General features: G+C 38.9%; 52 protein-coding genes, 1 other RNA gene, 3 pseudogenes and 1 CRISPR repeat array (2 of these 57 only partly in view). Of the genes and pseudogenes, 6 read left to right on the forward strand and 50 right to left on the reverse strand.

The window, feature by feature from the left end; translation table 11 throughout:
* Together ACVIJU_RS16990 and ACVIJU_RS16995 are read right to left on the reverse strand one after the other, a co-directional pair.
* On the reverse strand, positions 1-94 hold the 5' end (the start) of the coding sequence (locus tag ACVIJU_RS16990; protein ID WP_066249209.1) for a bifunctional metallophosphatase/5'-nucleotidase. It extends 1,316 nt beyond the left edge of the window; only the first 94 of its 1,410 coding nucleotides appear in the window; the start codon lies at positions 92-94; its stop codon lies off the left edge, out of view.
* Positions 87-977, reverse strand: a complete 891-nt coding sequence (locus ACVIJU_RS16995; RefSeq protein WP_063387097.1) for a DUF72 domain-containing protein — start codon at positions 975-977, stop codon at positions 87-89. Before ACVIJU_RS16995 ends, ACVIJU_RS16990 begins: the two co-directional genes overlap by 8 nt.
* A 471-nt stretch (positions 978-1,448) precedes the next feature.
* On the opposite strand from ACVIJU_RS16995, the gene ACVIJU_RS17000 reads away from it, so the two are divergent.
* Positions 1,449-1,958, forward strand: coding sequence for an SMI1/KNR4 family protein (locus tag ACVIJU_RS17000; protein ID WP_162877020.1), 510 nt, complete (start codon positions 1,449-1,451; stop codon positions 1,956-1,958).
* 884 nt (positions 1,959-2,842) lie between these two features.
* Here ACVIJU_RS17000 and sufB read toward each other — a convergent pair.
* The 16 genes and pseudogenes from sufB to ACVIJU_RS17080 all read right to left on the reverse strand — a co-directional run bounded on the left by sufB (position 2,843) and on the right by ACVIJU_RS17080 (position 19,610).
* Positions 2,843-4,240, reverse strand: a complete 1,398-nt coding sequence (gene sufB, locus ACVIJU_RS17005; RefSeq protein ID WP_063386926.1) for a Fe-S cluster assembly protein SufB — start codon at positions 4,238-4,240, stop codon at positions 2,843-2,845.
* Positions 4,241-4,271: 31 nt separating this feature from the next.
* Entirely contained in the window at positions 4,272-4,706 is a 435-nt protein-coding gene (gene sufU, locus ACVIJU_RS17010; protein WP_063386927.1) for a Fe-S cluster assembly sulfur transfer protein SufU, read from the reverse strand.
* Entirely contained in the window at positions 4,696-5,916 is a 1,221-nt protein-coding gene (locus ACVIJU_RS17015) for a cysteine desulfurase (RefSeq protein ID WP_063386928.1), read from the reverse strand. The genes sufU and ACVIJU_RS17015 overlap by 11 nt, the downstream gene beginning before the upstream one ends.
* A complete protein-coding gene (gene sufD, locus ACVIJU_RS17020) occupies positions 5,916-7,226 on the reverse strand; it encodes a Fe-S cluster assembly protein SufD (protein ID WP_063386929.1) in 1,311 nt (436 codons plus the stop codon). The genes ACVIJU_RS17015 and sufD overlap by 1 nt, the downstream gene beginning before the upstream one ends.
* A 17-nt stretch (positions 7,227-7,243) precedes the next feature.
* Complete coding sequence (sufC, locus tag ACVIJU_RS17025) at positions 7,244-8,029, reverse strand: Fe-S cluster assembly ATPase SufC (RefSeq protein WP_063386930.1); 786 nt, start codon at positions 8,027-8,029, stop codon at positions 7,244-7,246.
* Positions 8,030-9,061: 1,032 nt separating this feature from the next.
* Entirely contained in the window at positions 9,062-9,907 is an 846-nt protein-coding gene (locus ACVIJU_RS17030) for a MetQ/NlpA family ABC transporter substrate-binding protein (RefSeq protein WP_144597774.1), read from the reverse strand.
* Between the two features lie 18 nt (positions 9,908-9,925).
* Complete coding sequence (locus tag ACVIJU_RS17035; RefSeq protein WP_063386933.1) at positions 9,926-10,594, reverse strand: methionine ABC transporter permease; 669 nt, start codon at positions 10,592-10,594, stop codon at positions 9,926-9,928.
* Positions 10,587-11,612, reverse strand: a complete 1,026-nt coding sequence (locus ACVIJU_RS17040; protein ID WP_456687796.1) for a methionine ABC transporter ATP-binding protein — start codon at positions 11,610-11,612, stop codon at positions 10,587-10,589. The genes ACVIJU_RS17035 and ACVIJU_RS17040 overlap by 8 nt, the downstream gene beginning before the upstream one ends.
* Positions 11,613-11,877: 265 nt before the next feature.
* Positions 11,878-12,192, reverse strand: a complete 315-nt coding sequence (locus tag ACVIJU_RS17045; RefSeq protein WP_456687797.1) for an SCP2 sterol-binding domain-containing protein — start codon at positions 12,190-12,192, stop codon at positions 11,878-11,880.
* Between the two features lie 114 nt (positions 12,193-12,306).
* The gene (locus tag ACVIJU_RS17050; RefSeq protein ID WP_063386936.1) at positions 12,307-12,618 is read right to left on the reverse strand and encodes a thioredoxin family protein; all 312 of its coding nucleotides are present in this window, start codon (positions 12,616-12,618) and stop codon (positions 12,307-12,309) included.
* Between the two features lie 16 nt (positions 12,619-12,634).
* Positions 12,635-12,985, reverse strand: a complete 351-nt coding sequence (locus ACVIJU_RS17055; protein ID WP_063386937.1) for a toprim domain-containing protein — start codon at positions 12,983-12,985, stop codon at positions 12,635-12,637.
* 149 nt (positions 12,986-13,134) lie between these two features.
* Complete coding sequence (gene gcvH / locus ACVIJU_RS17060) at positions 13,135-13,518, reverse strand: glycine cleavage system protein GcvH (RefSeq protein ID WP_063386938.1); 384 nt, start codon at positions 13,516-13,518, stop codon at positions 13,135-13,137.
* 63 nt (positions 13,519-13,581) lie between these two features.
* A complete protein-coding gene (locus ACVIJU_RS17065; RefSeq protein WP_456687798.1) occupies positions 13,582-13,941 on the reverse strand; it encodes an arsenate reductase family protein in 360 nt (119 codons plus the stop codon).
* A gap of 219 nt (positions 13,942-14,160) precedes the next feature.
* A pseudogene (locus tag ACVIJU_RS17070) lies at positions 14,161-15,901 on the reverse strand (acyl-CoA dehydrogenase family protein).
* Between the two features lie 133 nt (positions 15,902-16,034).
* Positions 16,035-17,210 (reverse strand): acetyl-CoA C-acetyltransferase, encoded by a 1,176-nt coding sequence (locus ACVIJU_RS17075; RefSeq protein WP_327862666.1) that lies wholly within the window; start codon positions 17,208-17,210, stop codon positions 16,035-16,037.
* Positions 17,211-17,228: 18 nt separating this feature from the next.
* Positions 17,229-19,610 carry a 3-hydroxyacyl-CoA dehydrogenase/enoyl-CoA hydratase family protein gene (locus tag ACVIJU_RS17080; RefSeq protein ID WP_205419943.1) on the reverse strand — a complete coding sequence of 794 codons (2,382 nt, stop codon included), beginning with the start codon at positions 19,608-19,610 and terminating at the stop codon, positions 17,229-17,231.
* Positions 19,611-19,782: 172 nt separating this feature from the next.
* On the opposite strand from ACVIJU_RS17080, the gene ACVIJU_RS17085 reads away from it, so the two are divergent.
* Together ACVIJU_RS17085 and ACVIJU_RS17090 are read left to right on the forward strand one after the other, a co-directional pair.
* Positions 19,783-20,046, forward strand: coding sequence for a hypothetical protein (locus tag ACVIJU_RS17085; RefSeq protein WP_198318588.1), 264 nt, complete (start codon positions 19,783-19,785; stop codon positions 20,044-20,046).
* Between the two features lie 14 nt (positions 20,047-20,060).
* On the forward strand, positions 20,061-20,411 hold the full coding sequence (locus tag ACVIJU_RS17090; RefSeq protein WP_063386942.1) for a spore coat protein: 351 nt from the start codon (positions 20,061-20,063) through the stop codon (positions 20,409-20,411).
* Between the two features lie 361 nt (positions 20,412-20,772).
* Here ACVIJU_RS17090 and ACVIJU_RS17095 read toward each other — a convergent pair whose 3' ends face one another.
* Genes ACVIJU_RS17095 through ACVIJU_RS17115 form a run of 5 tightly spaced genes read right to left on the reverse strand, consistent with a single transcriptional unit; the run spans position 20,773 to position 24,675 of the window.
* Entirely contained in the window at positions 20,773-21,024 is a 252-nt protein-coding gene (locus ACVIJU_RS17095) for a DUF2573 family protein (RefSeq protein ID WP_063386943.1), read from the reverse strand.
* Positions 21,025-21,039: 15 nt separating this feature from the next.
* The gene (locus tag ACVIJU_RS17100) at positions 21,040-21,804 is read right to left on the reverse strand and encodes an IucA/IucC family C-terminal-domain containing protein (protein WP_082829501.1); all 765 of its coding nucleotides are present in this window, start codon (positions 21,802-21,804) and stop codon (positions 21,040-21,042) included.
* Positions 21,792-22,613, reverse strand: coding sequence for an ABC transporter ATP-binding protein (locus ACVIJU_RS17105; RefSeq protein ID WP_063386944.1), 822 nt, complete (start codon positions 22,611-22,613; stop codon positions 21,792-21,794). The genes ACVIJU_RS17100 and ACVIJU_RS17105 overlap by 13 nt, the downstream gene beginning before the upstream one ends.
* 11 nt (positions 22,614-22,624) lie before the next feature.
* Positions 22,625-23,677: a FecCD family ABC transporter permease gene (locus ACVIJU_RS17110; protein ID WP_066249179.1), complete on the reverse strand. Its 1,053-nt coding sequence runs from the start codon at positions 23,675-23,677 to the stop codon at positions 22,625-22,627.
* On the reverse strand, positions 23,674-24,675 hold the full coding sequence (locus ACVIJU_RS17115; RefSeq protein WP_339212233.1) for a FecCD family ABC transporter permease: 1,002 nt from the start codon (positions 24,673-24,675) through the stop codon (positions 23,674-23,676). The genes ACVIJU_RS17110 and ACVIJU_RS17115 overlap by 4 nt, the downstream gene beginning before the upstream one ends.
* A gap of 161 nt (positions 24,676-24,836) precedes the next feature.
* On the opposite strand from ACVIJU_RS17115, the gene ACVIJU_RS17120 reads away from it, so the two are divergent.
* Positions 24,837-25,829, forward strand: a complete 993-nt coding sequence (locus ACVIJU_RS17120; RefSeq protein ID WP_339212232.1) for an ABC transporter substrate-binding protein — start codon at positions 24,837-24,839, stop codon at positions 25,827-25,829.
* Between the two features lie 480 nt (positions 25,830-26,309).
* Here the strand turns inward: ACVIJU_RS17120 and ACVIJU_RS17125 are convergent, their stop codons facing one another.
* The 4 genes from ACVIJU_RS17125 to ACVIJU_RS17140 all read right to left on the reverse strand — a co-directional run bounded on the left by ACVIJU_RS17125 (position 26,310) and on the right by ACVIJU_RS17140 (position 30,919).
* The gene (locus tag ACVIJU_RS17125) at positions 26,310-27,638 is read right to left on the reverse strand and encodes a TrkH family potassium uptake protein (protein WP_340789775.1); all 1,329 of its coding nucleotides are present in this window, start codon (positions 27,636-27,638) and stop codon (positions 26,310-26,312) included.
* Positions 27,639-27,718: 80 nt separating this feature from the next.
* Positions 27,719-28,480: a FixH family protein gene (locus tag ACVIJU_RS17130; protein ID WP_340789774.1), complete on the reverse strand. Its 762-nt coding sequence runs from the start codon at positions 28,478-28,480 to the stop codon at positions 27,719-27,721.
* A gap of 598 nt (positions 28,481-29,078) precedes the next feature.
* Complete coding sequence (gene fumC, locus ACVIJU_RS17135) at positions 29,079-30,458, reverse strand: class II fumarate hydratase (RefSeq protein ID WP_130156803.1); 1,380 nt, start codon at positions 30,456-30,458, stop codon at positions 29,079-29,081.
* 143 nt (positions 30,459-30,601) lie between these two features.
* The gene (locus ACVIJU_RS17140) at positions 30,602-30,919 is read right to left on the reverse strand and encodes a MerR family transcriptional regulator (protein ID WP_063386951.1); all 318 of its coding nucleotides are present in this window, start codon (positions 30,917-30,919) and stop codon (positions 30,602-30,604) included.
* Positions 30,920-31,134: 215 nt separating this feature from the next.
* On the opposite strand from ACVIJU_RS17140, the gene purU reads away from it, so the two are divergent.
* On the forward strand, positions 31,135-32,034 hold the full coding sequence (purU, locus tag ACVIJU_RS17145) for a formyltetrahydrofolate deformylase (protein ID WP_063386952.1): 900 nt from the start codon (positions 31,135-31,137) through the stop codon (positions 32,032-32,034).
* Positions 32,035-32,815: 781 nt separating this feature from the next.
* Here purU and ssrA read toward each other — a convergent pair.
* The 14 genes and pseudogenes from ssrA to rpoN all read right to left on the reverse strand — a co-directional run bounded on the left by ssrA (position 32,816) and on the right by rpoN (position 46,855).
* Positions 32,816-33,146, reverse strand: a transfer-messenger RNA (tmRNA) gene (gene ssrA, locus ACVIJU_RS17150).
* 109 nt (positions 33,147-33,255) lie between these two features.
* A complete protein-coding gene (gene smpB / locus ACVIJU_RS17155; RefSeq protein ID WP_063386953.1) occupies positions 33,256-33,729 on the reverse strand; it encodes an SsrA-binding protein SmpB in 474 nt (157 codons plus the stop codon).
* Between the two features lie 134 nt (positions 33,730-33,863).
* Positions 33,864-36,146 (reverse strand): ribonuclease R, encoded by a 2,283-nt coding sequence (gene rnr / locus ACVIJU_RS17160; protein WP_456687953.1) that lies wholly within the window; start codon positions 36,144-36,146, stop codon positions 33,864-33,866.
* Positions 36,147-36,176: 30 nt separating this feature from the next.
* On the reverse strand, positions 36,177-36,923 hold the full coding sequence (locus tag ACVIJU_RS17165) for an alpha/beta hydrolase (RefSeq protein WP_063386954.1): 747 nt from the start codon (positions 36,921-36,923) through the stop codon (positions 36,177-36,179).
* Positions 36,924-37,077: 154 nt separating this feature from the next.
* On the reverse strand, positions 37,078-37,311 hold the full coding sequence (secG, locus tag ACVIJU_RS17170) for a preprotein translocase subunit SecG (protein ID WP_063386955.1): 234 nt from the start codon (positions 37,309-37,311) through the stop codon (positions 37,078-37,080).
* Positions 37,312-37,446: 135 nt separating this feature from the next.
* Positions 37,447-37,896: pseudogene (locus ACVIJU_RS17175) on the reverse strand (YjdF family protein); the annotation flags it as partial.
* A gap of 214 nt (positions 37,897-38,110) precedes the next feature.
* Complete coding sequence (eno, locus tag ACVIJU_RS17180) at positions 38,111-39,403, reverse strand: phosphopyruvate hydratase (RefSeq protein WP_340881035.1); 1,293 nt, start codon at positions 39,401-39,403, stop codon at positions 38,111-38,113.
* Between the two features lie 19 nt (positions 39,404-39,422).
* Entirely contained in the window at positions 39,423-40,958 is a 1,536-nt protein-coding gene (gene gpmI / locus ACVIJU_RS17185; protein WP_340733044.1) for a 2,3-bisphosphoglycerate-independent phosphoglycerate mutase, read from the reverse strand.
* Positions 40,951-41,712 carry a triose-phosphate isomerase gene (gene tpiA, locus ACVIJU_RS17190; RefSeq protein WP_340733042.1) on the reverse strand — a complete coding sequence of 254 codons (762 nt, stop codon included), beginning with the start codon at positions 41,710-41,712 and terminating at the stop codon, positions 40,951-40,953. The genes gpmI and tpiA overlap by 8 nt, the downstream gene beginning before the upstream one ends.
* Before the next feature lie 34 nt (positions 41,713-41,746).
* A complete protein-coding gene (locus ACVIJU_RS17195) occupies positions 41,747-42,931 on the reverse strand; it encodes a phosphoglycerate kinase (RefSeq protein WP_130156827.1) in 1,185 nt (394 codons plus the stop codon).
* A gap of 146 nt (positions 42,932-43,077) precedes the next feature.
* The gene (gene gap / locus ACVIJU_RS17200) at positions 43,078-44,085 is read right to left on the reverse strand and encodes a type I glyceraldehyde-3-phosphate dehydrogenase (protein WP_063386960.1); all 1,008 of its coding nucleotides are present in this window, start codon (positions 44,083-44,085) and stop codon (positions 43,078-43,080) included.
* A gap of 49 nt (positions 44,086-44,134) precedes the next feature.
* Complete coding sequence (locus ACVIJU_RS17205) at positions 44,135-45,157, reverse strand: sugar-binding transcriptional regulator (RefSeq protein ID WP_066249144.1); 1,023 nt, start codon at positions 45,155-45,157, stop codon at positions 44,135-44,137.
* A gap of 126 nt (positions 45,158-45,283) precedes the next feature.
* Positions 45,284-45,535 carry a glutaredoxin family protein gene (locus ACVIJU_RS17210; protein ID WP_063386962.1) on the reverse strand — a complete coding sequence of 84 codons (252 nt, stop codon included), beginning with the start codon at positions 45,533-45,535 and terminating at the stop codon, positions 45,284-45,286.
* Between the two features lie 15 nt (positions 45,536-45,550).
* Positions 45,551-46,855 (reverse strand): RNA polymerase factor sigma-54, encoded by a 1,305-nt coding sequence (gene rpoN, locus ACVIJU_RS17215; RefSeq protein WP_144597284.1) that lies wholly within the window; start codon positions 46,853-46,855, stop codon positions 45,551-45,553.
* 74 nt (positions 46,856-46,929) lie between these two features.
* Here rpoN and yvfG point away from each other — a divergent pair, with 74 nt between their 5' ends.
* A complete protein-coding gene (yvfG, locus tag ACVIJU_RS17220; RefSeq protein ID WP_063386963.1) occupies positions 46,930-47,145 on the forward strand; it encodes a protein YvfG in 216 nt (71 codons plus the stop codon).
* Positions 47,146-47,283: 138 nt separating this feature from the next.
* Here yvfG and ACVIJU_RS17225 read toward each other — a convergent pair whose 3' ends face one another.
* The 9 genes and pseudogenes from ACVIJU_RS17225 to cas3 all read right to left on the reverse strand — a co-directional run.
* Entirely contained in the window at positions 47,284-48,315 is a 1,032-nt protein-coding gene (locus ACVIJU_RS17225) for an ABC transporter substrate-binding protein (protein ID WP_327862679.1), read from the reverse strand.
* A 151-nt stretch (positions 48,316-48,466) separates the two neighbouring features.
* Complete coding sequence (locus ACVIJU_RS17230) at positions 48,467-49,327, reverse strand: ABC transporter permease (RefSeq protein ID WP_066249140.1); 861 nt, start codon at positions 49,325-49,327, stop codon at positions 48,467-48,469.
* Complete coding sequence (locus ACVIJU_RS17235) at positions 49,328-50,110, reverse strand: ABC transporter ATP-binding protein (RefSeq protein ID WP_456687799.1); 783 nt, start codon at positions 50,108-50,110, stop codon at positions 49,328-49,330.
* Between the two features lie 17 nt (positions 50,111-50,127).
* Positions 50,128-51,552, reverse strand: a complete 1,425-nt coding sequence (locus ACVIJU_RS17240) for an 8-oxoguanine deaminase (RefSeq protein ID WP_456687800.1) — start codon at positions 51,550-51,552, stop codon at positions 50,128-50,130.
* A 1,604-nt stretch (positions 51,553-53,156) separates the two neighbouring features.
* A complete protein-coding gene (gene liaG / locus ACVIJU_RS17245; protein ID WP_456687801.1) occupies positions 53,157-54,026 on the reverse strand; it encodes a LiaG family protein in 870 nt (289 codons plus the stop codon).
* Positions 54,027-54,750: 724 nt separating this feature from the next.
* A CRISPR array of direct repeats spans positions 54,751-55,050; the repeat unit is 31 nt; unit sequence TGTTTCAATCCCTCATAGTTAAGATAAAAAC.
* Between the two features lie 199 nt (positions 55,051-55,249).
* Positions 55,250-55,996, reverse strand: a complete 747-nt coding sequence (gene cas6, locus ACVIJU_RS17250) for a CRISPR-associated endoribonuclease Cas6 (RefSeq protein ID WP_327847976.1) — start codon at positions 55,994-55,996, stop codon at positions 55,250-55,252.
* 9 nt (positions 55,997-56,005) lie between these two features.
* Positions 56,006-56,256 (reverse strand): annotated as a pseudogene (cas2, locus tag ACVIJU_RS17255) (CRISPR-associated endonuclease Cas2).
* 8 nt (positions 56,257-56,264) lie between these two features.
* Entirely contained in the window at positions 56,265-56,447 is a 183-nt protein-coding gene (locus tag ACVIJU_RS17260; protein ID WP_456687802.1) for a hypothetical protein, read from the reverse strand.
* 302 nt (positions 56,448-56,749) lie between these two features.
* Positions 56,750-57,671: the 3' end of a CRISPR-associated helicase Cas3' gene (gene cas3 / locus ACVIJU_RS17265; RefSeq protein ID WP_456687803.1), read on the reverse strand. The gene runs 1,562 nt beyond the window's last position; only the last 922 of its 2,484 coding nucleotides appear in the window; its start codon lies off the right edge, out of view; the stop codon is at positions 56,750-56,752.

The raw sequence follows: 57,671 nt of genomic DNA on the forward strand, positions 1-57,671 counted from the left end.
GTTTTTTTGTTTTTAGATAATGAACGATTTTCGGCCAATTTTCAAAATGACTGTGCAGATCATTCGTATGATATATATGAACCGTCTCAATCAAAGTCGCTCTCTCCTTCAGTGGGATACTTTTCAAAACACTCAAATAAATCAAGCTGCCTTGGCGCTAAATCATGATATGTAATTCCTAACTTTTTCATCAGTTCTTTTCCATTGTCCGCCGCGTCTCCGCCCGAGTTGTTGTTGAAAATGAGATAGAGATCTTTAGTTTGCTTTTTCAGCATTTTTATGTGTCCTTTCCATTCATCAAGCTCTTGTTCATTATATCTATATAAATATCGTACTTCACGCCAATTCCCTTCTTTTGGCCTCAGCCATCCATGAACATTTCGTCCATGAAATCTTACCAAGGTCTTTTCTCTATTCGTGCAATATAATACGGTCGGAACTGAATTTTCCCCTGCCTGCGGCTCATCACAAATGGTGTGAATCCACCCTTCCTTCTCCATGAATTGAAGCGTTTTTTCATAATATGTAGGAAGGAACCAGGAGCGGTGGCGAAATTCTAGTGCACAAGGGGCATCCTTCATTTGCTCTTTGCACCATCGCAAGAAATCAACATTTTCTCTTTTGCAGTGAAACCAAGGGGGAAATTGAAAAAGGACCATTGCCAATTTATTCGCTTCTTGAAAGGGCTGAATCATTTTATAAAAAGCAGCGAACATTTCTGAGCGGCTTTCGAAAGATCCTAAGCCTGTTTCGTGTCCAGTCATTCCTTTATACGCCTTTACAATGAATTGAAAATTTTTGGGCGTCTCGTTCACCCATTTTCGAACGTTTTTCTCAGGCTGTATCGAATAAAAAGTGGAATCGACCTCAACAACAGGAAAATGTCCTGCATAAATCGTTAATTTATCATTCGATGATGTCCCGGATGGATAGAGAGAATCATGATCTCCCCAACCTGTCAAGCCTATGTAAATCATTTCTTACTCCTATCAATGTAGTCTTTATATACTCATCATAATACAGCATCGAAAAAGATTCACGATTTAAGCATTTTTTTGTTATAAAAGGCTGGCAGTATTTTTGGACATTGTATTTATAACAACAATAAAAATAAAGAGTTTTGCAACAAAAAAGTTCAAATATCTCATCCTGTACAGTTGCTGATCGAAGAAACAGGTAAAGTAAAGATGTTATAAGGATCTATGATCAGGAAATAATTCACAGATTCATCATTTACAACTTGAAAAAGCTGATGCTGCCAATTGGACTACTTCAGATAGAAAAATTACAGAAAATGGTATAATAAACATATAAGAGCACAGTTTGGCCAAATGATAAAATACACCGTATTCTACAATTTTAGTAACCTCATACAACTGTAAAAGGATTTCCACAGAAAGATTGTTAGTCCTTGCTGGATGAATGATAAAAGGAGTGATAGCCACAACATGTCAGTACGAATCAAAATGACTTTAGATGCTTTGAATAAAAGACTAGATGAAAAGAATATGCTGGTTGTTCAAAATGAAGAAGGATTTTTAGGAAAACTACAATTTCGTTTCAATCCCCCTGCAACAGAAGAAGAAATCAAGAAGCTGCCTTTTAATATTCCTAGTGACTATGAAGACTTTCTGAAAATATGTAATGGTGCTACATTATTTGATGATCCTGAAAACGGAGGTGGACTGCAATTATTATCTGTCGAAGAGATACTAGAGGATTATCAATATATTGATTATCCTCCAGATTGGTTTCCTATTGGATATGGCTACGATGGCTGCCGGCTCATTATAGCTTTAGCTCCCGAAAGAAAAGGATATCTTTATTGGCTTGACAACGGCGGAAGTTTGGACGATCCGTTTGGGTTTCTAAACCTGACTTTTGAAAAATGGTTTGATTACTTTATAGTAGCCCAAGGTAGTAAGTTTTGGGAATGGACATGGGATTTTAATAGGTAAATTATCGCTTAGGGCTAAATATATTTTGATCGTATAAATGAGTTTGCTTCTTCTTTATGAAAGGATCTCATTAAAAAGGATGAGGCTTCAGAAAATGACGCGCAATACATATGTATTGCGGTGGTTGTGTTGAAGATCGTGAAAGAAGCCGTGATTGTTTCTCTTGCACTCCATAATTATATATTTTAGGAACAGTTAAATTTGGCCAAAATCTTATACTCCTAATATGATGAATTTTTATCAGGAGATGAAATTACTGCAAATAATATAGCATTTGGTTTTATCAATCCATTATTTTTCTTGTTATCTTTTATTCTCCTTGCAGTAATTTGCGGCTCGGTTTTATTTTTGTATGAGAAGATGTTCAAGCCTCATAGAAAAACGTAAGCTATCATTTATGGTGTTCTAGAGGAGAGGGGCAAGCGAAATTTTAAAGCCTTCTGATTCTTCTTTCTCACAGCCACTATTGGCATTGGGGAAAAGCTGTTATGTAATGTAAACTATTAGAAATAGTCCGGTGAGTGACGTTTCCTGCTTGTGACCGCCACAGAAGTGTGCAAACATGCAAACTCCCTGTTCTTTCTTTACATGATGCTCTCCTTTAGCTGGAGCGAAAGATTAAGATACTAAAGCATAAAAATACCGCTGACACATATCTCCATGTGACCAAGAAAATTGAGGACGAGGCACTGGAGTTGTATCAACGGTATACAAACATGAATATCTAATTTTTGTGGGTGAATTGTGGGACTGTCCAGAAAGTCAAATCCCCATTGAAAACAAAAAATTATAAACACCGATATATCAACTTTTCTAAAACATTAATGGGGGCGTCAATAAGCCGTAAAAACGACTTATTAGACACCCCCTTAGTATTATAAGGATTATCCAATACTTCCTTCCATTTCAAACTTGATGAGGCGGTTCATTTCAACGGCGTATTCCATTGGCAGCTCTTTTGTGAATGGTTCAATGAATCCCATAACGATCATTTCGGTTGCTTCCTCTTCAGAAATGCCGCGGCTCATGAGATAAAACAGCTGCTCTTCAGATACTTTCGATACTTTTGCTTCATGTTCCAAAGATATATTATCGTTTAGGATTTCATTATATGGAATCGTGTCGGAAGTTGATTGGTTATCCATGATTAATGTGTCGCATTCAATGTTTGCACGTGCTCCGTCTGCTTTCCGACCAAAATGGACTATACCTCGGTACGTTACTTTTCCACCTTGTTTCGAGATCGATTTCGAAACAATCGTAGATGAAGTATTCGGCGCTAAATGAAGCATTTTCGCTCCTGCATCTTGATGTTGACCTTTACCGGCAAGGGCAATGGACAATGTCATGCCGCGTGCACCTTCACCTTTCAAAACGACTGCAGGATATTTCATAGTTAATTTCGAACCGATGTTTCCGTCAATCCATTCCATTGTTGCATTTTCTTCACAAACCGCACGTTTCGTTACTAAGTTATACACATTGTTTGCCCAGTTTTGAATTGTTGTATAGCGGCAATAGGCTCCCTTTTTCACAATGATTTCTACAACAGCACTGTGCAGCGAGTTAGTTGTGTAGACAGGCGCCGTACATCCTTCAACATAATGAACGTGGGCACCTTCATCAACTATAATTAACGTCCGTTCAAATTGTCCCATGTTTTCTGAATTAATTCGGAAATATGCTTGCAAAGGCGTATCAACTTTTACTCCAGGCGGAACGTAAATAAATGAACCCCCTGACCAAACTGCAGAGTTTAAAGCGGCAAATTTGTTATCAGTCGGCGGAACGACCGTCGCCCAATATTTTTTAAAGATGTCCTCGTTTTCTTTTAAGGCGCTGTCTGTATCTTTAAAAATGATGCCCATTTTTTCAAGGTCTTCTTTCATATTGTGATACACAACTTCTGATTCGTATTGGGCAGAAACACCTGCTAAATATTTTTGTTCCGCTTCAGGAATTCCGAGCTTATCAAAAGTGCGTTTAATTTCTTCTGGAACTTCATCCCAAGAACGTCCTGAGTGTTCAGAAGGTTTTACGTAATAAGTAATTTCATCGAAATCTAAAGCAGACAAATCGCCGCCCCATTGAGGCATTGGCATTTTATAAAAATGATCTAAAGCTTTCAAGCGGAATTGCAGCATCCACTCAGGCTCATTTTTCATTTTCGAAATTTGTTCAACAATTTCTCTTGTCAATCCGCGTTCTGCTCGGTATATAGAAACGTCTTTATCGACAAAGCCATACTTATAATCGCCTATTTCAGGCATTTTTTTCGCCATACTTTCTCACTCCAATCTAATTTAAATTTTATCACTCGACTTCAGATCGCACACCTTTTTCCATCGCTTTCCAGGCAAGCGTTGCACATTTGATTCGAGCTGGAAATTTTGAAACGCCTTGCAATGCTTCAATATCTCCTAAATCAATATCATCATCGTATTCCTTGCCTTGCATCATATCGGAGAAGATTTTAGAAAGCTTAAGAGCATTTTCAATCGTTTGTCCTTTGATCGCTTCGGTCATCATGGATGCCGATGACATCGAAATGGAGCAGCCTTCCCCTTCAAACTTCGCATCGATGACTTTTCCATCCTCAATTTTCATTGTCAGATGAATTCTATCACCGCAGGTTGGATTGTTCATGTCAACCGTAACGCTGTCTTGAAGAGAGCCTTTATTTCTAGGATTTTTATAGTGATCCATAATGACTTGACGATACAATGTGTCAAGATTATCAAATGACATTGCCGAAATACTCCTTTGTTTTTTGAATTGCGCGAATGAATAAATCAATTTCTTCTTCAGTATTATATAGATAAAAGCTCGCCCGTGCTGTCGCTGATACTTCTAAGCATTTCATCAATGGCTGGGCGCAATGGTGCCCGGCTCGGATCGCAATACCTTCCGCATCCAGAACAGTTGCCACGTCGTGAGGATGAATGCCTTCGAGGTTGAAGGTAACGAGCCCAGCCCGTTCTTTCGGTCCGTAAATTGTCATGCCTTCAATATTTGAGCATTGCTCCAATGCATATTGGGCAAGTCTATGTTCATGATTGAAAATATTCTCAAGTCCAATTTCTTCTAAAAAGTCAATTGCTGCGGCTAATCCAACTGCTCCGGCAATAATTGGTGTACCAGCTTCAAATTTCCATGGGAGCTCCTTCCATGTAGATTCATATAAACCGACAAAATCAATCATCTCTCCGCCGGTTTCAACCGGTTCCATATTTTCGAGCAGCTCTTTTTTTCCGTATAGAACACCGATTCCTGTCGGAGCACACATTTTATGTCCCGAGAAAGCAAGAAAATCACAATTTAAATCTTGAACATCAATTTTCATATGTGGTGCTCCTTGAGCAGCATCTACGACAAGAACAGCTCCGTTTTGATGAGCAATTTCGCCTATTTCTTTTACTGGATTGATCGTGCCAAGAACATTGGATACGAGCGCAATCGAAACAATTTTCGTATTGGCTGTAATCGTATTTCGAACATCACTTAACGAGATAGTTCCGTCTTCTTTTAGTGGTATATATTTTAACGTAGCTCCTGTTTCTTTTGCAACTTGCTGCCATGGAATTAAATTGGCATGATGCTCCATGTACGTAATGACAATTTCATCGCCTTCATTTAAATTGGCCCTTCCATAGCTCTGTGCCACCATATTTAGTCCTGTTGTTGTTCCCCGTGTAAAAATAATTTCCTGGACGGATTTTGCGTTAATAAATTGACGAACTCTTTCCCGTGAACCTTCATAGGCATCTGTAGCTTTTGTACCAAGTGTATGAACACCGCGATGCACATTTGAATTGTACTCGCGGTAGTATTTTGTGATTGCATCAATGACGACATTTGGCTTTTGCGATGTTGCAGCATTATCCAAATAAACTAAATCGCGGCCGTTGACCTTTTGACTAAGGATCGGGAACTGTTTGCGAATTTCTTTAATATCCATTACCGAACTTTCCTTTCAATAACCTCTGTCAATTGGTTTTTTACACTTTCAATCGGCATTTGTCTTACAACAGGATCTAAAAATCCATGAATAATTAATCGCTCAGCCTCCGATTTTGAAATTCCTCTGCTCATTAAATAATAGAGCTGAATCGGGTCAACACGTCCCACAGATGCGGCATGGCCGGCGACAACATCATCTTCATCAATGAGCAAAATCGGATTTGCGTCTCCTCTTGCCTTTTCACTTAACATTAAAACGCGGGATTCCTGCTCAGCATTTGATTTCGATGCACCGTGCTCAATTTTGCCGATGCCGTTAAAAATGGACGTCGCACTGTCTTTCATAACACCATGTTTTAAAATGTTGCCTTCGGTATGTTTGCCAAAGTGAACGACCTTCGTCGTAAAGTTTTGAATTTGGCTTCCTCTCCCAACAACAACTGTTTTTGTATCGCCTATAGAACCGTCTCCGACAAGATTTGTTGTGTTTTCAGAAATCGTATTGCCGTCATTCATTAATCCTAATGCCCAAAGAATTTTTGCATCGCGTCCAGCAACCCCGCGGCGGTTCACATATGTTGTGATGTTTTCAGTCAGATTGTCAACCGCACCGTAGGAAACTTTCGCATTAGTATTGGCGATAACTTCGGTAATTAAATTAAACACAGCACCCTCTGTTTCGGTGGTCGAGATGTAGTTTTCGACATACGTAACAGAACTATTATCATCCGCAACGATGATCACATGATTAAACAAATTGGCTTCAGGGTTTTCATGTATAAAAACCGCCTGAAGAGGCTTTTCCACTTCTACATTTTTCGGCACATACACAAAGACCCCGCCGTTTAAATAGGCTGCATGCAAAGCTGTCAGCCGATGTTCATCAATTTTTACTCCATCTTTCATAAAATATTGCTTAAGCAAGTCTCCGTGTTCCTTCGCAGCCGTGTGAATGTCAGTAAAAATAACTCCTTTTTCTTTCAAATCTTCAGAGACTGTCAAAAAGGCAGGTGTATTGTCACGTTGTATATAAAGATTTTTATGTTCTTCATCTGCCTCAATAAGCGTTTTTACTTCTTCCGGCAGCTCATCAAGAGAAGATAGAGTGCTGCTGGAAACGACATGTTTAGAAAACTGTGAGAAATTCCATTTGTCGATTTTGGTTTTATCCGGCTTTGGCAATGGAAGCTCTTCAGCTTTTGCAAGAGCAAGCAAGCGAAGATCTTTCAGCCAGTCCGGTTCTCCTAACTGTTTGGAGAAATTTTCTATATATTTCTGGTCAAACGGTAGTTTCGTTTCTACAGTCATTTTGATCCTCCTAACGCTTACGCTTCTTGCCCTACTGTTTCGTCTTCGATGCCTAATTCCTTTTTAATCCAGTCATATCCTTCTGCTTCAAGACGCTGAGCTAGTTCTGCTCCGCCGGATTTCACGATTCTTCCTTGCATCATAACATGAACAAAATCTGGTGTAATATAGTTTAACAGACGTTGATAGTGTGTAATAATCAGGCAGCCAAACTCAGGGCTCCGCATTTCGTTGATACCTTTGGAAACAATTTTCAACGCATCAATATCTAAGCCTGAATCAATTTCGTCCAAGATGGCAATCTTAGGCTCAAGCATCATTAATTGAAGTATTTCATTCCGCTTTTTCTCACCGCCCGAGAATCCTTCATTTAAATATCGCTGCGCCATCCCTTGATCCATTTCAAGAAATTCCATTTTTTCATCCATTTTGCGAATAAATTTCATTAAAGAAATTTCGTTGCCTTCGCCTCGGCGGGCGTTGATAGCTGAACGCAAGAAATCAGCATTTGTGACTCCGCTGATCTCACTTGGATATTGCATGGCAAGAAAAAGTCCTGCACGCGCACGCTCATCTACTTCCATCTCAAGCACATCTTGTCCGTCGAGAGTTATGGATCCTTGTGTCACTTCATATTTTGGATGTCCCATGATCGCGGAGGAAAGAGTTGATTTTCCTGTTCCGTTCGGCCCCATGATCGCATGAATTTCTCCGCCTTTTATTTCAAGGTTCACACCTTTTAAAATTTCTTTCCCTTCTACGGAAACATGCAAATCTTTAATCGTTAATGTAGATCCTGACATAACCAATACCTCCATTAATCTATAGGTCAAGTATTAATATCATTCTCAATTTATTCTCATTATTATTTTATAACAAATTAAAAGTGAATACAACCTTTTAATATCTCACAACATTATTCATATTACCAAATTTTTAGGAACAAAGTATATAGTCATCTTAGTATCATTCAAACAAACTTGTTGTATGTATTCAATAAAAAGAAAAACCAGTCTTTGCCGACTGGCTGATTTAGTTTAGCGTAGACAAAAACAATTTCCCTTTCAGATTAGCTGTTACAATTTGGCTGCTGCGGTAATTTCGTTCTCTTTTTCTTTCAACCTTCATTCGCTTCTTATGTGTTCTCCTATATTCGTTATATCCCATTCCGTGAAATTGATGCATTGCTTTTTCCATTTCAGACGTAAATTTAATGTCTATCATTTCTTGGTTTAAATAAATAATGAACCAATCCTTTCATTTTTTATACAATTTAATGTTAGCAATGATTACAGCTTGCAAGCAACCTGCTGTATCGCTGATTAAAACAGCTTAAAACCCATTTTAAGCCAATGAGAAAGGATTAAAGGTTCAATCTTACAAATGCTCCAAAATACTGAAAATTACATCTTTATTTGTTTTTCATGCAAAACATTCCGTTCTAAATGCGGCCGCTAAGCTCATCACAATTCCTTCTTCGAAAGCTGGTGCAAATCCTGCTGCTTCATATATTTCCTTTCGGCTGCATTCCCGCTGGAGAGAAAAAATACAATATTCATCTTGCATTTGACACTGATCGTTCATGCTATTGATAGCTCAACCTTTTTGAAACAAGCAATTGTAAAATTATGTTGAGTAAATGCCCCATTCCCTTTCTTATGTTCTGCTGATGCGCTTAATTGAAATGAACAGCACTTTCTATTTGCTTTTTTGGCTGCATAAATTTCACCTAAGTTCGTACGATTTTTCTTAAATGAAATTTTGTCCAAACAATACCAGCTCAGCTTGATCCAAAAAAAGAAGCTGTGCGTAAATATGCACAGCTTCCCAATTGATTATTCAGCAGGAATAACGGAGCCTTGATAATTTGTTTGAATAAATTCTTTAATTTCATCTGATTGTAATACTTCTACAAGAGCTTTAATTTTTTCAGAGTCTTTATCTTCACTGCGGACAGCAATGACGTTTACATACGGATTGTCTTTTGGCGATTCAAGAGCAATGGCATCTTTTGATGGGTCAAGTCCTGCATCCAGAGCAAAGTTCCCGTTAATTAATACAGCGTCGCCTTCATTGTTTTCATAAGCTTTCGTCAACATTGGCGCTTCGATGTCTGTTTTGAATTTCAAATTCTTTTTGTTTTCTGCTATGTCATCAACTGTCGCTTTCGTTTTATCAACGCCATCTTTCAGCTTAATTAAACCTTTTTCCTCCAGCATTGACAGCATGCGTCCATGGTCAGCAACTGAGTTACTCATGATAATAGTAGCTCCATCCGGAAGCTCCTCTAAAGATTTATATTTTTTTGAATATACGCCAATTGGCTCAATATGAATTCCGCCGGCATTGACAAAATCATATCCATGTTCTTGTTTCTGTGCTTCAAGGTAAGGGATATGCTGGAAGTAGTTTGCATCAATATCCTTTTCCGCTAAAGCTTTATTCGGCAATACATAATCAGTGAATTCTTCAATTTTCAATTTATATCCTTTTTTCTCAAGAAGCGGTTTTGCTTCCTCTAAAATTTCTGCATGTGGAACAGGTGATGCGCCAACTTTAATTACCTCATTTTTCTCATTGTCAGAGCCGCTGGAGCTGCCTCCCTGATTACTTCCACCTCCGCAAGCAGAAGCAAATATCATCGTCGCACCTAAAACAGTCGCTAAAAGCCATTTTTTCATATTATTCTCCTCCTTCGTTTAACGCTTATCAATTGCTCTTGTAATCATATCGCCGATCAATTGGATGATAAATACAATAATCAATATGAGTACAGTTGCAACAAATGTTACATCACTATGATTACGCTGAAATCCTTCTAAATAGGCAAGGTTTCCAAGACCACCGGCACCAATGGCGCCTGCCATGGCTGTATAACTTACCAATGCAATTGCTGTGACAGTTATTCCTGAAACTAAAGCAGGCATCGATTCTGGAAGCAGTACCTTGAAAATAATTGTGCTCATTGTAGCTCCCATCGATTTTGCAGCTTCAATCACCCCCTTGTCAACTTCCCTCAGTGCAATTTCCACCATCCTTCCATAAAAAGGCGCAGCACCAATGATGAGTGCAGGAAGTGCAGCATTAGCACCTAAAATGGTACCAACAATTGCTTTTGTAAAAGGAAGCAGCAAAATGATCAAAATAATGAAGGGAATTGATCGAAATACATTGACAACTGCTGCAACAAACGAGTGGATAAACCGATTTTCCCACATGTTCCCCTTTGACGTTAAAAACAATAAAAGACCTAAAATAATTCCGAGAAAAAATGTAGCAAATACGGAAACAGCTGTCATATAAACCGTTTCATAAGTTGCATCAATGACTTTGTCCCATTTTACATTTGGCAACAATGTCTCAAACATTCGCAATCACCTCCAGCTCCACTTGTTGATTGCGAATAAATTCAATGGCTTGTTCAACTGTATTTTCATCTCCATCAAAATGGATGATTAACGTCCCGTATGATCCACTTTGAGTTTGTGAAATTTTCCCTTGCAAAATATTAACCTCTACATCGAACTCTTTAATGATTTTTGAAATCATAGGCTGCTCCGCTCTGTCTCCTACAAAGGTAAGTTTGACAACCTTTCCATGCTTGTACTTTTCAAGCAGGTAATCAATCGTTTCCATTGTTTCATCAGGTTCTGTAACTTGTTTAACAAATCGTTTTGTAATGTTAGCCTTCGGATTTCGGAAAACCGTCAACACATCACCATATTCAACAATCTTTCCGTTTTCCATCACAGCCACTCTATGACAAATTTTTCGAATTACATGCATTTCATGGGTGATCAAAACAATCGTTAAACCTAATCGCTTGTTAATATCTACAAGCAAATCAAGGATGGAATCAGTCGTTTGAGGGTCTAAAGCAGAAGTCGCCTCATCGCACAAAAGAACTTTCGGATTGTTCGCAAGAGCTCTTGCAATGCCGACTCTTTGTTTTTGTCCTCCGCTCAATTGCGAGGGATATGCATCTTCTTTTCCTTCTAAACCTACTAGTTTAATAAGTTCATCAACTCTTTTGAGCCGATCGCTTTTCTTCATGCCAGCAATTTCTAATGGAAAAGCGATGTTCTCCCGCACTGTTCTTGACCACAATAGATTAAAATGCTGAAAGATCATACTAATCTCTTTTCTGGCGGATCTCAGTTCTTTTCCTTTAATTTGGTCTATTCTTTTTCCCGCCACTTCAACTGTCCCATTTGTCGGCTTTTCAAGACCATTTAACAAGCGTATTAATGTACTCTTCCCAGCACCGCTGTATCCGATGATCCCAAAAATTTCTCCGCTCTGGATTTGAAGATCAACTTGATCGACAGCTTTTACTTGGCTATGATTCGTATGATAAATTTTTGTAACACCGTTGAGAGAAATCATGTTTACACCTTCTTTCACACATGCAGCAGCTTCGGTTTAATACTAAAAGCCTTCCTGCACAGCTGCAGAAAGGCACGATTACATTCAATTGACCTTCCTTTTTTTCAACGCAATTGTAGACAAAGCTTTATTGTACATGTGCACCCGCTATTTTTCTATTAAAACATTATTTTAAACAATACAAACTAACTGGGAGAGATTGTACCATTCAACAAACATTGTGTCAATATATTCTTTTCCGATATCTTTACTCTATTTTAACCTGTTAGGCCAATAAAGACAAGACAGATTCTAATCTTAAAATATCCCGAAATCTCCCCTCAACTTTTACTGCTTTCAATTTCATTAGTTGTTGGAGCTTTAGCTGGCCTGTAATGAGCTCTTCCATTTGCTCTTCATTTCCTATAATTTTTACATCAATGGATTCGATATTCCCATCAACTCGTCTTAATCCTTCCAAATCCAATTGATAACAATAAATGCTTTGGCCATACTCAAAAGCAATAAACATAGGATCTGCCGGAAATAAAGGCTTTAAAAAATGATGATCATTTGCCTTTTCTAATAAAAAATCAAACATTGACAACCCCCCAGCAAATATTTTATTTTACTCATTCTTTCTAGCTTTCCTTCTTCCTGCTGGGAGTTGTCGACGCTTTCTAGAAAAAACTGACATATTTCTCAGGAAATATAATTATATGGTAGAAAAACTTTTTAACTTTTGATATAAATAGTCAATAGAATGAAACGCATATATTTTTTCGGCAATTTGTCCTTTTTCAAAGATCAATAAACATGGAACACTTTCAATTTTCCATTTTTCAGCAAATTCAGGGATATAATTCAAATCTTTCGTATATATGTTTATGGAAGGAATGATTTTTTCTACAATTTCCAGCATGCTTTTAGCTAATTTACACGTCCCGCAAAAAGGTGTATATAAAAATATAATGGTTTGCTCTTCATCGCTAATCGCATCTAATTGCTCTTTTGTTATTTCAATCATTGAACACACTCCACATTTATGATAAATATCTTGCATGTACATCAATATTTGCTCTCAGCAAAACGGCGGCAATATGCTGTTCAGGTGCGGATGCAACTTGACGGTACATTTTGTCTATATATAAATGGTTGGCTTCCGGAAGCTCCCGCTTAATTTGTTTTCTCAATTTTTCTCCTGCTTCATCCGCATCGACTAAAATATAAACATCCTTGAAAAATAAGCTTTCCGCCAATTCATCGAGCTTGGACAAGCTTAACGTGCCATTTGTACAAATAATCTCAGCAGGTTCATTAATAATTTTCTCTACTTTTTTCTTATCAGACTTTCCTTCAACAATGATAACTTTCTCAATCTCTATCAGTGCCATTGTTATCACCTGCTTATAGATGCTTTTTGATATATACTTATTCTAAATGAAGTGGTTGATTCCTTCACACAAAATACTTTGGTTGTCCGCACTTTTCCATTTATAAAGAAAAGGAAACCCCCTTCTCAAAGGGAGACGGGGGTTTCATATTAGTCTTCTTTTACCATTTCTTCATATTCTTCAGCTGTCATTAATTTTTCAACATCTTGAATGTCATTTGGTTCAACAACAATCATCCAAGCCTTTTCATAAGGAGATTCATTTACATATTCAGGATTGTCATCCAATTCCTCATTCACTTCAACAACTTTTCCGCTGATAGGGGCATAAAGCTCAGAAACTGTTTTCACTGATTCAACGCTTCCGAAAGGTTCGTCAGCGACTATTTCATCTCCAACTTCTGGAAGTTCAACAAATACGATGTCACCGAGTTCAGACTGCGCAAAATCAGTGATCCCAATTCTTACTTTGTCACCTTCCACCTTTACCCATTCATGCTCTTCAGAATAACGCAATTCTTTTGGTGTATTCAATGTCATTCCCTCCAATTATCATTTTTATATAAGAATTCTATTTAAATAGAATCTTTTCTAAATTTAATTTCCCCAAATCTTCTCAAATTCCTCTTCTTTAAAGCCAACGGTCACCTTTTCCTCATCGGTAACAATCGGCCGCTTAATGAGCATACCGTCTGATGCGAGCAAATCAAAGAGCTCCTCATCTGTTGCTGTTTTTACTTTTTCTTTTAAACCTAATTGACGATATTTTTGACCGCTCGTGTTAAAAAACTTTTTTAACTCCAATCCGCTCTTTTCATAAAAGGATTTTAACTCTTCTTTAGAAGGAGGATTTTCCACAATATGTATTTCACGAAAATCAATTCCGTGATCTTCCAGCCATTTTTTCGCTTTTCTGCAAGTTCCGCACTTCGGATACCAGTACATTGTTAAAGCCATTCCTTCTCACCCCCTTCATACAACACCAATAATATTTTATCATATCCGATTTGGACAAACATAATAACTTGATCAATAAATTTTTGGAGCTGTCCAGAAAGTCAAATTCCCATTGAAAACAAAAAATTATAAACACCAATATATCAACGTTTCTAAAACATTAAAGGGGGCGTCAATTAGCCGTAAAAACGACTTATTAGACACCCCTAAGTCCCGCAGTTATACTATATATTTTTCCTCTTCAATCACTCTAGCTGCAATTTGGCGTTTTTTCTTAATGACATTTACAGGGATTTGTCGCATCAATTTTTTTAGAGCAGAGAGAAGAATCCGCAAGTCGTCTCCTTCCTCGATCGCAACAATCGTTTCTTTTGCATTCGCCTCTAATTCCTGAAACGCTTCTTGCACAAACACTTGTGTATAAAGAAGCTTCTGTTTATTCTTTTCTTCTCCTGAGTTCACAATGGCCTTTTCTGTGCGCAAAATAGCGGATTCCATCGCATAAACGTTATTTACCGCATCCGCGATATTTGCAAGAATCTCTTGTTCCTGCTGCAAGGATTGGCCAAATTTTTGAGCTGCAGCACCTGCCAGCAAAAGCGTCACTCTTTTCGCTTGTTTCAACAAATATTTTTCTTGCTCCAATACGCCATCGCCGATTTCTTCCGGCATCCATGTCAACAGTTCTTTTTGAAGGCTTTGTGCTTTTTGAAGAAGAGGTAGCTCCCCTTTCATTGCTTTTTTTCAAAAACATTCCCGGAACAAGCAAGCGGTTGATTTCATTCGTTCCTTCAAAAATGCGGTTAATTCTGGAGTCGCGATAGGCCCTTTCCACTTCATATTCCGCCATGTATCCGTATCCGCCATGAATTTGAACTCCTTCATCCGCTATATAATCAAGCGTTTCAGAACCGAATACTTTGTTTAATGAGCATTCGATCGCATATTCAGCAATTGATTGGGCAACAGCATTTCCATCCTTTTGCTCTTCAGGTGTTAAATAACTCATCCGGTCATCAAACAATCCAACCGTTCGATAGACTGAGCTTTCCATTGCATAAAGCTTCAGCGCCATATTGGCCAACTTTTCTTGGATTAACGGAAATTGGGCTATCGGCCGTCCAAATTGTTTCCTTTGCACCGCATATTTGACCGACAATTCGATGATGCGCTTGCAGGCTCCGATTGCCCCGACGGCTAATTTGTATCGTCCGATATTTAAAATATTGAAGGCAATTTTATGCCCTTTGCCGATTTCCCCTAAAACATTTTCTTTTGGCACTAAAACGTTGTCTAAGATCAATGTCCTTGTTGAAGAGCTTTTGATCCCCATTTTCTTTTCCTCAGGACCTGTTGAAACACCCGGAAAATCTCTTTCAACAATAAATGCTGTGAAATGTTTGCCGTCCACCTTTGCATACACGATAAAAACATCTGCAAAAGCTGAATTTGTGATCCATTGTTTTTCTCCGTTTAAAATATAATGTGTTCCTGCCTCATTTAGCTTCGCTGTAGTTTTTGCACCAAGAGCATCTGATCCTGATCCTGGTTCCGTTAATGCATATGCAGCGATTTTTTCACCGACTGCAAGGCTGGGCAAATATTTTTTCTTCTGTTCTTCATTTCCAAACAATACAATTGGAAGCGAGCCAATGCCTACATGGGCTCCAAATGTAATTGAGAAGCCCCCTGCGCGGGAAAATTGTTCTGCAATAAGAGCAGAGCTTACTTTATCAAGACCTAGTCCGGAATATTCTTCTGGAATATCTGCTGCGAGCAGACCAAGTTCGCCAGCTTGCTTCAGCAATTTCACCGAAATATCAAATTCATGGTTTTCAAGACGGTCAATAAAAGGAACAACCTCGTTCAGGACAAAATCTTCAGCTGTTTTCGCAATCATTTTATGTTCTTCTGTACAGTCTTCCGGCGTGAAGATCCGATCAAAAGGAATTTCTTCCATGATGAAGCTTCCGCCCTTTATATAGGCCTCTGTTTTGTTTGCCACCCAATATTCCCCCTTTTGGATTCATAAATAAGTTCGAAGACTCCATGTCATTTTCCATCATGTTTAGAAAACCTAACCTTTTGGTTTTTTATAGAAGCTCGAAAACTCCCGCTGCACCCATTCCGCCGCCGATACACATCGTCACCAATCCAAATTGTTCATTTCTTCTTCTCATTTCGTGGATAAGAGTTAATGTCAATTTTGCACCTGTACATCCAAGAGGATGTCCAAGAGCTATGGCACCTCCGTTTACGTTTACTTTCTCTTCGTCTAATTTGAGTTCTCTAATTACTTGAATCGCTTGTGAAGCAAATGCTTCGTTTAATTCAATGAGTCCAATATCGGAAAGTTCAAGACCCGCTAATTCAAGCGCTTTTGGCACCGCTACGACAGGACCTATTCCCATCACTTCAGGCGGCACTCCTCCTACAGCAAAAGAACGAAATTTGGCCAGCGGCTTTAGCTGAAGCTCTTCCGCTTTTTTTCGATCCATTACCATAACGGCAGCCGCTCCGTCGCTCATTTGCGAAGAATTTCCCGCCGTTACAGATCCGTTTACTGCAAATACCGGTTTTAAAGATGAAAGAACCTCTTTTGTTGTTTCTGGTCGAACCCCTTCATCTTGGCGAAATATTGTCTTTTTCTCCTGCAGCTTGTTATTAGCATCAACTGTTCGGATCGTGGTTTCTACAGGAACGATTTCTTCAGCAAATGCTTCGTTTTGAATTGCTAAAGCTGCTTTTTGGTGGCTCCGCACAGCAAATTCATCTTGTTCCTCTCGACTGATATTGTATTTTTGTGCAACCTGCTCGGCTGTATGTCCCATGCTCATGTAATATTCAGGCGCTTCCTCGGCTAGCTTTGCATTTGGCCGCAATACATTTCCAGTCATTGGAACAAGACTCATTGATTCTGTTCCTCCTGCGATAATGACTTCCGCATGCCCAAGCATGATCCGTTCAGCTGCATAAGCAATCGCCTGCAGCCCTGAAGAACAAAACCTGTTAATGGTTATTCCCGGCACTGTATAGGGGAGCCCTGCCAGCGCCGCGATATTTCTTGCAATGTTTAAGCCTTGTTCTGCCTCAGGCATAGCACAGCCAATAATGACATCATCAATATGTCCGTCATAGCTTCCGGCCCGCTTCAATGTTTCCTTTACTACTAATGCTCCTAAATCATCCGGTCGTATGTTGGCTAATGCCCCTTTTTTTGCTTTTCCAACCGGTGTCCTAGCACCAGCGACAATGACAGCTTCCCTCATTTTTCTAACTCCTTTCTGTCAGTTGCGCAGCGGTTTTCCTTTTAACAGCATGTGCTGCATCCTGGCTTGTGTTTTCGGTTCACCTATTAAACTTAAAAATGCTTCCCGTTCCAAATCGAGCAAATATTGTTCATCTACCTTTGTCCTGTATGGAAGCTTGCCTCCCGCAATCACATAGGCTAATTTTTTAGCAATCTTTACATCGTGCTCCGAAGCGTATCCCGATAAATAAAGATTTTGTGCCCCTAATATCATGGCGGCATATCCGGTCTCGCCAACTACCGGAATTTTTTTGCGGACAGGAGGACGGTATCCGCTTTCATATAAAAACAGCGCTTTTTGCTTCGCATCATACAGCAGGTGATCTTTATTGATGGTTATGGCGTCTGTCGGTTGAAGAAACCCGTTTTGCTGCGCTTCCTGTGCGGATTTGGACACCTTAGCCATGGCGATCGTTTCAAATGTTTTATTTGCGACCTTTTGCAAATCAATTTCAATATCATTGCCGATTTGGTCAAGAATTTTTATATACAGTTCTTTGTTTCCTCCCCCGCCCGGGATCAGTCCAACACCTGTTTCAACTAGGCCAATGTAAGTTTCCATAGCTGCTTGAATGCTTGAGGCAGGCAAACATACTTCCGCGCCGCCTCCCAATGTCATATGAAAAGGGGCCGCTACAACCGGCTTCGGACTATATTTAATTTTCATCATCGCTTGCTGGAACTTTCTTATCATCAGCTCAATTTCAAAATAATTTTCATCCTGCGCCTCCATTAACATAAACGCAAGGTTTGCGCCTACACAAAAGTGTTTTCCTTCATTGCCGATGACTAGCCCTTTATAATTTTTATCAACTTCGTCGATGGCAAAATCGATCATTTGCACAATATCATAGCCGATCGCATTGTTTTTCGAATGAAACTCGAGCAGTGCGATATCATCGCCGATATCGATTAAGCTTGCCCCGTTATTTTCTTTAATGATTGATTTTCCATTTTTCAACGATTGCACATGAATTTGTTTCATATTTGTTTGCAGCAGTCTGTACTCGCCCCGATGATAAAAATAAGTGGCGCCTTCGCTTTGCTTATAAAACGTTTCATTTCCATCCTTCAGCATTTGCTTGACCCATGCTGGCACTGTTCCGCCCTGCTGTTCAATGGTTTCAACCGATCGTTTTATCCCGATTGCATCCCACATTTCAAACGGTCCAAGCTCCCAGCCAAATCCCCACTTCATCGCTTGGTCAATGTCAACGATCGTTTCGGCAATGCTGTCCAGCTGTTCTGCGGAATAAAGAAGCGTTGGAATAAGAATTTTCCAAATAAGAGTGCCTGCACGGTCGTTCGAATAAACAACTGCTTTTAACTTCTCCCCGGTGCCTTTTTCACGTCTCGCTATTTCGATAGAATCGGCACGAAGTTTTTTTCTATTTTCATATTCCATCGTATTTACATTTAATTCTAAAATTTCTTTGCCTGTTTTTTTGTAGAATCCTTGCCCGGCTTTTGATCCAATCCAGCCGTTTTCATGCATTTTCTTCATAAAATCCGGGACACGAAAAATTTCTTTTTCTTCGCCATCCACTCTTTCATATACGTTGTTTACGACATGAAAAAACGTGTCTAAACCGACTACATCAAGTGTGTGGAATGTGGCGCTTTTTGGTCTGCCGATCAAAGGTCCTGTCACGGAATCAACTTCTCCGACAGAATAATTCCCTTTCAGCATTTCACGTACGGTTACAAGAAAACCATATGTTCCAATGCGGTTGGCAATGAAATTCGGTGTATCCTTTGCGCAAACAACCCCTTTGCCAAGAACATCTTCACCAAATCTCTTCATAAATGCTACAACTTGTTCGTCAGTATCTTTTGTTGGAATAATTTCGAGCAGCTTCAAATAGCGTGGCGGGTTAAAAAAGTGAGTGCCTAAAAAATGTTTGCGGAAATCTTCTGAGCGGTTTTCTGACATCGAATGAACGGAAACTCCAGATGTGTTTGTGCTGATAATGCTGCCTGGCCGCCGCCATTTGTCCACTTTTTCAAAAACTTTCTGTTTAATATCGAGCCTTTCCACAACTGCTTCAATCACCCAATCAGCTTCAGCAATTTTCTCAATGTCATCATCAAAATTCCCGATCTCAATTCGCTCTATATTTTCTTTTGCAGTCAATGGAGCAGGGGTCTGCTTCTGCAGTCTTTGCACGGCCTTTTGAGCATAACGGTTTCGAACGATTGGATCTTTCAGCGTCAATCCTTGCTGTTTTTCTTCTGCCGTTAGTTCTGTCGGTACAATATCCAGGAGTAATACATGAATCCCGACATTCGCTAAATGTGCTGCAATTTGGGATCCCATCACTCCTGATCCGAGTACTGCAGCTTTTTTTATTTGACGCACAATTTCAAATCCCCTTTCATTTGAATGAACATTCATTCATTTTTTTCTGTTTTACTAAAGTATAAAATATTTAAAATTTTTGTTCAATATTCCTGTTAAAAAATTTTTGCATAACTCTTTAAAAATTGTGGGATATTAAATTTGTACATTTTTGAAAAAGGGGGCTTTTATGATGAATCAAATGCCAACCAATATGCAAAATATGCAGCAAAATCAAGTTTATAACGAACCGCCGCAAATTATTTCTGTAAAAGATCAACTATATTTAACAGATATGATGTCATGGAATTTAATTGCGATGAAAAAAGCACATTTTTTTGCTTCACAATGCCAAATTCCTGAAATTAAAGCTGAGTTGGAAAAGGTAGGAGAAATGCATCATCGCCACTATCAGCAGATATTAAATCAATTAAATGGCAATCCACAAATGCAGTAGAAAGGAGATTTATTATGCAAGCCCAGCAATCAAACAACACGAAAATCAGCAATCCGGAAACAACAGTTCAAAAAAGCCCGCAAATGAACGACCGCGACTTTATAAATGACTTGCTTGCAACTGAAAAATATATGACACAAGGTTATAGCACAGCTTTGAATGAGCTTAGCCACACCGTTTTATACGAAAATATTCAAATGATTTGCGACGAAACGCAAAAATGCCAGCGGCAGTTATTTAATGTCATGTTTAAAAATGGATGGTATTCCCTTGAGGCGTGCGACAACCAAAAAATACAACAAAGCTATCAGCAATATGCTAATTATTTGCAGCAGCAATCTCCTTACAATCAAAACATTCAATAAAAATGAACTTAAAAGTGTCTGACCCCATTCGAGCAGACAGCAAATAAAGAGTTAAAGCAGCCTTATTCCGGTAAACAAGCGGAGTAAGGTTTTATTTCTTTACGGGTTGAAATGTTATTCCCAATCGATTACTGAATAGGCGATCGAATGCTCATTCCGTTCTATATGATAACTATTTATCTGCTGTTTTTAAAGTAAGAAGCATTTTGCTTTAGCACAAAAAAATTTTAACCTTTATCAGCATTCCATTGTTTCGTCCAACGTCAATGCTATGAAACCTTAAAGTTATTTTGAATGATACTATTCTGTCCGCATAAAAAATCCTCCTGCTGCTTATAAGGAGGACAACTTCAAATTTAGATCAACGTTTTTTATTATTTCTATGCTGTTCATTTAATTCTTTTATTTCATTAATAATAGCTTTCATTTGTTCTTTTGCTTCTGGAAATTTTTCATTCCAATGTTTCACTAGCGGCGGCATCGATTTTGCCATGTACGTATACAACACCCAAATTTTCACTTTTTCTTTTAATTCAGGAGACGATTTTCCAAGCAAGAGTTCGGTATACTTTTCAACAAGCGCATCAATCTGAGCTTGAAACTGGTTATCCATTTTTAATCTCTCCAATTACTTTTTTATTGTACATTCACTAACATTCGGGCATGTTCTGCATTTTTTCCCTTCATCGTCTGTCAAATAAAACAGGCAGCATGTTTTTCTTTTTCGAATATAATCATCATATTGATCAGAATATGTCTTAGGACCAAAAAATTTTTTTAAAGGGTTCCGATTAAAATCCCCAAACAATTCACCTTTTGCTTCCTTCACGCAATAAATAAAATCTTCTTTTATTTTTTCATGTTTATCTTCATGCTGCTTTTCATTGAGCAATGTTTCATACATCCAAAATATATAGATCGCAACATTTTCCCAAAGAATCCATTTTGAAATTTTTGCCTCTGTTGAGACAACCTGTAAAAGACGGGTGATGTTTTCTTTAAATAATAAGGTTAACATTTCATCCCGCCATTTTTTTCTTTCTTGGGGAGCGATTGTGACTTCGTTCGATTTGAAATAAAAGCCCGGCAGCCAAAGCGGATCTTCGTCATCAGTGATCAGGACAAGATTTTTTATATCCACTTTTAAAGCTTTATCAAACATTGTCATGGTATAAAGAGCTAAAGCGGCTAAAAAAGCATATCTTTTAATAAACATTGACCCGGCTACATAAAGAGGTGCATTAAATTTAGGCTGAATATTTTTTAAAAACAGCTGCAGTTTTTCCGGTTTTAGCAGTTCCTCCATGTCAATTGATGAATCGGTTGCACGTTTTGCTTCTGAATATCGAAATTTTGACAGCACCTTTATTTCATCGAACGTCAACTTTCCCATGCCTGCATCCCTACTTTATTAATATTTCTCCCTTTTCCGAACGGAATACATAGCGGTGTTCCAAAAATCGGATCGCGAATAATTTTGCAATCCATTTCAAAAACATCTTTGACCAGTTGTACATTCATTACATCTTCCGGTTTTCCTTGTTTATAAATGTTTTTATCCTTTAATACGACGATATGATGAGCATAACGGCAGGCTAAATTTAAATCGTGAAGAACCATGATGATCGTTCTTTTCTCTTTCATATTCAATTCAAATAATAAATCTAGTATTTCAATTTGATGTGTTATATCTAAATAAGTTGTTGGCTCGTCGAAAAGAATAATATCTGTATTTTGCGCCAAAGTCATGGCGATCCATGCACGCTGTTTTTGTCCTCCTGATAAAGAGTCCACTGTTCGTTCTGCCAATTCACTCATTCTAGTTGCTTCAAGCGCTCGAAAAACTAATTCTTCATCTTCCTTGGACCATTGGTTCAGCCAATTTTGATAAGGATACCGTCCTTGTTTGACAAGCTGCAAAACAGTTAATCCTTCTGGGGCTTCAGGCCCTTGCGGAAGTATAGCCAGTTTTTTTGCCACTTCCTTTGTCGGTAGCTCGGCAATGTCCTTTCCTTCCAAGAGTACTGAACCGCCTGCTGGCTTTAAAATTCTTGCCAAAGATTTTAATAAGGTCGACTTTCCGCAACCGTTGCTTCCAATTAATACAGTAATTTCTCCCGTTGGAATAGTAAGATTAAGATCTTCAATAATCATATTCTGTCCATAAGCAAAAGTTAACTCATGAGTATACAATCTATGCATGCCATCACCTCCTAAATATTTCTGTGCTTCATTAACAAGTAAATAAAATAAGGAGCCCCGATCGCTGAAGTAAACACACCAGCTGGAATTTCATGCGGCAAAAAGATTGTTTTTCCCAATAAATCAGAAAGCATAACAATGAGTGCCCCGACAAAGGCTGAAATCGGCAGCATCAAACCAAAGCTTGAACCGACAAGCTTTCTTGCAATGTGAGGAGCAATAAGACCTACAAACCCTATCCCTCCTCCAAAAGCGACAGCAACAGCAGTCAAAGCGGTTCCTAGAAATAAGAGGAAAAAGCGGGTTAATTGTACCCGGTTTCCCATACCGATTGCGATCTCATCGCCAAAACTTTGAATATTGATCGTTCTTACAGTAACAACCGTTATCAAGAGAAGAATGATAGTTGCTGGAAACAAAATCTTTACTTGAGACCAGTTTGCTGCATAAACTGAGCCGGTTATCCAAATATTTGCTTGGGATGCTTGGTAAATAGGCCCTTTTATCATTAACAAAGTCGTTAATGCTTTAGTTAAAAAGGAGATTCCAATGCCGACCAACACAAGCCTGATGGCAGTCACACCGTTTTTCCACGACAATAAATAAACACAAATGCCTGTAACGGCTGCTCCTATGAAAGCTGCCAAAGGCATCCAATGAATGCTTACAGTTAAAGAATGATTCTTATCGGAAAACAGCATTAAAAATAGTACAACCGCTGCCGAAGCACCGCCGGTAATTCCGATAATGTCAGGGGATGCTAAAGGGTTCCGAACTAAATTTTGCAAAATTCCGCCCGCAACAGCCAAACACATGCCGACCAAAAGGGAAATAAGAATTCTCGGAAGCCTAAATTGTTTAATAACAAGCTCGTTCGTTCCATCCCCTATTCCAAAAATTGTTTGAAAAACTTGGACAGGGCTGATCATCACTTCGCCTACACTTGCACTGACAAGGATTACGAAAAACGCCGCAAGAAAGAAAACGAACGTAAGTAAAAAGGCTTTTTTATCAATTAAAAATGAAATGACATTTCCGATCCGAAGCGAAACATATTTTTTCATGATGCACGAACCCCCTTCCTTGCAATATAAACAAAAAATGGGGTTCCAATTATCGCCGTCATGACCCCTACAGGGACTTCTTCAGGCATGACAATGAAACGGGCGCCAATATCTGCTGCAACTAGCAAAATCCCACCAAATACTGCACAGAACGGCAAAATCCATCTGTAATCATTTCCGGCCACATACTTTGCAATATGGGGCACGACTACGCCGATGAATGCAATAGGACCAGCCGCCGCAACTGCACCGCCCGCAAAAAATATGACAGCACAGGCTGCAAAAAACTTCACTGTTCCTACTTTTAGTCCTAAACTTTTCGCCACTTCTTCTCCCATTACTAAGACGTTTAATTTAGAGGCGATAATTGTACAAATAACTAATCCAATCAAAATATATGGAAGAACAGCTGTCATTACCTCCATTTTGCGGCCTTGCACAGATCCTGCAAGCCAAAATAATACTTGATCCAACGCTGCTTCATTTAAAACTAACAAACCTTGCGTAAGGGAAGAAAAAAGTGCCGCAACGGCCGCTCCTGCCAAAGTAAGCTTTACAGGCGTCAATCCATCACTGCCCAATGAGCTGATCATGTACACAAGCATGGCAGCAAAAGCTGCGCCTGCAAAAGCAATCCAAGTAAACGCTTGTAAGCTGTTTACAGAAAATAAGGAAAAAGCTAGAACAATAAAAAATCCTGCACCGGCATTGATGCCAAAAACGCTTGGCGATGCAAGAGGATTTTTCGTAATAGCTTGCATCAATGCACCGGATAAAGCAAGACAAGCGCCGACTACACTCGCTATTACGGATCGAGGAAGTCGAACATTTTGTATAATAATATGTTCATTGGAACCATTAAAATGAAAAAAAGCATCCCATGCCATCTTCCAGCTTGTATCCGTATATCCATATACAATACTTGCACACATGCTGAATAATAGAAGCAAAAAGGAAAGAAAAAGTAAGATTGCTTTACGATTACTAGATAATGACAACTTCACGTCTCTCCTAACAAGTCGAACTTCTGAACCAATTGTACCAAATCATTTTGAATGTGAAAATCATTTTCAATTAATTATTGACTTTTTATTTCTCACTGATTACTATTATTAAGGAATTGAAAATCATTTTCAACTACATTTTAGGGGGGTACATAATGAAAAAAACATCAAAGTTGTTATTTTCCATCGTTGCCATACTCATGCTGGCAGTAATTGCTGCTTGCGGCAACGGGGACAGTAAAGAAGCTTCAAAAGAAAATAAAGAAAGCTCAACTGAAAGTCAATCATACAAAGTTGAGCATGCAATGGGAACAGCTGAAATTCCAAAAAAACCTGAACGTGTCGTCGTATTAACGAATGAAGGAACTGAAGCACTTTTAGCAATGGGATTAAAACCAGTCGGAGCCGTTCAATCTTGGCTTGGCGATCCTTGGTACGATCATATTAAAGATGAAATGAAAGACGTTGAAGTCGTTGGTACAGAAAGTGAAGTCAATGTTGAAAAAATTGCAGCTCTTCAGCCTGACTTGATTATAGGCAATAAGCTTCGCCAAGAAGCAATCTACGACAAGCTCAATCAAATAGCGCCAACAGTTTTTTCGGAAACATTAAGAGGCGACTGGCAGGAAAACTTTAAGCTATATGCAAAAGCCATCAATCGTGAAGAAGAAGGACAGAAAGTATTAGATGATTTTAATAATCATGTAGAAGAAGTAAAACAAAAATTAGGAGATCAAGTGAATCAAGAAGTTTCAGTTGTTCGTTTCATGGCTGGTGTAACGAGAATATATTGGAAAGATTCATTTTCTGGTGTGATTTTCGATCAAATTGGATTTAAACGTCCTGCTCAGCAAGAAAAATTGTTTACAGATGCAAATAAATTAGGAGATTTAGCAGTTGAAGTCGGAAAAGAACAAATTCCGGAAATGGACGGTGACATCATCTTCTATTTCACCTATGCACCGCAAGGAGATAAAGAAGCTTTGCAAGCAGAAAAAGAGTGGACAAACGATCCACTTTGGAAAAACTTAAATGCTGTTAAAAACGGAAAAGCTTACAAAGTTGACGACGCTATTTGGAACACAGCCGGCGGTGTGCTTGCTGCAAACCATATGCTGGACGACTTAGAAAAATTGTTAACTCAATAAAATTGAGATGGTCGAAAAGATAATTTTTTCTTACCTTGAAAATCAGCAATATGAATAAAGCCAAAGCAACCTTACTTCAATTTTCATTGGAGTAAGGTTGTTCAGCTTTTATGGCATTTTTGTTTCGTTTAACTGCATTTTCGCTTTATCTTGGGTTATAAGATCATGATGTTAGAGTGAGATGCAATGGACCAATCTTAATTCATTCGTAAACGGAATTAATTTTCGTATCCACAATCATTTCGTTTAACATTCTTTGTCATTCGTCTCTTCTGGCTTAAAACGATTAACCTATTTCATGTAACATAGAACGTTCTAAATTTAAAAAGAAGCTTTTGAATCAATTCCTCATTTTAAATTTTAGCCTCCAGTTTTATGAACTCCCTCAAAACTCTGTAGTTTCAAAATACTGCCTCGGTTGTATCTATATATTCCATCAAGGAATATCTATTTCTGCAAAGCTTGCACAAACACCCTTTGTCATCCTGTAAGAACATCTTCGCTTGGGTAACGAATCTTTTGTTGTTCTTTTGACGATAATATAAAAAGCAACGTGAGAGAGCCGACCTTTCCTAAGAACATCATAAAAATAATGATGATTTTTCCGATAAACGTCAATGAACCGGTTATTCCTGCCGATAAGCCTGTCGTTCCGAAGGCGGAAACAACTTCAAATAAGATATGCAAAAACGGCTGTCTTTCCGTAATATTTAAAATTAAAACAGCTACAATAATAAATACGATACTTGACATTGTAACTGCCAGAGCCCTTATAACAGTGCTTGCTCCAATCGAACGCTTCAACAAATTAATTTCTGTCCTCCCTTTTAAAAAAGCGAGAACGGAAAAAATGATCACAATCGCTGTCGATAATTTAATTCCCCCGCCCGTAGAGGCGCTTCCGGCTCCAATGAACATGAGGAGAGAAATGAAAAATAACGACGAATCTTCCATGGCGCCTATGTCGATCGAGTTAAATCCTGCTGTACGAGGTGACACCGCCTGAAAATAGGCGGCTAAAATTTTTTCTCCCCATGTCAAAGGCTCCAATGTTTTCGGATTGTGAAATTCAATTAATAAAATAAATACTGTCGCTGCCGCGTTGACAATGAGCGTTCCGATGATCATGATCTTCGTGTGCAAAGATAATTTTTTAAAAGATTTTTTTGTCCAAATGTCCACTAATACTGGAAAACCGATACCTCCTAAAATAAATAAAAACGATATTACTAAAATGACCACCGGATCCCCAACAAATTGCATTAAGTTATCCTTCCATAAGGCAAATCCAGCATTGTTATAAGCAGAAATGGCATGAAAAAAGCTGTAAAATAATCCTTTTTCCCAGCCAAATTGCGGAACCCATTTTATCGATAGAATAAGCATCGCAACAAATTCAATTAAAAATGAAAAAATAAACAAATATTTTACAAGCCTTATTACTCCGCCAATTGACGTTTGGTTCAATTGATACTGTATAAGAATACGCTCTTTTATGCCGATTTTTTTCCCAAGCACCATAATAATTAGCACTGCAAAGGACATGATCCCTAAACCGCCTATCTGTATAAGAAAAGCAATCACAAGTTGGCCAAATGGTGTAAAAACTGTGCCTGGATCAACGGTAACGAGACCGGTGACTGTCATTGCACTGGTGGCTGTAAAAAGAGCATCAATCCAGCTTATCGGTTCCTTTGTCGAAAATGGCAGCTTTAAAAAAAATGTTCCAATGACAATTGAGAATAGAAACACAACAACAAGCAATTGGGGGGGACTTAATTGAATCTTTCCTCCGTTCTTCTTCTCCATATCTATGCACCTTTTTTAGAGACTAAATTATGCAACAATTCCTTCTTAAATTCTTTCCTACAAAAAACAATATCCGTTCTTTATTTTTGAACCGTTACCTTCTTCGTGACATGCTCATGTAGTCCTTCATCATTGTTGACATGAACTTGGATTTGATAAGTTCCTGAGGAAGAAAATGTATATTTCGCTTCATATGTACCTTTCTCGTCTCCTGCAGCATCTACCCAATCATGCTTTTCAGAACCGTCCTTCCAAATTTCATAACGGACGTTTGCATTTAACAACGGAGCGTTTTCTGCTTGAATTTTTGTTTGAATCAATGTTTCCGCATTCGCCTTTACATTTGTCGGCAGCTCCAATTGGATGTCTACAGATTCTTGAGAATGTTCATGAGTATGATTTGCGGTTTCTTCGTTTTCGCCCGTTGAAGCTCCACCTTTATGTAGTTCACCAATCACAATTTGTTTTTTGGGCATATTATGCTGATTTTTCGCCGTAACGTGTGATTGAACAAAAAAAACTCCATTTTCATCAAATGTGTGTTCAATCGTATATTGGCCGTCTTTTTCATGTTTTGCTTCTATCATTTTACTTTCTTCTTTTTCTCCTTCTTTCCATATTTCAAATTTTACTTCATCAGCATCTTCAACCGCTTCTCCTCCGTAGCTCACTTCAGCAGTCAACGAAATTTTTTCATGTATATTCGCATGGTCCGGCACTTTCAAATTGACTTCGAGCGGATGAACTTCGGTACTTTCTCCGCTGTTCTCTTGTTTCGTTTCATTTTGACCGCAAGCTGCAAGAAGGAAAACGGCGGCAAGCAATATAATGATTTTTTTCACAATAAATCTCCTTTCTTCAATAAAAATTAATTGAGAACTATTAAATAAAGAATAAATTTAATACATACATATTGCAACATTGCAAAGGTGAATATTTTGTGTAGGATTCATGAAATTTTCATGTGGAAGAATACTGGGTTTTGCACCTGGCAGCATTGAATATAAAAAAGAAAACCGGACGCACAAATTGATCATATCCCGATCAAATAGACAGTATAAAAAAATACCCCCCTTCTTCAGCGGCTTACAGAATAGTTGTATAAGGAATCACTGTCAAGAAAATCACTTAACAGAACTCTCCCCATACAACTCAGTAGGTCTGTACGCTGAAGAAAGAAGCACTGTCTTCGAAGATATTTTTTAACTGCTAAGAGTTTAAACTCAAATGATAGTTTATGAACTTTTGTCCTTTTCTTGCCATAAAAAATCACCTCTTAAAGCAGTGTTGACCAAATAGGGATTTTTCAACATCTACTTTAAGGGGTGCAGTTCATAGACAGTATAGGTTTTTTTCTTTCTATCTAGACAAGAGGGATCGTATCAAGTAGTGAGTATCGGTATATATTTTCATCTCCCAGCAAAAATTCAATGTTTTCTGTTACACCATTTTCTCCGGCTGGACAATGCGGTCAAATTCTTCGGCTGACAGAAGGTTCAGTTGAACAGCTGCCTCCTTTAAAGTCAATCGTTTTTCATATGCAAGCTTTGCAATTTTCGCTGCATTTTCGTATCCAATATGAGGATTTAAAGCAGTTACGAGCATGAGCGAGTCTTGTACATATTTATCAATCACTTCTTTGTTTGCTTCAATTCCCACAGCACAGCGGTCGTTGAAGGAAATTATACTATCCGATAAAAGCCGGATCGATTGTAAAAAGTTATAAATAATAACCGGTTTGAAAACATTTAATTCAAAATTTCCTTGGCTTGCGGCAAAACCGATCGCTGCATCATTTCCCATGACTTGGACTGCTACCATCGTTAATGCTTCGCTTTGCGTCGGATTCACTTTTCCCGGCATAATGGAGCTTCCGGGCTCATTTGCTGGTATCGTGATCTCGCCAATTCCGCATCTTGGACCGCTTGCCAGCCATCTAACATCATTTGCAATTTTCATAAGATCAGCTGCCAAGGCTTTTAGCGCTCCGTGTGCATGAACGATTTCATCATGGCTAGTTAGCGCATGGAATTTGTTTTCAGAGGAACGGAATGATTCATTCGTTTGCTTGCTTATTTCATCTGCTACAAGCTGTCCAAACTGAGGATCCGTATTAATTCCTGTTCCGACTGCTGTTCCGCCGATCGCCAAATCTCTCAAGTTATCCATTGCTTCGACAATCATTTTTCTGCTTTTTCTCAGCATATGTACCCATCCGCTGATTTCCTGTCCAAGCGTGAGCGGTGTTGCATCCTGCAAGTGGGTGCGGCCAATTTTCACAAGATTCTCAAACTGCTTAGATTTCTTATCGAGCGTCTCTGTCAACAAATCAATTGCCGGCAACAGCTTGTTTTTTATCGCTATGACACCAGCAATATGCATTGCTGTAGGGAATGTGTCGTTTGAGCTTTGTCCCATATTCACATCATCATTTGGATGAATTTTTAATGATTCAAACCCATTTTCTTTCAAGTATTCATTTCCTTTAAACGAAATCACTTCATTGACATTCATGTTCGACTGCGTTCCGCTTCCGGTTTGCCATACTACGAGCGGGAAATGCTCATCAAGCTTCCCTTCTATAATTTCATCGCAAACATGAACGATCGCATCTTTTTTCTCTTTTGGCAGCTTTCCTAATTTTTCATTAACGATCGCTGCACCTCTTTTTAAAATGGCAAATGCACGAATGACTTCAATCGGCATCGTTTCAGTACCGATTTTAAAATTGTTTCTGCTCCGTTCCGTCTGTGCACCCCAGTAGCGGTCTTTGGGAACTTTTACTTCTCCCAGCGTATCTCTTTCTATACGATAGTCCATTTTCTTCTTCCTCCTTTTTAAATAATCATCTATTTTAAATATACCTCTAATATTTTGTTAAAAGCAAAAAAACTCTGATAATTTTTTATAAAAATGAAGAACTTTTTTAAATCATAAAAAAAAGCGGTTTTAACCGCCCTGAACTATTGTTTTCTTATTTTGAAGTGTGCATTCAGCTGGCCTTGAATCATTTTTTTCTTATCTTCGAGCATTTTATCTCTTTCTTTTTTCAGCATTTCTTTTCTAATTTCAAACGTTTGAACGCCGTCTTCGATTTTATCTGCAATTTCCATTAATGTTTCAATATCTGAAAAGGAATATTTTCTCGTTCCTTGTTTCGTTCTTTCGGGAAAAATTAATTTTCTTTCTTCATAATATCGTATTTTTCTTGGTGATAGCCCTGTTAGTTCACTAACGATACCGATCGTAATGACTTTTTTATCCTTATATGATTCTGACATTGTTATACCTCCTTTTATAACGTTATTACGTTAAAATTTATAACATTTTCAGCCATTAACTTTATTATACAATTTTTTTTCGTATTTTTTAATTTTTATTGTGAGATTTTCTTACATTGAATACTTATAAATATTTTTTTCCTTGTTCAAATTGACAAGAAAGCAAACTATTAGTATCCTTTGTACAGATCACATTTGGGTTGGAGGAAAGGTTTATGTTACATACGAAACAAACGAATCTTGAATCTTTTTTACATCAATATAAAGATCGCGCACGTCTTCTTATTACATGCAACGACCAGCCAGGAATTGTTGCAAAAATTTCTAAAGTTTTATATGAACACGGCGCCAATATCGTCCAATCAGATCAATATTCAACAGATCCTTCAGGCGGCACTTTTTTTATGCGCGTTGAATTTGAATTACCGGATATAGAACGTAAAAAAGGCGAGCTTGAAAAAGACTTTGAGCCGATCGGAAAAGAATTGCAAATGAAATGGCAATTTTCATATATGAACCAATTAAAGCGAATGGCGATTTTCGTATCGAAACAAGATCATTGCCTGCTCGATCTTCTTTGGCGTTATCAATCAGGCGATTTTTTTTGCGAAATACCTTTGGTAATCAGCAACCATCCAGATTTGCGTGAACCAGTTGAATCGCTTGGAATTCCGTATTATTACATACCGGTCAATAAAGACAATAAGCCGGAAGCGGAAAAGCAGCAGCTTGAACTGTTGAAGAAATATAATATTGATTTCGTCGTTCTCGCCCGTTATATGCAAATTTTATCTCCAGATTTCATCAAGCATTACCGGCATCGAATTATTAACATCCATCATTCGTTCTTGCCTGCATTTGTCGGTGCAAGACCGTATGAGCGCGCATATGAACGCGGAGTCAAAATTATTGGAGCCACTTCCCATTATGTGACGGAAGATTTGGACGAAGGACCAATTATTGAACAAGGGGTTAAAGAGGTCAGCCATCGGTACAATGTTGAAGATTTAAAAAGGGTCGGAAGAACGATTGAACGCGACGTTCTCGCCCGCGCTGTACAATTGCATTTGGAAGACCGCATCATTGTTCACGGAAACAAAACGATTGTCTTTTAATCAAAAAGCGCACTTGCTTTTCACAGCATGTGCGCTTTTTTTCAATAAGAGCTCTATTGATAAATTCAATTAACAAGGATGTGGCAAAAAAGAAAATGATCGTATACTTAAATACAAAAAATGCGGGATCATTTTTGAAAAAATATTTTGTTTTTATCATTCGTTTTCTATTGCTCTATACGGTATTTCAAATACTATCGGGTACTGTTTTAACTGCTTTTTACACGCCAGATTTTTCTGCCAAAACGGGCAGTCTTAGTCAAGAGGTAGTGTTCGGCGAGCCTTCTTCCATACCATTGCTTATATCATTGCTTATTGCTAACAGCCTATTTTCTCGCTCAAAAAGTATTGAAAGCTGCAAAATAATAAGAAAAAAAGGGCCTCAGCTTTGAACTGAAGCCCTTTCCTTTAGGCAGAGCATGTAAATAAAAGAAACCGGCATGTTTGCCGATTTCTTTTATTTCATTGTTAATTTTATAAAAATCACGGGAAACATCTTTCTATAATGGAGACGGTGGGACGTGCTGATCCATGCTTTCGCAATGGCACTGACTATATCTTGAACCTAAACAGGTCCTCCGGCGTGTTATGCGAAATTTAGATTTGCCGTACGGCAGAATTTCGCATCCTAGTACTACCTTGAAGGCAGCCTATGAGTCGATACACGGCTGTTGGATTGCTCCACATACCGCTCGGTGTTGCCATATCGCAGAAACGACTTAGGTTTCACCGATTAAGCCGGATTTTCACTTGTGTGTTGCCACACAAGGCGACTATTTCCTAATCGAACCCACGTCCAGAGATATCGCCACTTAAGCATCTACGAGCGTATCCGACATATTTAACATTTCACTGTTCCTTAGCCTGTCGGCAGGCATCCGGACAGCTAGTCTGATTCGTCTCTTCCCTCTTCCTCAGACGGCGGAATCGGGCGTAGCCCACTTAAGTTGAACCCCTTTTCCTCCACATGGGCGATGGAAGAAAGGAGCCTTTAGCATTAAGCAGCTAAAGCGTAGTTGTTTTGTTTGCCAGTTATCTTTAGGCGACGTTGATGACGGAGACGATCCCTCCGGCTCGCAGCTTAAGCTCGATCTATCCCTGTCGAATCCAAAACGTCCCCGTTTTATTCGAGCTAGTGCTTGAGAAATATATTCAACTGGCAACGACATATATTATTATAACAAAAACAATATATTTTTCAATTGTCATTTATTGTTATCATTAATAGATCCCTTTTTGTTTTTGTTGAAATGCCCGTTCAATTTCTCTTTTCGCTTCTTTTCGTTTTAAATCCTCCCGCTTATCGTATTTCTTTTTCCCTTTTCCTAGCCCGATAAGCACTTTCGCAAATCCATTTTTAATGTAAAGCTTCAGCGGAACTAATGAATAACCCTGTTCTTTTGTGGCCCCGATCAGCTTATTGATTTCTCTTCGGTGCAAAAGAAGCTTTCTCGTTCTTAACGGCTCATGGTTGTATCGATTTCCCTGCTCATACGGGCTGATATGCATGTTATGAAGAAAAACTTCCCCTTTTTCCACTCTTGCGAACGCATCTTTTAAATTGGCGCGGCCGGCGCGAATCGATTTAATTTCCGTTCCCTGGAGGACGATCCCAGCTTCATACGTTTCTTCAATAAAATAGTCGTGGTGCGCCTTTTTATTTTGGGCAATCAGTTTCCCTTCTCCCTTTGACATTCTCTGTCACCCTTTCGTGAAAATTAGGGGTAAAGATAATTATAGCAAATGAACATTTTCGCCTCAATCAAGATTCTTTCTAAATGAAATTTTGCTGTTTCAATGAGTTTGTTTTTTAGACATCTGGCCTCGCTTTAACGCTTTTTCTTCTTCCGCTTCTTTTTCGATACGTTTTTATAAAACTTTTTCTTTTTTGATTTCGGCGGTCTCGTTGACCATTCTTCCTCTTCTTCCTGATGTTTGCTCTTAATCACCTTCACCGTTTCAGGCCGTGTTGATTTTTTTCGTTTTTTTCTCATACCGACAATTTCAAAATCGATGGATCGTTCCTCTTTATCAACATTCACAACGCGGACGGTAATTTCATCGCCGATACGGTAAACATTTCCCGTTCTTTCGCCGATCATCGCATAATGACGTTCATCATAATGGTAGTAATCATCCGTCATATAGCTTACATGAACGAGACCTTCAACAGTATTCGGGAGCTCGACAAACATGCCGAAGTTTGTGACAGAACTGATGATTCCATCAAATTCTTCCCCAATCTTATCCAGCATAAATTCTGCTTTTTTCAAATCATCCGTTTCACGCTCCGCATCAACAGCCCGCCGTTCCATATTAGAAGAATGTTCTGCAATTTCCGGCAAAATTGATGCCCATTTCACCTGTGTCTTTTCGTCTATTTTCCCTTCAAGCAAATATTTGCGAATGAGTCGATGAACTATCAAATCGGGATAACGGCGAATCGGGGAAGTAAAATGGGTGTAAAATTCGGTCGACAATCCGAAATGCCCGACGCTTTCCGGATGATATTTCGCTTGCTTCATAGACCGAAGCATGACAGTTGAAATCACCATTTCTTCAGGTTTTCCCCGTACTTCATCTAAAATTTGCTGCAAAGCGCGCGGATGAATATTGTTTCCTGTTCCCTTCACGACATAACCGAAATTTGTAATAAATTCCAAGAAACGTCTTAGTTTTTCCTCATTCGGTTTTTCGTGAATTCGATATAAAAACGGTACATTTAACCAGTGAAAATGTTCTGCTACTGTTTCATTTGCAAGCAGCATAAATTCTTCAATTAACCGTTCCGCTACAGATCGTTCCCGAATAATGACATCATACGGTTTGCCTTTCTCATCCACCAAAACTTTCGCTTCCTTAAAATCAAAATCGATAGCTCCGCGCAGCATTCTTTTTTTCCGTAAAATCTCCGCAAGCTCAGCCATATCCTCCAGCATGGGGACAATTTCTTGATATTTTTCCCGAAGCTGTTCATCCTTTTCAATCAAAATTTTATTGACATTTGAATAAGTCATCCGCTCAGCGGAGCGAATAATACTTTGAAAAATATCATGCTGAACTACGTTCCCATATTCATCCACAATCATTTCGCACGATAATGTCAGACGATCCACCTTCGGATTCAGTGAACAAATTCCGTTTGATAAGCGATGCGGTATCATCGGAATGACGCGATCAACTAAATATACGCTTGTCCCGCGTGCAAATGCCTCTCTGTCAATCGGAGTTCCTTCTTTTACATAATAACTGACATCTGCGATATGCACGCCAAGCTTATAGCAGCCGTTATTTAACTTTGTTACTGTTACGGCATCATCCAAATCTTTTGCATCTTCACCATCAATAGTAATGATTAATTCGTTGCGAAGGTCTCGTCTGTTCTTGATTTCCTCGCTCTTAATCTCATCAGGTGTTTCGTTTGCTTGCTTTAATACATCCTCCGGAAAGCTCAATGGCAGCTGATGCTTATGAATGATTGATAAAATATCGACGCCAGGATCATTTTTATGGCCTAAAATTTGTACGACTTCTCCTTCTGCACTCATTCGTCCTTCAGGATATGACGTGAGTCGGACAATTACTTTATGACCTTCAACCGCCCCATTTGATGCATTTTTCGGAATAAAAATGTCGTTGACAATCTTTTTGTCGTCAGGTATGACAAATCCGAAGTTTTTGCTTTCCGTATATGTTCCGACAATTTCCGTTATTCCTCTTTCCAAAATGCGTATGACCGTGCCTTCCTGTCTCGCTCCGCTTGTTTTCGGGCTTAGCCGCACAAGAACTTTGTCTCCATGCATCGCATGATTCAGCTCGCCGGGCGGAATGAACACGTCATCAAAACCTGGTTCATCCGGTTCAACGAAAGCAAATCCGCGGGCATGTCCGACCAGTGTTCCGCGGATCAAATTCATTTTTTCTGGAACACCGTATCGATTTGCTCTCGTTCGCACAATGAGGCCTTTTTCTTCCATCTTATTTAAAGTAATAATCAGCTTTTTAAATTCGTCTGCGTCCTCTAGCTGAAAAGCTTCTTCTAATTCCTCCACAGTCAAAGGTTTATAAGCCTCTTCCTTCATAAAAGAAAGAAGCCTTTCAGCTAATTGCATATCGGGTTCTGCCAATACGATAACCTCCTTTTACTCCTGCCAATCAAGGCTCTCCAAAAATTCATAGACGTCCTGATGCAGTTCATCTCGCTGCTTGTCAAGCGTAATAACATGCGACGATTCTTCATACCATTTGATTTTTTTTATATTTGAGCTTACTTCGTTATAAATAATATTTGCACTATCCGGATTGATCATTTCATCGTGGCGCGCCTGAACCACAAATGTCGGGGCATAAATCATATCGACATTTTCTCTCACATCAGAAATCAAACGCTGCAGAGCTTTCAACGTTTTCATTGGTGTTTTTTGAAACTCTTCCATTTCCGCCTCAATCTGTTCTTCCGGCTTTCCTTCAAATTGTTTATATTTGCGAGCATATTTTAAAATCCCTTTATACATCGTTTCTTCGCTTTTAATATACATCGGGGCGCACATTGGAATAATTCCTTTTACAGGTACAGTGTATCCCAGTTTTAAAGAAAAAACTCCTCCAAGAGACAAACCGGCAACTGCAATTTCTTTAAAACCTAAGTCTTTCAGATGTTCGTAGCCGCCCATCACATCTTGCCACCAGTCATCGGGACCGGTATGAACCAATTCTTCCGGAGGAACCCCATGGCCTTTATATTGAGGGGCATGACAAGTATACCCTTTATCTTGCAAAAAACGCCCAAGCATCCGCACATCTGCTGAATTTCCAGTAAAGCCGTGAAGCAGCAGTACAGCACGATTCCCACCTTCAAACGTAAAAGGTTTCGGCGGTAAAACTTTCATTTTAAAATCTCCTTTTCTTTTTAAATTCTTTATTTTTTACAACGAACTGTAGTATGAAAAAAGTTTAAATTCCATTATATACCAAAAACATTATTCATTCAACTGCTTTAATTTCCCATAGAAAAAAGGCCTGTTTGACAGACCTTTCTAGCTATTATAATCCAAACCATGAAACAGCAATTGCTAAAACAAAAAATAACACAGAAAGAACGATTGTAATACGATGTAAGATTAAATCTATTCCACGCGCTTTTTGCTTCCCAAAAAGCTGTTCAGCACCGCCGGAAATGGCTCCAGATAATCCAGCACTTTTTCCAGACTGCAGTATCACCACAGCGATCAGCGCAATAGATACAATTGCTAATAGTATGACAAGCAGAGTATGCATGTCCACTCCACCTCCTAAAAAAACGCACATTACAATAGTTTTAATGTATCATAAATTGGCTCATTACACAATAGCGTATCCATTCAGAAAATACGAAAGCGGATGTCTTGAAGCAAGTCATCCAACTCTGTATTACCTTCCACAATGTTTTGCCTTCGCTTTTAAACGCTTTAACTCTCTTTTTCGCTTGATGAGAGCTTCGCGAAAGCTCCTTGCGCAAAACTTTTCTCTCTTTTTTACGATGCTCCAATTCTAGCTGAAGAGCTGTTTGTGCATATGTGGAAAGCGGCCTTGTTTTCATTTCCTTTGCAGCTTCACGCTGCAGTCGCTTTGATTTTTGCGCTTTTTCATTTCAAGCGGCACGGTGGTTGTTTTACGGCACTTGTGCAGTATCGATAGCATCGGGCCATTCGCAAATGCCAAAACTTCATCATCTTTTGGCTCTGGACGAAATACGTAGCGAACCGCTTTTAAAGCTTCACCTTCCTTTTGCTCAACCACACCGATCCAGAATTGTCCATCGTAAAAAAAAGTCAACTTCATGAAAGGTCCCTCCTTGTAAAACGTAACGACAGCGATGGACATCCCAAGGAGGGGAAGGATACTGACACTCTTTCGGAGTGCGCCCGGACTACCAACCGGGACTGTGTTTTTATGCTGTCTATGTTTTTATTATATGTTTGTTTATTGGCAATAAGAAAATATTTACACATCGTCTAGGCTATGATTTTGTGTGCTTTGAGCTTTAATTAAAAAAGGTCTAACCAAATAACTCGGTTAGACCTTTTCATAGATAGTGTTATTTTTTCAAGTTATAGAAAGATTTAATTCCTTGGTAAATTGCAGTATCGCCAAGTTGATCTTCGATGCGAAGCAATTGATTGTATTTCGCAACGCGGTCCGTGCGGGAAGGTGCGCCTGTTTTAATTTGGCCTGCGTTTGTTGCCACAGCAATGTCTGCAATGGTGCTGTCTTCCGTCTCGCCTGAGCGGTGGGAGATGACCGCTGTATAGCCGGCGCGTTTTGCCATTTCGATCGCATCAAACGTTTCTGTTAACGTTCCGATTTGGTTAACTTTAATCAGAATAGAGTTGCCGACTCCTTTTTCAATGCCTTCCGCTAATTTTTTTGTATTTGTTACAAATAAATCGTCTCCGACAAGCTGAACTTTTCCGCCTAAACGTTCTGTTAACAGTTTATGGCCTTCCCAGTCGTTCTCATCAAGTCCGTCTTCAATCGAAATGATCGGATATTTGGAGACAAGCTCTTCATACCATTTCACCATTTCTTCCGACGTTTTTACAACGCCTTCTCCTTCTAGGTGGTACTTGCCGTCTTCTTTATTAAACAGTTCAGAAGAAGCAACATCCATCGCAAGCTTAACTTGTTCGCCAGGTTTGTAGCCGGCTTTTTCAATTGCTTCGATAATAGTTTGCAAAGCTTCTTCATTTGATTGTAAATTTGGAGCGAATCCGCCTTCATCACCAACAGCTGTATTATATCCTTTTCCTTTTAATACAGATTTTAATGAATGGAAAATTTCCGCTCCCATCCGCAGTGCTTCCCGGAAGCTTTCCGCGCCGACCGGCATAATCATGAATTCTTGAATATCAACATTGTTGTCTGCATGAGCGCCGCCGTTTAAAATGTTCATCATCGGCACAGGAAGAGTTTTCGCATTGAAGCCACCGAGATATTGATACAGCGGAACACCTAAATAATCAGCTGCAGCACGAGCAACGGCCATAGAAACACCTAAAATTGCGTTTGCTCCCAGCTTTCCTTTATTTTCTGTTCCGTCAAGTTCAATTAATAGTTGATCGATGGCATTTTGTTCCGTCACATCAAAGCCTAACAGTTCTGGGGCAATAATTTCGTTCACGTTTTTAACTGCTGTTAAAACCCCTTTTCCAAGGTAGCGTTCTTTATCACCGTCACGCAATTCAACAGCCTCGTACTCACCTGTGGATGCACCGCTAGGTACAAGCGCCCGTCCAAATGCACCTGATTCTGTATACACCTCTACTTCAACTGTCGGATTTCCTCTTGAATCAAGCACTTCACGTGCATAAACATCAGTAATAGCTGGCATATTGCTTCATCTCCTTTATTTATGATTTAATAAGACTTTTCCCTGTCATTTCTTTCGGTTTTTCCAGCCCGAGCAGCTCGAGCATCGTTGGTGCTAAATCGCCTAAAATTCCGTCTTCTCTCAATTCGATTCCTTTTTTCGTTATAATAACCGGCACTGGATTTGTCGTATGTGCGGTTTGCGGTTTTCCGTCAAGTGTGACGACTTCGTCCGCATTTCCGTGGTCAGCAGTTATAATAGCTGTTCCGCCTTTTTCGAGAATCAAATCCACCACTTTTCCGAGACATTCATCAACCGCTTCGACTGCCTTTATCGTTGGCTCAAGTTTGCCGGAGTGACCGACCATGTCCGGATTGGCAAAATTCAATATGATCGCATCATGCTTGTCAGCCTCAATTTCTTTTAAAAGCGCCTCAGTTACTTCATATGCGCTCATTTCCGGTTTTAAATCATACGTGGCTACCTTCGGTGAATTAATTAAAATCCGTTCTTCGCCAGGAAACTTCTCTTCCCGGCCTCCGCTCATAAAGAACGTAACATGCGGATATTTTTCTGTTTCTGCAATGCGCAGCTGCCTCAATCCAGCTTGGGAAATGACTTCACCAATTGTGTTGTCCAAGTTAACCGGCTTGAAGGCAACATATCCTTTCACCGTTTCGCTAAAATGCGTCAAACAAACGAAGAATAAACGTTTTGGATGTTTCGGTCCCCTATCAAAGGAACGGAAATCTTCATTTGTGAATGTATTCGAAATTTGAATGGCGCGATCCGGACGGAAATTATAGAAAATGACCGCGTCATCATCTTGAATGGTTGCAACAGGACTGCCGTCTTCTTTTGTCATAACAGAAGGGATGACAAACTCATCATAAATCCCGTGTGCATAAGAATCTTCAATACATTCGTATGCGTTTTTGTAAGCTGGCCCTTCACCATACACCATCGCTCTGTATGCTTTTTCTACTCGATCCCATCTTTTATCTCTGTCCATCGAGTAATAGCGGCCTGAAATCGTTGCGATCTGTCCTACTCCGTATTCATTGATCTTTTCATTCAGCTGATCAATATATTGCTTCGCCGTTTGCGGACCAACATCGCGTCCGTCCAAAAATCCATGAATGAACACATTTTTCACTTGCTGATCTTTCGCCAATTTTAACAAGGCGAATAAGTGGTTAATGTGGCTGTGAACGCCGCCATCCGATAATAAGCCGAAAATGTGAAGGTTCGTTCCTTTTTCTTTCACGTGGTTCATAGCTGAAAGAAATGTTTCATTTTCAAAAAATTCGCCTTCACGAATCGCTATGTTAACGCGTGTTAAACTTTGGTATACAATTCTGCCTGCACCGATGTTTAAATGTCCAACTTCAGAATTTCCCATTTGACCTTCCGGCAAGCCGACAGCTTCTCCACATGCTTTTAACGTTGCATGCGGGTATGTATTCCAAAATCGATCAAAATTCGGCTTGTTCGCTTGAGCCACAGCATTTCCTTTCACTTCGTCACGCAGAGCAAAACCGTCTAATATAATTAATGCTACTGGTTTTTTACTCATTTTGGCCTTCCTCCAATAGCTGCAAGAAAGAGCGTGGTTCCAGGCTTGCGCCTCCGACTAATGCTCCGTCAATTTCCGGCTGGTTTAGAAAATCTTTAATATTTTCCGGTTTAACACTGCCGCCATATTGAATGCGAACTTTGTTTGCAACATCATCGGAATAAATATCGGCAATTACACCCCGAATATGGGCACATACTTCATTGGCATCCTCCGGAGAAGACGATTTTCCTGTGCCAATCGCCCAAATCGGCTCATAAGCAATCACGATGCTTTTCACAGCCGACGCATCGACTCCAGCCAACGCTTTTTTGACCTGCTCGCCAACAATTTCATTCGTTTTTCCAGCTTCACGCTCAGCTAATGATTCGCCTACACATACGATCGGAGTTAATTCGTGTTTGAAAGCAGCCAATACTTTTTTATTCACGGTTTCGTCTGTTTCGGCAAACATTTCCCGGCGTTCGGAGTGTCCAATGATCACATAATCAACACCGATATCCGCCAATGCAACAGGGCTGATTTCCCCTGTATAAGCTCCGCTTTCTTCAAAATGCATATTTTGAGCGCCAATTTTTAGTTCAGAGCCTTCAGCCAATTCCACAAGCTGACCTAAAAATAAGGCAGGTGCACATATAACGGAATCAACTTTATCCTGTGGGGGAACGAGTGATTTAACTTCCTTTACAAAGCTTTTTGCTTCTTCCAGCGTCTTATGCATTTTCCAATTCCCTGCAATAATCGGCTTTCTCATCTTTACACCTTCCTTTTTACGGAAATGGTTGTGGTTATTTATCTTCCAATATTTGAACTCCCGGAAGTTTCTTTCCTTCCATGAACTCTAAAGATGCTCCGCCTCCGGTTGAGATGTGGTTCATTTTATCCGCAAGGCCGAATTTTTCTACTGCTGCTGCTGAATCACCGCCGCCGATGACCGTATAAGTATGTTCTGCTTTCGCCAAGCTTTCCGCTACAGCTTTTGTTCCCTTTGCAAAAGCATCCATTTCAAAAACGCCCATCGGTCCGTTCCAAACAACAAGCTTTGATTGTTGAATGACATCCGCATAAATTTCAGCCGTTTTAGGTCCAATGTCAAGTGCTTCCCAATCAGCCGGAATGCTGTCAATATCCACTACTTTTGTATTGGCATCATTTGAAAAATCATCTGCTACCACAACATCTACAGGCATATAAAAGCGAACGCCCTTTTCTTTGGCACGTTCCATAAACGATTTTGCCAGTTCTATTTTATCTTCTTCAAGCAAAGACTTGCCGATTTCGTGACCCAGCGCTTTTACAAACGTATAAGCAAGTCCTCCGCCGATAATCAAATTATCTACACGTTCCAATAAATTTTCGATAACTCCGATTTTATCTTTTACTTTTGCACCGCCGATAATCGCTGTAAATGGGCGGTCAGGATTATCAAGCGCTTTCGATAAAACATTGATTTCTTTTTCCATTAAAAATCCTGCAACAGATGGTAAATATTCCGCAATGCCTGCGGTGGATGCATGTGCGCGGTGAGCAGCGCCAAAGGCATCGTTAACATATAGATCCGCCAATTCAGCAAAAGCTTTAGCAAGCTCAGGATCATTTTTTTCTTCGCCAGGATAAAAGCGTACATTTTCCAGAACGAGAATGTCGCCATTGTTTAACTTGTCTACTTCCGCTTTTACAGCCGCACCGTAAGCTTCATCTACTTTGACCACCTTTTTGCCTAACAGTTCTTCTAAACGCTTCGCTACAGGCGTCAATCGAAGCTCTTCCACAACCTGTCCTTTTGGTCTGCCAAGGTGGCTGGCAAGCAATACTTTCGCTCCTTGATCCGCCAAGTATTGGATCGTTGGGAGTGCAGCTCGAATGCGTGTATCATCGGTTATTTTGCCATCCTGCATCGGTACATTAAAGTCAACTCGGCAAAATACCGTTTTCCCTTTCACATCGACATCTTTTATCGTTTTCTTGTTCATGGCTCAAGCTCCTCCTTCACAATAACGATCAGGAAAAAATTCTTCCTACATGTTGAAAGGGAAAGGGGAATGTAAACGTCCCCTTCCCCTTCCCGCTTTTCATTATAGCTTTTTAAACAGGCAAGCTACAAGTCCGTATTTAAAGATTATAAACCTTGTTTTGCAATGTAAGCCGCCAAATCTACCACACGGTTTGAGTATCCTGTTTCGTTATCGTACCAAGAAACAACTTTCACCATGCGGTTTTCAAGCACCATAGTAGAAAGCGCATCAATCGTAGAAGAATGAGTATCACCATTATAGTCTCTGGATACAAGCGGCTCCTCGCTGTACGCTAAAATACCTTTCAATTCTCCTTCAGCTGCTTCTTTAAGCGCCGCATTTACTTCTTCCACTGTTACGTCTTTTTCAAGCTCTGCAACTAAGTCAACGATGGACACATTTGGTGTCGGAACACGCATTGCCATACCGTTAAGTTTTCCTTTTAATTCAGGCAATACGAGCGCAACAGCTTTAGCCGCACCAGTTGTTGTCGGTATGATAGACTCTGCTGCAGCGCGAGCGCGGCGGTAATCTTTGTGAGGCAAGTCTAAAATTTGTTGGTCATTAGTATAAGCATGCACAGTTGTCATCATGCCTCGAACAATGCCAAATTTTTCATGTAAAACTTTTGCAAACGGAGCTAAGCAGTTCGTTGTACATGAAGCGTTGGAAATGACATGATGATTGCTTGGATCATATTTGTCTTCGTTTACGCCCATAACAATTGTGATATCTTCTTCTTTAGCCGGAGCAGAAATGATTACTTTTTTCGCACCTGCTTCAAGGTGTTTTGCTGCATCTTGACGGTTTGTGAAGCGACCAGTAGATTCTACTACAATGTCAACGCCAAGGTCTCCCCAGCCTAATTGAGCTGGATCGCGCTCGGATAATACTTGAATTTCTTTTCCATCCACGACCAAGTTATTTCCGTTTACCCCGACTTCCACATCGAGTTTTCCATGAACAGAATCGTATTGTAAAAGATGTGCAAGCATGTTTGCATCTGTTAAATCGTTTACTGCTACTACTTCTACTTCAGGATTTTTTAATGCTGCGCGGAATACATTGCGTCCAATACGACCAAAACCATTAATACCAATTTTCACTGCCATCTTTAAGTCCTCCTTCAATTTTAGGAATGATGTTTATATTGAGGGAGCTTTACAGTTCCCTTAATAACTCTTTAGCTGCCACTTCGTCAGTTACTAAAATCGTGGCTAATGATTGATTCATATACGCTTTGATCGCTTTTGCTTTAGAGGCTCCTCCAGCAACCGCGATCACATTTCGTATGTTTTTTAAGTCCTCCAGCTGCATTCCAACCGTTTGAACTTTATGAACGACTTCACCTTTTTGGTTGAAGTAATAACCGAAAGCTTCGCCTACTGCATTTCCTTTTTTAATTTTTTCGAAATCTTCCTTCGGAGTCTTTCTTCGCTCCGCCATTGTTTGAGCATCCCCGATGCCATGAACAAGCATTTTCGCTGAACGTATAATTTTTAAAAGGTCTTTTATTTCCGGTTCTTCGATAATGGATTCATATGCTTCCTTGCTTAGCTGGTCAGGAACATGAAGCAGCCTGTATTTCCCATGTGCACGTTCAGCTATTTTGGCGCAAATCGTATTCGCCTGGTTTTCAACATTTTCCCCTAGTCCGCCTCTTGCAGGGACAAATAAAACATTTCGGCGATGACCTAACGGAATCATCATTTCAGCAACAGCTGCCAGCGTTGTGCCGCCTGCCACAGCAACAACCTCGTCATCCTGCAAATGATTCATAATGCATTGTGCACAAGCTCTTCCCATTTCTTTTTTCACGAGGGGCGAATGGTCGCTGTCACCTGAAACAACAATCACTTCATCTAAATGAAGCTTCTCTTTTAATGTAGTTTCCAAAAAAGTTAAACCTAAAACATCTTTCATCATTTCTTCCAATGATGAAAGAAGATCATCCCCTTCTTTCGTTAAGGTCATTCCCGAGGGGTGAATATGAATTAAATTTTGTTCCTTTAAAAATTGCACTTCTCCACGCAGAATTCTTTCACTGATGCCTAAATTGTTTGACAAGCTTCGTCTTCCTACAGGCTGCATCAGTCGAATGGACTGCAAAATTTGATAGCGCTTTTGCATAGTTTGGAGAAGATCAGGCAATAATTTTTTTTGAGCTTCAATTAATGATTGCATTTTCAAGACCCTTCAGCTCTCTTTCTTTCCGGGACTTTTTTTGTCCCTGTAAGACAAATTATGTCCCAATTATAGCAAAAAAATTCACCCCTTGCTACATATATTATTTTAGCAGGAGCGCAAATGTTAATCAACAGAAACAAGTTCCAGCAAACGTTTTCTTAAAGAATTTTCTTCAATTTTCCCAAAAATAACAATCTTTCCATTCACTTCAATCACTGGAATCATTAGTTGATATTTTTCCAGCAGCCGGTCATCTTGATAAATATCTTTTTCTTTCAGATCAAAGGGTATTTCAGCTTGCAGCTTATACAGCAATTCCTTTGCTTCATCACACAATGGACATGTTTGCTTCGTATAAAGAACCACTTGATTCACGAATCCAATTCCTTTCTAATTATATCTTTTTCGCAAATTGGACGAAGGGATATTGAGCTGATCGCGGTATTTGGCCACTGTTCTTCTCGAAACATTCATATTATAATTCTCTTTCAACAGGTTGGCAATTTTTTGATCTGAAAGCGGTCTTTGCTTATTTTCTTGATCAATTAATTGCTGAATGACCTGTTTAACATTCGCACTTGATGTATCTTCTTCTCCCACTTTGTTAGTGAAAAAATATTTCAACTCATATAAACCGAAAGGAGTTTGAACAAATTTATCATTGACCGCTCTGCTTACAGTCGACTCGTGAATGTTAAGAGAATCAGCGATATCTTTTAATGTTAGCGGTTTCAAAACGTTGTTTTTCAAATAGAAAAAGTCTTTCTGAAATCGTATAATTTCCTGCATAACTTTGACAAGCGTTTCCTTCCGCTGCTCAAGCGATTTTAACAGCCAGCGTCCTTGATGGAGTTTAGTCTGTACGTAAGATTTTACATCTTTTTCTGTTTGTACAATCGGTTCATAGTCCCGATTGATTTTAATTTGCGGCAAAAGATCTTCATTATAATATACAATCCAATCTCCATTTCGCTCTTCAATCATTAAATCAGGGATGATATAATTCGGGGTTTCCTCATCAAATTGCAGACCAGGTCTTGGATTCAATGTTTGAACAAAATCGAAAATTTGCTGAAGAGCATTCAGCGACAGACCTGTCTTTTTGGAAAGATCCTTCCAAGCTTTTGTGGCAAACAGATGAAAATGCTCTTTTAACACGAACTCGGAGCCTTCAGGTTTTTCCTCAATTTCTTTAGCCTGCAAAAGCAAGCATTCTTGAAGCGAACGTGCCCCGACGCCAATTGGATCTAATGATTGCAGTACAGACAGCTGTTTTTCCAAAAGATCGATCGAAATTTGGAACTTTTCCGATAGGCGGGATAAGTCTTCTGACATATAACCATTTGAGTCCACTGCATCGATTAAAATATGAATAGCACGCCGTTCGTTTTCGGTAAAACGAAATTCTACGAGCTGATTTCGCAAATGATCTTTTAGCCCCATCCCTTTTTTCGGCATATTTTCGATCCAGCGGCCATCCTCCTTGTTTGCCCTCTGCTGCTTTCTTTGATTATGATAAAATATCGTTGGATGGGATTCTTCCAATTCCACAAAGGGGTTTTCAAGCGTAATTTCCCTCAAGTAAGATACTAAATCGATTGTAGAATATTGCAAAAGCCCAATGGCTTGCTTCAGCTCTTTCGTCATCGCCAATCTCAAGGATTGGTTTTGGACTAAGTCCATTTTTATATGCATCAGAACTCCCCCCCTTTAGTTCTATTTTACATGAAGAATTTAAAAAAAGAATCTAAAATTTTGGAGGAACGAACATGACACAGCTTTTTTCTGTTTCCTATTTTAAAGAAAACTTTAAACAGTACATTGAAATGAATAAAGAAAAATCTTCAAAGATTGATGCCATGAACAGCTACTACCGATCTGTCGTCTCAACTTTAATTTACGACCAGCTAACCAAAAATGCAGAAATATTGAAAAGACTGCAAAATCTTGATCAAGCATATAATCAAGTGAAAAATGAGGAATAAAAGGACTTTTAAATTTTAATGTATGGGATCAGTTTTTGAAGTCGGCATATAAGCCGATTTCTTCTTTTTTTTGCAATAAAACTTATGGCTAAACAAAAAACTGAGCAAATATAAGCTGCCCAGCTTTTGTTTTCATTTTTATTTCGATTCATGTTTTGGCAAATATTCTGTCGTAAAAATTTCCTTTGCATCAAATGTTTTTTCTAATAAACCGAGATCGTGCAATTGTTTAATTAATGTTGCCCAGCGTTCCTCCGTCATATATCCGACTCCATGCTCTGCTGCATCTCCTCCATATACAAAATCCACTTGTGTTTCGGCTTCAAATTTTAATGATTCTAATTCCATATCAGCGTTGTCTTTCTGAATCACTTTGTTAATCTCTTCGTAAGAATCTTTGTATAAATACCATCCTTCGACAAAAGCATCCACAAATGCTTTGACAGTTTCTTTATTTTTTTCTAAATAGTCTTTTGTAACATATAACACAACGTTATAAGGATTATAACCTGCATCAGATATGAGCTTCGTTTCTACATCTACTCCATCTTTTTTTAAGAAAAACGGCTCTGAAGTCACAAAGGCTTGGCTTACAGAATTGGGATCGCTAATAAAATTCGAATGCTGTCCTGTATAAGCCAATTCTTGTACATTACTTAAATTATATTTAGATTTCAAAAAGTCCCAATACGTAATACCAGGCTGTATATATACTTTTCTTCCATTTAATTCATCAAAATCGTCAATTCCCTTTCCTTTATGGAACATTAATGCCTGCGGGCTTCCTTGCATGGCAGCAGCTACAGCGACTAATTCAATTCCTTGATTTCTAGCAATAACCATTTGGTCAGCATGTGCAAGCCCAAAGTCAGCACTTCCAGATGCAACCATTTGAATAGACGAGACTTGCGGCCCGCCCGGTTCGATCGTGACTTTTAAACCGTTTTTTTCAAACAATCCGTTTTCTTGTGCTGCATACAAACCGCCATGCTGCGCCTTCGGAAACCAATTTAATACAATTTTTACATCTTTTAAGTCTTTTTTCTCTTCATTCGAAGCGCTGTCTCCCTCGTTTGTTGAGCTGCTCGACTCTTGTCCGCCGCAGGCGGTGAGGAAGAACATGAATATAATCCCGATTAATAGAAAACTCGCTTTGCGCCATGCTTTCAATTCTTTTTCCCCCTTTTTGCACTTTTTTTGAAACTCAATAAAGCTCGTTCCCTAACGCAGCAAACCATTTTTATGCAAAAAAAATTAGCAAATTAAATTCAGCTCTTGTAAGCAATAGTGATTATGTCAACTTAATTTTTGATCAAATTTTTTATTTTTCTCCCTTCATCGCGGATTCGTGCCATGATCTCAGCATGAAATGAGAAAACAAACTTACGAGTAAGTAAAAGACAATCCCAAAAATAGCAGCGGCAATTCCGCAAGCAAATAAATATGGTGTTTTTAATTGAACGGCTGCTACCGTAATGGCATACCCTAAACCGCCTTTTCCTCCGCCAATTCCAGCTATATATTCACCCGTAATAGCTCCAACGATCGATAGCGTGCTGGATATTTTTAAGCCGGTCATCATGTAAGGCATAGCAGCCGGAATTCGGAGCTTCCACATTTTTTGCCATTTTGACGCATTATATAAAGTAAATAATTCGCTCATATTTTTATCGACTGAATTCAATCCCATTAACGTATTTGAAATGATCGGAAAAAATCCAATTAAAAATGAAATCATCACAATCGAATTGAAGCCCGAGCCGAACCAGATAACAACGATCGGTGCAATAGCTACAACCGGTATCGTTTGTAAAATAACCGCATACGGGTAAATGCTTATTTCTAAAATTTTTGAGCTTGCTAATAAAACCGCAAAGCCAATTCCAATGATGGCGCTTATTACAAATCCGATCACAGATTCAGCCACCGTTATTTGTATGGCTGGCCATAATAACTCCCAATCTTCAACCGCCGCTTGAAGGACGTCCGTCGGTTTTGGAAGTATAAACGGCTGCACGCCAACCATAATCGGTACAAACTGCCATAAAGAAAGAAAAACAACAAGCGCAGCAATCGGACCAATAATCTTCCATTTTGATTTGCTCCATATTTTCAGTTTGCCAGTATTATTTGATTGAGCGACAATTTCCTTCGTTTGAGTGGTTGCTGTTTGTACAGACATTTATACCAACTCCCTTCGGGTTGAACTATTCTCAAGACTTTGCGAGGAAATATCGACATATTCTGTAAATCGTTCATCTGTCCGCTCCCTCGGATAAGGAAGATCGACATCGATGATAGATGATAATCGTCCGGGCCGAGCTGACAACACTGCAATTCTAGTAGAAAGATAGACAGCTTCAAATACATTATGAGTAACGAACAAAATTGTCATTTTCTCCCTTTTCCATATTTCAAGCAGCTCCGTCTGCAAGGTCTGTCTTGTAATCTCGTCTAATGCAGCAAACGGTTCATCCATTAACAGCAATTTAGGTTTTGCAGCCAACGCTCGAGCTATAGACACCCTCATTCTCATTCCGCCTGACAACTGCCTAGGATACGACTTTATATAATCCTTTAGTCCAACCATCTCCAATACTTTGATCGCATCCTCTTTGCGGCTTTTTTTATCCGAACCCCTTAATTCTAAAGGCAGCATCACATTTTCCAGCACCGTTCTCCATGGAAGCAAGTTGGCATCTTGGAATACAAACGCAACATCATTTGTATTTTTTATAACTTCTTTCGGGTTTTGCCCAAATACTTCTACCTTGCCCTCAGTAGCTTCGCCTAAACCTGCCACCATTCTTAATGCCGTTGATTTCCCGCAGCCAGACGGGCCGAGGAAGCTTATTAATTCCCCTTCTGTGATGGAAAAATGGAATTGGCTTAAAGCGACTGTGCCGGTATTGTAAATCTTACTAACATGATGAAATGCGACAATCTCGTTTCGAATTGCTTCCACTGCTTATCCCCCCTTATCTAAGTTAGAATAGCTGAGTTTCTTATTCTTGTTTTTTTATAATTGACTTTTGTATGCTCAAGAGCCGTTTCCAGCATTCTTTCAGCAGCTTTTTGCGCCCGCATGGCAAATGATTCTTCATCGATATTGACAAGACGCCCTTTATCTACAACAATCTGTCCGCCAACGATAGTCATATCGACTGTCGGTGTGCCCGCTAGAATCGGAAGTGCCGTATCGTTGAAAAGCGCACCAGCAAATTCTAATCGATTCGTATCAATCATAAACATATCAGCAGCCTTGCCGACTTCCAATGAACCAATGGCATCTTCCCAGCCAAGCACTTTAGCTGAGCCTCTCGTTGCAATCGACAAACAATCTTCAGAACTTAGCGCCACCGTTCCATGCTGAAGATTATGGAGCAGGTTCATAATTTTTAAATCTAATAATAGATTGGAAGAATCATTAGAAGCTGAACCATCAACACCAAATCCCACTTTTACCCCTGCCTGCAGCATGTCCATAATTCGCATCGTTCCGGATGCCATTTTCATATTGCTGCTCGGACAATGAGCAACTCCGCAGCCACAAGCACCCAGCTTGGCAATTTCTTTGTCATCAAACCAGATTCCATGCGCATACCACACGTCTTCGCCGACCCAACCTGTTTCTTCCATTAGTTCGAAAGGACGCATGCCAAACTTTTCTCTGCAAAAATCCTCTTCATCGATCGTTTCCGCCAAATGGGTATGCATCCGAACGCCATAACTGCGTGCTAAATCCGCTGATTCACGCAGCAAGTCTTTGCTAACCGAAAATGGTGAACAAGGTGCAACACCTACCCGCAGCATCGAATATTTACTAGGATCATGATAGGTTTCAATAATTCTCATGGTATCTCGAAGAATAACATCCTCCGGCTGAACGATTTCATCTGGCGGCAATCCCCCTTTTGATCGTCCTAAACTCATAGAACCTCTAGTTGGGTAAAAACGAATTCCGATCTCACGTGCTGCCCGTATTTCCTCATCAATTAATTCACCGCTGACTCCATTCGGAAAAACATAAAAATGGTCAGCTGATGTCGTACAACCGCTTTTAAGCAACTCACCTAATCCGACAACAGCACTTAAATACACATCTTCCGGCCTTAGATGGCGCCAAATATCGTACAAAGCGATTAGCCAATCAAACAGCTCAACATTTTGCACCCAAGGGATATTGCGGGTGAAAGTCTGATACAAATGATGATGCGTATTGATTAACCCCGGATAAACAATTTTTCCGCGCGCATCAATGACAATATCCGCTGACTCACAAGATAAATCATAGCCGATCGCTTTAATCTCTTGACCGACAACATACATGCTGCCGCCTGGATATTCCGTTCGATTTTCATCCATCGTAATAATATTTTTGGCATTTTTTACGAACAACGTCTTCATTCATTCACCCCTTTATAATACGATCAATCCCCTTTATGTTAATTTTTATAACACAATACATAATGTGTATTTATTATATATTCTTTTCAGCTGTTTAACATTAGCGAATATTCACAATTTTTAATGTGATTTTGTGTATTTTAACTAAAAATTTACGTATTTATGTTATATATTCTGACATAAATGGCGTTTTTTTAAGAGGAGCGGTATACGGGGGAGTGGATTTGTTTCCATATTTAGGAAATAAAAAGCCCAGTTTTTCAACTGAGCTAAATAAATATTTTTCGGCAACCGTTATATATAGGGACTTCCAAACGAACAGGCAATTTTGAATGAATCCGAATGTGACAGTAAAAGAGATGACCAGATTTAAATCTTGTACTCTTCATCCGTAGTGAAATCCCTTTTGCATGCCGGTTGAAATTTTGCAATGTGACTGGTTCATTCGGATGGCCGCCATCAGTAACCGGCTTTGCCTGAATTGTTTTGTCCGAAAAGATTTCCTCCTGCAAACTCGGCTTCCATCAGAACCGTTTCATCCGATCACATATAAGGGAGTACGCCAGGACGAATGATCAGCGCCGTAATAGTCAGATACCCTTGTGTCTTCGTCGTAATCTTGTATGCGTTTTTCTCTTATACATTACACCCTCTCTCAGGTAAAATAAAAAGCACTCCTAAAAGGAGCGCCAATTTTTGAAAAATTAATGGAATTCAACAGTGATCACAATTTTTTATGTGAGATGGTCAAGAAAATGAAAGAGGATAGTAAAGAACCTGTTGTTACTAATAAAAATAAACTTGTTGATGATCAAAAAAACAAAATGAAGATACAAGATCTGATCGTTTTTCATGGAAGATAGATGATATGATTTTCTTACTCTTTTATCGTGTGATATCGATTATTGTTTCAAATCTTATGGGTTAGATAAAAACGAAGGGTTGCTTCAGCTTTTCTTGCGGTCTGATACAGTTTTAATTCCTCATAGTTAAGATAAAAACAATTTTATGTCGATGAAGGAATATCAGCAAAAGACACGTTTCAATTCCTCATAGTTAAGATAAAAACGAAATAAACATGAATGAAGTGGAAGATAGTTCACCGTTTCAATTCCTCATAGTTAAGATAAAAACCCCAAAAAGTTGTTGATATGACAAAGTTTTGATAATACTGGAAATTTTGTTATTTCAATTTTAGCGTAAACAGGAATTTTTATCAATTCTCTGTTTTTTGTTTATTTTCTGCAATTTTTGTGTCGTTAATCAAAAAAATTCGGTATACTTTTAGCCATAGGCAGGGTTCTCCTTTCTCTGGAATGTGTTTTTGTCCAAATCAGAGAATACCCTATTTCCTTTTGGTCTAGCAAAATGCTTTACACAAACTTTTATACATCATCAAATTATTGGTGCTCAGCTATACAAATGATAAGACGAGGAATTTTATTTAAAAAGCAGCCTAAAACACGAATTAAGAAGTTTAGGCTGCTTCCTTTTTCTATTGACTTTTAATATTTAAGAGTGCGGCACTTGTTAAGTATTTTATTAAAGAGATAGACATCATTCTTGCTTCCCTAGTTAATCAATGAACGCTTTTTCACATCATTTTAATAAATTTTAATGTTGCCGCTTGATACGCTTACGTCGATAGGATGTTCACCGGACCCATGGGTACCTTTGATGTTTTTATTATCTATTTTTTTGCTAGTTAGCGGAAAATCACATGTTATATTGCCGCTGTTTGTCTTTCCGTTTAAAGTAAAGTCAGCATCAGTCGGAAGATTAAGATCCACCACTCCTGAACTTACTTCAATATCAACTGAATCTGTTAATTCATCCATTTGTATATTTAAATTTCCAGATGATAGCTCAGCCTCAATAGCTCCGATATAATGCTTTACTTTGAGGTTTCCAGAACTAATATCAAATGATCCTGTTTCTGTCGTTAATGAGTCTATATCGACATTCCCCGATGAACTATCATGCTCAAAATGTTTAACCGATACATTCTTCAGGTTGACGTTTCCCGAGCCTATATCTAATATTAATTCATCTAGTTTCATCGGTTCATTTTTTGAAAGGCCAGAGAAATTCAAATTCCCGGAGCCAAGATTTATAGCCATGTTTCGATCATAATCTTCAGGGATGTAAATATTCAATCTTGCCTTGTTATGAAACAACCACCCAAACCATTTCCATTTCTGTTTCGCACTTACTTTTACTTTGTCTCCATGCTGTTTAACAGTCAGCTTTCCCTTTCCATCTAAATCAGCTTTTAAATCTTCTCGACTTTCCGGAATAATCGTTGTGCTAACACCTGAGGCATCAATTTCAATCATTTCAATTCCCTCTGATGTAACGGACTGGGTTCTTTGATTTCCTAAAGGCCACCAACTAAAATTGATTGGATTCAAAAAGATAATATATAAACCAATGAATCCGATGATACCCAACAGAATCACAAAAAATCTTTTCAATGTTTTCCCTTCCTTCCCAAAAATTTTTCGCAGCTTTATCACTTGATTTGTTTATCCTTTAGCACTCCGCTCAGCAAGGGGCAACAAAGTAGCACCGATCCTCCCCTTGTATACAAAATATTTTGACTAGAATTTTACATAGTTTGCTTCCATATATTTAGAATTTTCATTTAAAATGTCAATGAAACGTACTAGCTTCATTAACAAATCCCTAGTGCAAGAAGCTCGCCTAAACAAATATAAAAAAGCAATGCCTCTCCAAATCCACAGCCTTTTCGCGTTCTTATTTTAGAGAAGATTTTTAGCCTCATAAACAGCTATTATCCAAAAACTTCAAGCTGGATTGATTAAATGAATTTAAAGGAAAAACAAATTCAATTACTTTTCTCTTCCTTAGAATACAGAGAAAAGTGATTTTCCAAAATGGACCTCAAATGTATATTCAACTAAGTCTTGAGACTTATTTATGATGAAATGATTATGGGGCCTGTCCCCCACTACGTGATTGTAATGAGGGAAGACCCCGAATACCGTAAGTTTCTAATTCGTACAATAAAAAATATGGTCTTGATGCGTCTAAAGCCAAGTGATATTGTACTCCCATTTTTCGACTATTAGTACTTTCCTACAGGATGTCAAGCAAAATTCCATCATCATCCTGGTCATTAAAATCCATAAGAATCAACATGTTGCGCTGGAGTCAGAAAACACTGTCAATGTAAAATGTTTTAATTCCTCGTAGTTAAGATAAAAACGGCCATGTTGGACGCAGGAATAGTTGATTATTTACATCGTTTCAATTCCTCATAGTTAAGATAAAAACGTCTATGTTAGTTTCGTTTTCAGGCAGCTCCCAAACCTGTTTCAATCCCTCATAGTTAAGATAAAAACTAAATGGTCACAAGTTTGTAACTGTCATACAAAGAAATGTTTCAATCCCTCATAGTTAAGATAAAAACCATTGTAAGTACAATCAGAGATCTTGCAAATGTTTGTTTCAATCCCTCATAGTTAAGATAAAAACCCCAAAAATCATTGATGGTGCAAGGTTTTGATAATAATGGAAATTTTGTTATTTTCATTTTAGCGTAAACAGTCAATTTTATCAATTCTTTGTTTTCCTTGTATTTCCTGTATTTTTTATATCGTTACTCTGAAAAATGAAGTGTCGTCGATCCCCTGGGATTAGTGCGCTATTGAGGATCGACGACAAAGAAAGAAAACTATTCTATGATTTCAAACATACCGAATCCTTGTGAATTTTTGGCCCCGATGCCGACGTCATACATAAATTTCAAATAAGAAGGCGGAGCTTGAATTTCGTAAGTTCCATTCCATGCATTGATACGAAACTCTTTAAACGCTGTAACAACTTTATCTTTTTCCGTTACTTTTATCGGCTTAATAGTTACTCTCTCTGTTGGCTGTTCTTGAAAATAGGCTTGAAACTTATTGCAAAAATTTTTCTCTACCATATCTGAAAAAACAAGATCAAACGGCGAGAAAAAATGCGTTCGCTTTTCACCGTATCGGTTTTCATAAGTGCTATAAACCGTAAGTGGCGATAGCATCCGAATTTGATAAGTATGTTTTTCCGCGATCTTTAATGGTTTTACCACTGTCTCCTCGATATGAATCGGCTGTCCGTTTAACATGAATTGTTCTTTCAATAAATAGTTTCTCGCTAAATCCACAATAAGCGAATCTAACATAGAAGAAACATACCATGTTACTTGGTCAAAAAACTCGATTTTTTTCTCATGACGATGAATGCGGTATGTTCCATACAAACGGCTAAATGTAAACATTTTAAACCGCCGCTTTTCCTTCTTATATCCAACGTTATGCAAAAAATCCGCAAGGTCAAAATCTTGAATGGAGCGGTATAAAAATCCTTGCAACACTTCTTCATAGTTGATAGGTAATATAAGGGTTCCATTTTTTGGTCTAAATCGAATCGTAAGCCTCATCTGTTCCTCCTATAAAATGTTGTCTTCTCCACCTTTGCGTAATCCCATCTCTTCCCGCTTCGAATATTTTTGCGTGCGAAACGTATAAAACACTACAGAATCTGTATCGGGATCCATGATGTTCGCCAGTTCCATTTTTAACTTTACATAGTTTGCTTCGGAAATTTCCCCTTCCAACACCGAGTTTTGCACCCAATATAAATATTTCCTTGCGATCTTTAACGCTTTTTATCAAAATCATAGACTAGTATCACAAACATAGCAACACCTACCATAACGAGCGATACGGCTCATATTCTTTTTCGCCGAGAAGATGCTTTTGAATTTTATAAAGCTCGAGACGAATGAGACGACGGTATGAGACAGACTTACCAAGATGCCTGTGATTGACTGTTGTTTTCATGCGCTTGTCCAATTCTCCCATAAATTTTTTCCGAACTTCTTCTACCAACAAATTTTTTCATATTTTGTTAAAATCTTTTTTAAGTAAAAAGGAGACGATCGACCATAATTGGCTTAAATATTTCCACTATCTAAGCTCAACGAAAAACATTGAAAATTCGTCGTGTGTAAAATTCTGTTGCTCAGGTTTAGATACGTTTTGTACATTTCACTTAGTGCCACCGTATAGCAAATTTGTTTCCTAAAACCAATCATTTTGTTTAATTGAGCGACAGTCGCTTCGAACTTTTTTCAACAAAAAGTGGTACTTGCAGATAAAGTAATACCAGATATGCGCACCGTCCACATTCATTACATAGTCCATGCATTCACCATCTCGCTTGAGCGAATCAGTCCATATTCGCTGTTGTAATATTGGTTTAGTATATCGTTGGATAAATGAATCATTCTCGTTTTTTCGTATAAATCCCGATCCAGATTCTTTACAAGTTTAATCGGAGCGGAAATGACATATTGGCGCACGTCTTTTTTCAAACGCAAATAGTTTTCAAACCGAGTTTCTAAGTCTTTCTCCTCAATCACCTGCTGAATATATTGCTGCCAAATGTCCATCGCTTGGTCATCTACTTCGACAAACACATCCACTGCTTGATGCGCGTTTTCAATCAATTGAAATTCCGATACATATTTGGGCTTATTTTTGCTTCCCGACTTATCTTTTGCATCAAATTTTAGTTCTTCAATCGCACTTATAATCCCATCGGAAGCATCGAACGATTTTTTGCCGCGCACTTCAGTAAAATATTGCATAATGATATCAAAAAATTGATGCTCAGATACCGGTGTTTTCGGTAGCACTTCCTTCGCTATATTTGTATGAACACCCTTATACACATATTGTGATTCTAACTTTCCATCTCGCTCAATTGGCGTTATATAAACCTTGCCAAGTCCATGTAACTTTCCGTTACGATTGCAGCGTCCCGCCGCTTGGACAATGGAATCAATAGGTCCTAAGTCGCGATACACCACGTCAAAATCAACATCGACTCCTGCTTCGACAACTTGCGTTGAAATAACAACAACTTTCTTCTTCTCTTTTAAAAGCTGTCTTATTTGTTCAATGCGGCATTTCCGCTCACAAGGCACAATATTTGTAGAAAGGTAGATTACGTCATAACCGCGTTCTTTTAGCCATTCTTTTATCCCTTCATAAATTTCAATCGATGTTTTAATTGTGTTAAAAATCGCCAAATAAGTTTTTCCATCTTCA

It is taken from the genome of Aeribacillus sp. SP014, from assembly GCF_054055575.1.

Excerpts from the sequence above, each read along its gene's own strand:
- ACVIJU_RS16995 (WP_063387097.1), bottom strand. The coding sequence starts at position 977 with ATGATTTACATAGGCTTGACAGGTTGGGGAGATCATGATTCTCTCTAT.
- ACVIJU_RS17000 (WP_162877020.1), top strand. The coding sequence starts at position 1,449 with ATGTCAGTACGAATCAAAATGACTTTAGATGCTTTGAATAAAAGACTA.
- sufB (WP_063386926.1), bottom strand. The coding sequence starts at position 4,240 with ATGGCGAAAAAAATGCCTGAAATAGGCGATTATAAGTATGGCTTTGTC.
- sufU (WP_063386927.1), bottom strand. The coding sequence starts at position 4,706 with ATGTCATTTGATAATCTTGACACATTGTATCGTCAAGTCATTATGGAT.
- ACVIJU_RS17015 (WP_063386928.1), bottom strand. The coding sequence starts at position 5,916 with ATGGATATTAAAGAAATTCGCAAACAGTTCCCGATCCTTAGTCAAAAG.
- sufD (WP_063386929.1), bottom strand. The coding sequence starts at position 7,226 with ATGACTGTAGAAACGAAACTACCGTTTGACCAGAAATATATAGAAAAT.
- sufC (WP_063386930.1), bottom strand. The coding sequence starts at position 8,029 with ATGTCAGGATCTACATTAACGATTAAAGATTTGCATGTTTCCGTAGAA.
- ACVIJU_RS17030 (WP_144597774.1), bottom strand. The coding sequence starts at position 9,907 with ATGAAAAAATGGCTTTTAGCGACTGTTTTAGGTGCGACGATGATATTT.
- ACVIJU_RS17035 (WP_063386933.1), bottom strand. The coding sequence starts at position 10,594 with ATGTTTGAGACATTGTTGCCAAATGTAAAATGGGACAAAGTCATTGAT.
- ACVIJU_RS17040 (WP_456687796.1), bottom strand. The coding sequence starts at position 11,612 with ATGATTTCTCTCAACGGTGTTACAAAAATTTATCATACGAATCATAGC.
- ACVIJU_RS17045 (WP_456687797.1), bottom strand. The coding sequence starts at position 12,192 with ATGTTTGATTTTTTATTAGAAAAGGCAAATGATCATCATTTTTTAAAG.
- ACVIJU_RS17050 (WP_063386936.1), bottom strand. The coding sequence starts at position 12,618 with ATGATTGAAATAACAAAAGAGCAATTAGATGCGATTAGCGATGAAGAG.
- ACVIJU_RS17055 (WP_063386937.1), bottom strand. The coding sequence starts at position 12,985 with ATGGCACTGATAGAGATTGAGAAAGTTATCATTGTTGAAGGAAAGTCT.
- ACVIJU_RS17065 (WP_456687798.1), bottom strand. The coding sequence starts at position 13,941 with ATGGCTTTAACAATGTACTGGTATCCGAAGTGCGGAACTTGCAGAAAA.
- ACVIJU_RS17075 (WP_327862666.1), bottom strand. The coding sequence starts at position 17,210 with ATGAGGGAAGCTGTCATTGTCGCTGGTGCTAGGACACCGGTTGGAAAA.
- ACVIJU_RS17085 (WP_198318588.1), top strand. The coding sequence starts at position 19,783 with ATGAATCAAATGCCAACCAATATGCAAAATATGCAGCAAAATCAAGTT.
- ACVIJU_RS17090 (WP_063386942.1), top strand. The coding sequence starts at position 20,061 with ATGCAAGCCCAGCAATCAAACAACACGAAAATCAGCAATCCGGAAACA.
- ACVIJU_RS17095 (WP_063386943.1), bottom strand. The coding sequence starts at position 21,024 with ATGGATAACCAGTTTCAAGCTCAGATTGATGCGCTTGTTGAAAAGTAT.
- ACVIJU_RS17100 (WP_082829501.1), bottom strand. The coding sequence starts at position 21,804 with ATGGGAAAGTTGACGTTCGATGAAATAAAGGTGCTGTCAAAATTTCGA.
- ACVIJU_RS17105 (WP_063386944.1), bottom strand. The coding sequence starts at position 22,613 with ATGCATAGATTGTATACTCATGAGTTAACTTTTGCTTATGGACAGAAT.
- ACVIJU_RS17110 (WP_066249179.1), bottom strand. The coding sequence starts at position 23,677 with ATGAAAAAATATGTTTCGCTTCGGATCGGAAATGTCATTTCATTTTTA.
- ACVIJU_RS17120 (WP_339212232.1), top strand. The coding sequence starts at position 24,837 with ATGAAAAAAACATCAAAGTTGTTATTTTCCATCGTTGCCATACTCATG.
- ACVIJU_RS17125 (WP_340789775.1), bottom strand. The coding sequence starts at position 27,638 with ATGGAGAAGAAGAACGGAGGAAAGATTCAATTAAGTCCCCCCCAATTG.
- fumC (WP_130156803.1), bottom strand. The coding sequence starts at position 30,458 with ATGGACTATCGTATAGAAAGAGATACGCTGGGAGAAGTAAAAGTTCCC.
- ACVIJU_RS17140 (WP_063386951.1), bottom strand. The coding sequence starts at position 30,919 with ATGTCAGAATCATATAAGGATAAAAAAGTCATTACGATCGGTATCGTT.
- purU (WP_063386952.1), top strand. The coding sequence starts at position 31,135 with ATGTTACATACGAAACAAACGAATCTTGAATCTTTTTTACATCAATAT.
- smpB (WP_063386953.1), bottom strand. The coding sequence starts at position 33,729 with ATGTCAAAGGGAGAAGGGAAACTGATTGCCCAAAATAAAAAGGCGCAC.
- rnr (WP_456687953.1), bottom strand. The coding sequence starts at position 36,146 with ATGCAATTAGCTGAAAGGCTTCTTTCTTTTATGAAGGAAGAGGCTTAT.
- ACVIJU_RS17165 (WP_063386954.1), bottom strand. The coding sequence starts at position 36,923 with ATGAAAGTTTTACCGCCGAAACCTTTTACGTTTGAAGGTGGGAATCGT.
- secG (WP_063386955.1), bottom strand. The coding sequence starts at position 37,311 with ATGCATACTCTGCTTGTCATACTATTAGCAATTGTATCTATTGCGCTG.
- eno (WP_340881035.1), bottom strand. The coding sequence starts at position 39,403 with ATGCCAGCTATTACTGATGTTTATGCACGTGAAGTGCTTGATTCAAGA.
- gpmI (WP_340733044.1), bottom strand. The coding sequence starts at position 40,958 with ATGAGTAAAAAACCAGTAGCATTAATTATATTAGACGGTTTTGCTCTG.
- tpiA (WP_340733042.1), bottom strand. The coding sequence starts at position 41,712 with ATGAGAAAGCCGATTATTGCAGGGAATTGGAAAATGCATAAGACGCTG.
- ACVIJU_RS17195 (WP_130156827.1), bottom strand. The coding sequence starts at position 42,931 with ATGAACAAGAAAACGATAAAAGATGTCGATGTGAAAGGGAAAACGGTA.
- gap (WP_063386960.1), bottom strand. The coding sequence starts at position 44,085 with ATGGCAGTGAAAATTGGTATTAATGGTTTTGGTCGTATTGGACGCAAT.
- ACVIJU_RS17205 (WP_066249144.1), bottom strand. The coding sequence starts at position 45,157 with ATGCAATCATTAATTGAAGCTCAAAAAAAATTATTGCCTGATCTTCTC.
- rpoN (WP_144597284.1), bottom strand. The coding sequence starts at position 46,855 with ATGCATATAAAAATGGACTTAGTCCAAAACCAATCCTTGAGATTGGCG.
- yvfG (WP_063386963.1), top strand. The coding sequence starts at position 46,930 with ATGACACAGCTTTTTTCTGTTTCCTATTTTAAAGAAAACTTTAAACAG.
- ACVIJU_RS17230 (WP_066249140.1), bottom strand. The coding sequence starts at position 49,327 with ATGTCTGTACAAACAGCAACCACTCAAACGAAGGAAATTGTCGCTCAA.
- ACVIJU_RS17240 (WP_456687800.1), bottom strand. The coding sequence starts at position 51,552 with ATGAAGACGTTGTTCGTAAAAAATGCCAAAAATATTATTACGATGGAT.
- cas6 (WP_327847976.1), bottom strand. The coding sequence starts at position 55,996 with ATGAGGCTTACGATTCGATTTAGACCAAAAAATGGAACCCTTATATTA.